The 55,696-nt window shown below is 68.1% G+C and carries 60 protein-coding genes (2 of these 60 running past the window's edge); 37 read left to right on the top strand and 23 right to left on the bottom strand.

All coding sequences use genetic code 11. From position 1 onward, the window contains the following. The 5 genes from OG474_RS21530 to OG474_RS21510 form a co-directional block, all read left to right on the top strand. Positions 1-2 carry a 2-nt sliver of a hypothetical protein gene (locus OG474_RS21530; protein ID WP_405064144.1) on the top strand. The gene continues 994 nt to the left of window position 1, outside the view, so a 2-nt sliver of its 996-nt coding sequence is all that appears in the window; its start codon lies off the left edge, out of view; only part of the stop codon is in view: it crosses the left edge, with 2 bases visible at positions 1-2. A 44-nt stretch (positions 3-46) separates the two neighbouring features. After that, positions 47-796: an SDR family NAD(P)-dependent oxidoreductase gene (locus OG474_RS21525; protein WP_405064143.1), complete on the top strand. Its 750-nt coding sequence runs from the start codon at positions 47-49 to the stop codon at positions 794-796. A gap of 77 nt (positions 797-873) precedes the next feature. Further along, entirely contained in the window at positions 874-1,980 is a 1,107-nt protein-coding gene (locus OG474_RS21520; RefSeq protein WP_405064142.1) for an FAD-dependent monooxygenase, read from the top strand. Positions 1,981-2,131: 151 nt separating this feature from the next. After that, the gene (typA, locus tag OG474_RS21515) at positions 2,132-3,994 is read left to right on the top strand and encodes a translational GTPase TypA (protein ID WP_405064141.1); all 1,863 of its coding nucleotides are present in this window, start codon (positions 2,132-2,134) and stop codon (positions 3,992-3,994) included. Between the two features lie 189 nt (positions 3,995-4,183). Then, complete coding sequence (locus OG474_RS21510; protein ID WP_405064140.1) at positions 4,184-4,735, top strand: L,D-transpeptidase; 552 nt, start codon at positions 4,184-4,186, stop codon at positions 4,733-4,735. A gap of 31 nt (positions 4,736-4,766) precedes the next feature. Here OG474_RS21510 and OG474_RS21505 read toward each other — a convergent pair whose 3' ends face one another. Continuing rightward, entirely contained in the window at positions 4,767-5,270 is a 504-nt protein-coding gene (locus OG474_RS21505) for a macro domain-containing protein (protein WP_405064139.1), read from the bottom strand. A gap of 134 nt (positions 5,271-5,404) precedes the next feature. Between OG474_RS21505 and OG474_RS21500 the strand changes: the two genes are divergently transcribed. Further along, positions 5,405-6,196, top strand: coding sequence for a L,D-transpeptidase family protein (locus OG474_RS21500; RefSeq protein ID WP_405064138.1), 792 nt, complete (start codon positions 5,405-5,407; stop codon positions 6,194-6,196). Between the two features lie 7 nt (positions 6,197-6,203). On the opposite strand, the gene OG474_RS21495 is transcribed toward OG474_RS21500, so the two are convergent. The 5 genes from OG474_RS21495 to OG474_RS21475 all read right to left on the bottom strand — a co-directional run bounded on the left by OG474_RS21495 (position 6,204) and on the right by OG474_RS21475 (position 9,797). Further along, entirely contained in the window at positions 6,204-6,554 is a 351-nt protein-coding gene (locus OG474_RS21495; protein WP_405064137.1) for a DUF2516 family protein, read from the bottom strand. Between the two features lie 101 nt (positions 6,555-6,655). Beyond that, positions 6,656-7,210, bottom strand: a complete 555-nt coding sequence (locus OG474_RS21490; protein ID WP_405064136.1) for a hypothetical protein — start codon at positions 7,208-7,210, stop codon at positions 6,656-6,658. A gap of 34 nt (positions 7,211-7,244) precedes the next feature. After that, positions 7,245-7,709: a helix-turn-helix domain-containing protein gene (locus tag OG474_RS21485; protein ID WP_405064135.1), complete on the bottom strand. Its 465-nt coding sequence runs from the start codon at positions 7,707-7,709 to the stop codon at positions 7,245-7,247. A gap of 79 nt (positions 7,710-7,788) precedes the next feature. Beyond that, entirely contained in the window at positions 7,789-8,745 is a 957-nt protein-coding gene (locus OG474_RS21480) for an asparaginase (protein ID WP_405064134.1), read from the bottom strand. Positions 8,746-8,804: 59 nt separating this feature from the next. Continuing rightward, positions 8,805-9,797 carry a YgfZ/GcvT domain-containing protein gene (locus tag OG474_RS21475; protein WP_405064133.1) on the bottom strand — a complete coding sequence of 331 codons (993 nt, stop codon included), beginning with the start codon at positions 9,795-9,797 and terminating at the stop codon, positions 8,805-8,807. Positions 9,798-9,906: 109 nt separating this feature from the next. Between OG474_RS21475 and OG474_RS21470 the strand changes: the two genes are divergently transcribed. Together OG474_RS21470 and OG474_RS21465 are read left to right on the top strand one after the other, a co-directional pair. Further along, positions 9,907-10,728, top strand: a complete 822-nt coding sequence (locus OG474_RS21470) for an LLM class flavin-dependent oxidoreductase (protein ID WP_405064132.1) — start codon at positions 9,907-9,909, stop codon at positions 10,726-10,728. A 1,372-nt stretch (positions 10,729-12,100) separates the two neighbouring features. Further along, the gene (locus tag OG474_RS21465) at positions 12,101-12,400 is read left to right on the top strand and encodes a hypothetical protein (protein ID WP_405064131.1); all 300 of its coding nucleotides are present in this window, start codon (positions 12,101-12,103) and stop codon (positions 12,398-12,400) included. Positions 12,401-12,458: 58 nt separating this feature from the next. Here the strand turns inward: OG474_RS21465 and OG474_RS21460 are convergent, their stop codons facing one another. Further along, a complete protein-coding gene (locus tag OG474_RS21460; protein WP_405064130.1) occupies positions 12,459-13,817 on the bottom strand; it encodes a cation:dicarboxylate symporter family transporter in 1,359 nt (452 codons plus the stop codon). 120 nt (positions 13,818-13,937) lie between these two features. Between OG474_RS21460 and OG474_RS21455 the strand changes: the two genes are divergently transcribed. Beyond that, positions 13,938-15,194, top strand: coding sequence for a sensor histidine kinase (locus OG474_RS21455; RefSeq protein ID WP_405064129.1), 1,257 nt, complete (start codon positions 13,938-13,940; stop codon positions 15,192-15,194). Then, the gene (locus OG474_RS21450) at positions 15,187-15,867 is read left to right on the top strand and encodes a response regulator (RefSeq protein ID WP_405064128.1); all 681 of its coding nucleotides are present in this window, start codon (positions 15,187-15,189) and stop codon (positions 15,865-15,867) included. The genes OG474_RS21455 and OG474_RS21450 overlap by 8 nt, the downstream gene beginning before the upstream one ends. A 63-nt stretch (positions 15,868-15,930) precedes the next feature. On the opposite strand, the gene OG474_RS21445 is transcribed toward OG474_RS21450, so the two are convergent. Continuing rightward, positions 15,931-16,425 (bottom strand): FABP family protein, encoded by a 495-nt coding sequence (locus OG474_RS21445; protein ID WP_405064127.1) that lies wholly within the window; start codon positions 16,423-16,425, stop codon positions 15,931-15,933. 166 nt (positions 16,426-16,591) lie between these two features. Here OG474_RS21445 and OG474_RS21440 point away from each other — a divergent pair, with 166 nt between their 5' ends. Further along, a complete protein-coding gene (locus tag OG474_RS21440) occupies positions 16,592-16,954 on the top strand; it encodes a DsrE family protein (RefSeq protein WP_405064126.1) in 363 nt (120 codons plus the stop codon). On the opposite strand, the gene OG474_RS21435 is transcribed toward OG474_RS21440, so the two are convergent. Together OG474_RS21435 and OG474_RS21430 are read right to left on the bottom strand one after the other, a co-directional pair. After that, on the bottom strand, positions 16,951-17,169 hold the full coding sequence (locus tag OG474_RS21435) for a hypothetical protein (protein ID WP_405064125.1): 219 nt from the start codon (positions 17,167-17,169) through the stop codon (positions 16,951-16,953). The two genes, OG474_RS21440 and OG474_RS21435, sit on opposite strands and share 4 nt — an antisense overlap. After that, on the bottom strand, positions 17,169-17,726 hold the full coding sequence (locus OG474_RS21430; RefSeq protein ID WP_405064124.1) for a hypothetical protein: 558 nt from the start codon (positions 17,724-17,726) through the stop codon (positions 17,169-17,171). Before OG474_RS21430 ends, OG474_RS21435 begins: the two co-directional genes overlap by 1 nt. Positions 17,727-17,878: 152 nt before the next feature. Here OG474_RS21430 and OG474_RS21425 point away from each other — a divergent pair, with 152 nt between their 5' ends. Beyond that, complete coding sequence (locus OG474_RS21425; RefSeq protein ID WP_405064123.1) at positions 17,879-19,051, top strand: molybdopterin-dependent oxidoreductase; 1,173 nt, start codon at positions 17,879-17,881, stop codon at positions 19,049-19,051. Further along, positions 19,048-19,521, top strand: a complete 474-nt coding sequence (locus OG474_RS21420; protein WP_405064122.1) for a hypothetical protein — start codon at positions 19,048-19,050, stop codon at positions 19,519-19,521. Before OG474_RS21425 ends, OG474_RS21420 begins: the two co-directional genes overlap by 4 nt. Here OG474_RS21420 and OG474_RS21415 read toward each other — a convergent pair. Continuing rightward, on the bottom strand, positions 19,440-20,288 hold the full coding sequence (locus OG474_RS21415; protein WP_405064121.1) for a 3-keto-5-aminohexanoate cleavage protein: 849 nt from the start codon (positions 20,286-20,288) through the stop codon (positions 19,440-19,442). The genes OG474_RS21420 and OG474_RS21415 overlap by 82 nt on opposite strands. A 95-nt stretch (positions 20,289-20,383) precedes the next feature. Between OG474_RS21415 and dtd the strand changes: the two genes are divergently transcribed. Both dtd and OG474_RS21405 read left to right on the top strand, forming a co-directional pair. Beyond that, positions 20,384-20,809 carry a D-aminoacyl-tRNA deacylase gene (gene dtd / locus OG474_RS21410; RefSeq protein WP_405064120.1) on the top strand — a complete coding sequence of 142 codons (426 nt, stop codon included), beginning with the start codon at positions 20,384-20,386 and terminating at the stop codon, positions 20,807-20,809. A gap of 7 nt (positions 20,810-20,816) precedes the next feature. After that, a complete protein-coding gene (locus OG474_RS21405; RefSeq protein ID WP_405064119.1) occupies positions 20,817-21,707 on the top strand; it encodes a GIY-YIG nuclease family protein in 891 nt (296 codons plus the stop codon). Between the two features lie 86 nt (positions 21,708-21,793). On the opposite strand, the gene OG474_RS21400 is transcribed toward OG474_RS21405, so the two are convergent. The 7 genes from OG474_RS21400 to arfB all read right to left on the bottom strand — a co-directional run bounded on the left by OG474_RS21400 (position 21,794) and on the right by arfB (position 27,155). Then, positions 21,794-23,020 carry a choice-of-anchor P family protein gene (locus tag OG474_RS21400; RefSeq protein WP_405064118.1) on the bottom strand — a complete coding sequence of 409 codons (1,227 nt, stop codon included), beginning with the start codon at positions 23,018-23,020 and terminating at the stop codon, positions 21,794-21,796. A gap of 291 nt (positions 23,021-23,311) precedes the next feature. After that, positions 23,312-23,608, bottom strand: a complete 297-nt coding sequence (locus OG474_RS21395; RefSeq protein ID WP_344159514.1) for a DUF1416 domain-containing protein — start codon at positions 23,606-23,608, stop codon at positions 23,312-23,314. 1 nt (position 23,609) lies between these two features. Next, on the bottom strand, positions 23,610-24,458 hold the full coding sequence (locus tag OG474_RS21390) for a sulfurtransferase (protein WP_405064117.1): 849 nt from the start codon (positions 24,456-24,458) through the stop codon (positions 23,610-23,612). 14 nt (positions 24,459-24,472) lie between these two features. Next, entirely contained in the window at positions 24,473-24,940 is a 468-nt protein-coding gene (locus OG474_RS21385; protein WP_405064116.1) for a DUF4395 domain-containing protein, read from the bottom strand. Between the two features lie 288 nt (positions 24,941-25,228). After that, complete coding sequence (locus OG474_RS21380; protein ID WP_405064115.1) at positions 25,229-26,176, bottom strand: RDD family protein; 948 nt, start codon at positions 26,174-26,176, stop codon at positions 25,229-25,231. Between the two features lie 61 nt (positions 26,177-26,237). Further along, positions 26,238-26,666, bottom strand: coding sequence for a TlpA family protein disulfide reductase (locus tag OG474_RS21375; protein WP_405064114.1), 429 nt, complete (start codon positions 26,664-26,666; stop codon positions 26,238-26,240). A 60-nt stretch (positions 26,667-26,726) separates the two neighbouring features. Further along, complete coding sequence (gene arfB, locus OG474_RS21370) at positions 26,727-27,155, bottom strand: alternative ribosome rescue aminoacyl-tRNA hydrolase ArfB (RefSeq protein WP_405064113.1); 429 nt, start codon at positions 27,153-27,155, stop codon at positions 26,727-26,729. 46 nt (positions 27,156-27,201) lie between these two features. Between arfB and OG474_RS21365 the strand changes: the two genes are divergently transcribed. The 3 genes from OG474_RS21365 to OG474_RS21355 are packed head-to-tail and all read left to right on the top strand — an operon-like array spanning position 27,202 to position 29,026. Then, a complete protein-coding gene (locus tag OG474_RS21365; protein ID WP_405064112.1) occupies positions 27,202-27,855 on the top strand; it encodes a hypothetical protein in 654 nt (217 codons plus the stop codon). Continuing rightward, positions 27,852-28,418, top strand: a complete 567-nt coding sequence (locus OG474_RS21360; protein ID WP_405064111.1) for a hypothetical protein — start codon at positions 27,852-27,854, stop codon at positions 28,416-28,418. The genes OG474_RS21365 and OG474_RS21360 overlap by 4 nt, the downstream gene beginning before the upstream one ends. Beyond that, on the top strand, positions 28,415-29,026 hold the full coding sequence (locus OG474_RS21355; RefSeq protein ID WP_405064110.1) for a hypothetical protein: 612 nt from the start codon (positions 28,415-28,417) through the stop codon (positions 29,024-29,026). The genes OG474_RS21360 and OG474_RS21355 overlap by 4 nt, the downstream gene beginning before the upstream one ends. On the opposite strand, the gene OG474_RS21350 is transcribed toward OG474_RS21355, so the two are convergent. Both OG474_RS21350 and OG474_RS21345 read right to left on the bottom strand, forming a co-directional pair. After that, entirely contained in the window at positions 28,989-30,359 is a 1,371-nt protein-coding gene (locus OG474_RS21350) for a hypothetical protein (protein ID WP_405064603.1), read from the bottom strand. The two genes, OG474_RS21355 and OG474_RS21350, sit on opposite strands and share 38 nt — an antisense overlap. A gap of 44 nt (positions 30,360-30,403) precedes the next feature. Continuing rightward, the gene (locus OG474_RS21345) at positions 30,404-31,114 is read right to left on the bottom strand and encodes a winged helix-turn-helix domain-containing protein (protein WP_405064109.1); all 711 of its coding nucleotides are present in this window, start codon (positions 31,112-31,114) and stop codon (positions 30,404-30,406) included. A 129-nt stretch (positions 31,115-31,243) separates the two neighbouring features. Here OG474_RS21345 and OG474_RS21340 point away from each other — a divergent pair, with 129 nt between their 5' ends. Both OG474_RS21340 and OG474_RS21335 read left to right on the top strand, forming a co-directional pair. Beyond that, on the top strand, positions 31,244-31,483 hold the full coding sequence (locus tag OG474_RS21340; protein ID WP_405064108.1) for a MoaD/ThiS family protein: 240 nt from the start codon (positions 31,244-31,246) through the stop codon (positions 31,481-31,483). 127 nt (positions 31,484-31,610) lie between these two features. After that, entirely contained in the window at positions 31,611-31,916 is a 306-nt protein-coding gene (locus tag OG474_RS21335) for a hypothetical protein (protein ID WP_405064107.1), read from the top strand. 38 nt (positions 31,917-31,954) lie between these two features. Here OG474_RS21335 and OG474_RS21330 read toward each other — a convergent pair whose 3' ends face one another. After that, complete coding sequence (locus OG474_RS21330) at positions 31,955-33,712, bottom strand: bifunctional metallophosphatase/5'-nucleotidase (RefSeq protein ID WP_405064106.1); 1,758 nt, start codon at positions 33,710-33,712, stop codon at positions 31,955-31,957. A 166-nt stretch (positions 33,713-33,878) separates the two neighbouring features. Between OG474_RS21330 and mshD the strand changes: the two genes are divergently transcribed. Then, entirely contained in the window at positions 33,879-34,781 is a 903-nt protein-coding gene (gene mshD / locus OG474_RS21325) for a mycothiol synthase (protein ID WP_405064105.1), read from the top strand. 364 nt (positions 34,782-35,145) lie between these two features. On the opposite strand, the gene OG474_RS21320 is transcribed toward mshD, so the two are convergent. Continuing rightward, positions 35,146-36,201: an alpha/beta hydrolase gene (locus OG474_RS21320; protein WP_405064104.1), complete on the bottom strand. Its 1,056-nt coding sequence runs from the start codon at positions 36,199-36,201 to the stop codon at positions 35,146-35,148. Between the two features lie 76 nt (positions 36,202-36,277). On the opposite strand from OG474_RS21320, the gene OG474_RS21315 reads away from it, so the two are divergent. The 16 genes from OG474_RS21315 (at position 36,278) to OG474_RS21240 (ending at position 55,396) form a co-directional block, all read left to right on the top strand. Further along, positions 36,278-38,437, top strand: coding sequence for an RNA degradosome polyphosphate kinase (locus tag OG474_RS21315; protein ID WP_405064103.1), 2,160 nt, complete (start codon positions 36,278-36,280; stop codon positions 38,435-38,437). Positions 38,438-38,446: 9 nt separating this feature from the next. Then, positions 38,447-39,322 carry an NUDIX domain-containing protein gene (locus OG474_RS21310; RefSeq protein WP_405064102.1) on the top strand — a complete coding sequence of 292 codons (876 nt, stop codon included), beginning with the start codon at positions 38,447-38,449 and terminating at the stop codon, positions 39,320-39,322. A gap of 150 nt (positions 39,323-39,472) precedes the next feature. Further along, positions 39,473-39,937 carry a bifunctional nuclease family protein gene (locus OG474_RS21305; protein WP_405064602.1) on the top strand — a complete coding sequence of 155 codons (465 nt, stop codon included), beginning with the start codon at positions 39,473-39,475 and terminating at the stop codon, positions 39,935-39,937. Positions 39,938-40,055: 118 nt separating this feature from the next. Next, on the top strand, positions 40,056-41,324 hold the full coding sequence (locus OG474_RS21300) for a hypothetical protein (protein WP_405064101.1): 1,269 nt from the start codon (positions 40,056-40,058) through the stop codon (positions 41,322-41,324). A 27-nt stretch (positions 41,325-41,351) separates the two neighbouring features. Then, positions 41,352-42,620 (top strand): hypothetical protein, encoded by a 1,269-nt coding sequence (locus OG474_RS21295; protein WP_405064100.1) that lies wholly within the window; start codon positions 41,352-41,354, stop codon positions 42,618-42,620. Further along, positions 42,617-43,906 carry a hypothetical protein gene (locus tag OG474_RS21290; protein ID WP_405064099.1) on the top strand — a complete coding sequence of 430 codons (1,290 nt, stop codon included), beginning with the start codon at positions 42,617-42,619 and terminating at the stop codon, positions 43,904-43,906. Before OG474_RS21295 ends, OG474_RS21290 begins: the two co-directional genes overlap by 4 nt. A 112-nt stretch (positions 43,907-44,018) precedes the next feature. Continuing rightward, positions 44,019-45,296: a hypothetical protein gene (locus tag OG474_RS21285; RefSeq protein ID WP_405064098.1), complete on the top strand. Its 1,278-nt coding sequence runs from the start codon at positions 44,019-44,021 to the stop codon at positions 45,294-45,296. Between the two features lies 1 nt (position 45,297). Then, the gene (locus OG474_RS21280; protein WP_405064097.1) at positions 45,298-46,581 is read left to right on the top strand and encodes a hypothetical protein; all 1,284 of its coding nucleotides are present in this window, start codon (positions 45,298-45,300) and stop codon (positions 46,579-46,581) included. 8 nt (positions 46,582-46,589) lie between these two features. Further along, positions 46,590-47,870 carry a hypothetical protein gene (locus OG474_RS21275; protein WP_405064096.1) on the top strand — a complete coding sequence of 427 codons (1,281 nt, stop codon included), beginning with the start codon at positions 46,590-46,592 and terminating at the stop codon, positions 47,868-47,870. Positions 47,871-47,881: 11 nt separating this feature from the next. Continuing rightward, positions 47,882-49,105: a hypothetical protein gene (locus OG474_RS21270; protein ID WP_405064095.1), complete on the top strand. Its 1,224-nt coding sequence runs from the start codon at positions 47,882-47,884 to the stop codon at positions 49,103-49,105. 7 nt (positions 49,106-49,112) lie between these two features. Beyond that, a complete protein-coding gene (locus tag OG474_RS21265; protein ID WP_405064094.1) occupies positions 49,113-50,366 on the top strand; it encodes a hypothetical protein in 1,254 nt (417 codons plus the stop codon). A 225-nt stretch (positions 50,367-50,591) separates the two neighbouring features. Next, complete coding sequence (gene pstS, locus OG474_RS21260; protein WP_405064093.1) at positions 50,592-51,722, top strand: phosphate ABC transporter substrate-binding protein PstS; 1,131 nt, start codon at positions 50,592-50,594, stop codon at positions 51,720-51,722. A 256-nt stretch (positions 51,723-51,978) separates the two neighbouring features. Further along, complete coding sequence (pstC, locus tag OG474_RS21255; RefSeq protein WP_405064601.1) at positions 51,979-53,016, top strand: phosphate ABC transporter permease subunit PstC; 1,038 nt, start codon at positions 51,979-51,981, stop codon at positions 53,014-53,016. Next, positions 53,013-53,933, top strand: a complete 921-nt coding sequence (pstA, locus tag OG474_RS21250; RefSeq protein ID WP_405064092.1) for a phosphate ABC transporter permease PstA — start codon at positions 53,013-53,015, stop codon at positions 53,931-53,933. Before pstC ends, pstA begins: the two co-directional genes overlap by 4 nt. Positions 53,934-53,954: 21 nt before the next feature. Continuing rightward, positions 53,955-54,731 (top strand): phosphate ABC transporter ATP-binding protein PstB, encoded by a 777-nt coding sequence (pstB, locus tag OG474_RS21245; protein WP_405064091.1) that lies wholly within the window; start codon positions 53,955-53,957, stop codon positions 54,729-54,731. A 104-nt stretch (positions 54,732-54,835) separates the two neighbouring features. Next, on the top strand, positions 54,836-55,396 hold the full coding sequence (locus OG474_RS21240) for a DUF4190 domain-containing protein (RefSeq protein ID WP_405064090.1): 561 nt from the start codon (positions 54,836-54,838) through the stop codon (positions 55,394-55,396). 49 nt (positions 55,397-55,445) lie between these two features. On the opposite strand, the gene OG474_RS21235 is transcribed toward OG474_RS21240, so the two are convergent. Further along, positions 55,446-55,696, bottom strand: partial view of a DUF2752 domain-containing protein gene (locus OG474_RS21235; RefSeq protein ID WP_405064089.1) — the 3' portion only. It continues 178 nt past the right edge of the window; 251 of the gene's 429 nt are visible here — the last part of the coding sequence; the start codon falls outside the window, past its right edge; its stop codon occupies positions 55,446-55,448.

Here is a 55,696-nt window from a genome sequence, read left to right as displayed (position 1 = left end):
GAGACGGGCTGTAGCGGCGGGCCGCGAGAGTGGAAGACTGGGGGCCATGACTGTGAACGACCGTCCTCTTGCCGTGGTGACCGGAGCGAGTAGCGGGATCGGGGCCGCTACGGCCCGCCGCCTGGCCAAGGATGGGTTCGAGGTGGTCGCGGCCGCGCGGCGGCTGGATCGCATCGAGGCGCTGGCCAAGGAGATCGACGGCCGCGCGGTCCAGTGCGACGTGACGTCGGCCGACGATGTGGCCGCGCTTGCCGCGACTGTCGGTGACCGGTTGGATCTCCTGGTGAACAACGCCGGTGGCGCGTTCGGCGCGGAGCCGGTGGCTCAGGCGGATCTGGACGCGTGGCGGCGGATGTTCGAGGTGAACGTGATCGGGGTCGCCGCCGTCACCAAGTCGTTGCTCCCGGCCCTCATCGCCGGGCAGGGCACGATCATCGTGATGGGCTCGACGGCCGGCCAGGTCGCCTACGAGAGCGGCGGCGGGTACGTCGCTGCCAAGCACGCCGTCAAGGCGGTCGTCGACACCCTGCGGCTCGAGCTTTTCGACCAGCCGGTCCGGATCAGCGAGATCGCGCCCGGCATGGTCAAGAGCGAGGGCTTCGCGCTGACCCGCTTCGAGGGTGACCAGGCCAAGGCCGACGCCGTGTACGCCGGGGTCGCCGAGCCGCTCACGTCCGACGACATCGCCGACATCGTGAGCTGGGTCGCCAGCCGCCCGCCGCACGTCAATCTGGACCGCATCACCGTCCGTCCGCGCGCTCAGGCCGCGCAGCACAAGGTCCACCGCGTTCAGTAGGCGTACTCCACCGGAAGGCCCGGCGAATACGCCGGGCGCGGGACGCGACGGCCGCCGCGAACTCCTAGCGTGAGCTCATGGCACAACGGGCGATCGTGGTCGGTGGCGGAATCGCGGGGCTGACGGCCGCGGCCGCGTTGGGGCAGGCGGGCTGGCAGGTTCGCGTACTTGAGCGATCCGCGGAACTCGGTGAGGTCGGGGCCGGGCTCGCGGTGACGGTCAACGGGATGCGTGCGCTGGCGGCGATCGGGGCCGCCGATGCGGTCCGAGCAGCAGGGCACGCCGTACGGCCTGCGGGTGCTCGGCGGGCCGATGGGACTTGGTTGCTCAAGGCATCGGATTCCCCGGATGAGCTCGGGCAGATGCTCGGCATCCACCGCCAGCGCCTCCACCAGGCCCTCGCCTCGACCGCTCATGACGCCGAGATCATCACGAACGCCCGTGTCACCTCCGTCGATTCCTCCAATGTCAGCTGGGAATCGCCCACTGGCTCGCAGACGGCCACCGCTGATCTCGTGGTCGGTGCGGACGGCATCCGAAGCGTCGTACGGGACACGCTCTTCCCCGATCACGCCCTCACCTACAGCGGCTACTCCAGTTGGCGCGCGGTCATCGACGACAGCACGTCCGACGCCGACCGGTTCGCGATGGTGTGGGGCAGGCGGGCCGAGTTCGGGGCGCTCCGGATCAGCCCGACCCAGATTTATTGGTACGGGTACGTCGCATTGCCGCCCGGCCAGCGCTTCCCGGATGAGCTCAGTGCCGCACGCGAGTACTTCGCTACCTGGGCACCGGACATCCGTGCACTGGTTGACCAGACCAGTCCGGATCAACTGCTCCGCCATGACGTCTGGGAGCTCGGCAAACCGCTCCCCCGGTACACACAAGGCCGGACCGTGCTGATCGGCGATGCGGCGCACCCGATGCTGCCGACACTGGGCCAGGGTGCGAACTCGGCGCTCGAAGACGATGCGAGCCTCGGTGCGCTGGGACTCCGCGAGTACGAGGCCGCGCGCTACCGCCGTACTCAGCAACTGGTGTCCCGATCGGTCCAGATGGCTCGGGTCGGCGCCCACCTGGGCTCTGGACGGTGGCTGCGCAACGCATTGATGCGGATCGTGCCGGCCGGTGTCGCGCAACGGTCCGGCACCCGCATCCTCGATTGGCACCCACCCACTCCATAGGGCGGCCGTTTCGTTTATACGAAGGGTGACCGGTAGGATAGAGCTGCTGTGCCTTGCGTCGAGTGGCCTCTGTTGTGAATCAACACGGCGTGACTCACTACACGCCGTAGCCACCGCCTGACACCCAGTCTACTGCTTGGAGCGCTTCCCCATGCCTGTCCGTAACGACCTGCGCAACGTCGCGATCGTGGCCCACGTCGACCACGGGAAGACCACCCTGGTCGACGCGATGCTGTGGCAGTCCGGCGCCTTCGGCGCCCACCAGCACGTGGACGAGCGGGCGATGGACTCCGGTGACCTGGAGCGTGAGAAGGGCATCACGATCCTCGCCAAGAACACCGCCGTCCGGCACAAGATGGCCAGCGGCGAGACCGTGACCGTCAACATCATCGACACCCCCGGCCACGCCGACTTCGGTGGCGAGGTCGAGCGCGGCCTGTCGATGGTGGACGCGATCGTGCTGCTCGTGGACGCCTCCGAGGGCCCGCTGCCGCAGACCCGGTTCGTGCTCCGCAAGGCGCTCGCCCGCCGGATGCCGGTGATCCTCGTCGTCAACAAGGTCGACCGTCCGGACTCCCGGATCGCCGAGGTCGTCGACGAGACCTACGAACTCTTCCTGGACCTGCTCGACCACGACGCCGACCAGAGCGCCCTCGACTTCCCGGTCGTCTACGCCTCGGCCCGCGCCGGTCGCGCCTCGCTGAACCAGCCGGCCGACGGCGGCCTGCCGGACTCCGAGGACCTCGAGCCGCTGTTCGAGACGATCCTGGCGAACGTGCCGGCCCCGGAGTACACCGAGGACGCGCCGCTGCAGGCCCACGTCACCAACCTGGACGCCTCGCCGTTCCTCGGCCGGCTCGCGCTGGTCCGGGTCCACGAAGGCACCCTGAAGAAGGGTTCCCAGGTCGCGTGGTGCAAGCACGACGGCACCATCCAGAAGGTCAAGATCACCGAGCTGCTGGTCACCGAGGCGCTCGAGCGCGTGCCCGGCGACTCGGCCGGACCGGGTGACATCGTCGCGATCGCCGGTATCCCCGACATCATGATCGGCGACACCCTCGCCGACCCGGAGAACCCGGTCGCCCTGCCGTTCATCACCGTGGACGAGCCGGCCATCTCGATGACCATCGGTACCAACAGCTCGCCGCTGGCCGGCCGGGTCAAGGGCACCAAGGTCACCGCGCGACTGGTGAAGGACCGGCTCGACCGCGAGCTCATCGGTAACGTGTCGATCAAGGTGCTGCCGACCGAGCGTCCCGACACCTGGGAGGTGCAGGGCCGTGGCGAGCTGGCGCTGGCCATCCTGGTCGAGCAGATGCGTCGCGAGGGCTACGAGCTGACCGTCGGCAAGCCGCAGGTGGTCACCAAGGAGATCGACGGCAAGCGTCACGAGCCGGTCGAGCGCCTGACCATCGACTGCCCCGAGGAGTACCTCGGTACGGTCACCCAGCTGCTCGCGGTCCGCAAGGGCCGGATGGAGCAGATGACCAACCACGGCACCGGTTGGGTCCGGATGGAGTTCCTGGTCCCGGCCCGTGGCCTGATCGGCTTCCGCACCGAGTTCCTCACCGACACCCGCGGTACCGGTATCGCGCACCACGTCTTCGAGGGCTACGAGCTGTGGTTCGGCGAGCTGCGCACCCGCCCGTCCGGCTCGCTGGTCTCGGACCGTACCGGCGTCACGACGTCGTACGCGATGGTGAACCTGCAGGAGCGCGGCACCATGTTCTGCGAGCCGGGCACCGACGTCTACGAGGGCATGGTGATCGGCGAGAACTCGCGCGCCGACGACATGGACGTCAACATCACGCGTGAGAAGAAGATGACCAACGTCCGGTCGAACGCGGACGAGTTCGAGAAGCTGGTTCCGGCCCGCAAGCTGTCGCTCGAGCAGTCGCTGGAGTTCTGCCGCGAGGACGAGTGCGTCGAGGTCACCCCGGACGCGATCCGGATCCGCAAGCTCGCCCTCACGCAGATCGAGCGCGCGAAGCTCGGGCGCAAGAACAAGGGCTGACACTTCCCTTTTCAGAGCACGGTTCGGCAACGCAGTCCTCGGCGACGTGCGTCGAAATACACGGTTGTGATACACCGTTTTCGGCCGGTCGCCGGGGAGTTCGTCCCGAACCGTTACCAACCTATCGGCGCCCCGCGGCGTCTGACTCTGTGAACAGCAAAACTTCAGTTGGGGGAAGGACGAATCACCATGGGGATTCTGCGTAAGCTCGGCGCCACCATGACCGCCGTCGCATTCGTCGGGGTCGGTGCGCTGACCGTCGGCACAACGGCCCAGGCCGTCACCGTGGCACCGCAGGTCGCGCCCAAGACCGCCGTGGCCGTGCCGCAGAAGGCGGCCGCCAAGACCAAGTACATCGGTCGCTACCACCTGGACCCGCGGTGCATGACGGGCCGCGCCATGTGCATCAACAAGAAGACGCGCAAGCTGGTCTACCTGGTGAACGGCAAGACGGTGTACGTCCTGGATGCCCGCTTCGGCACCAGCCGGACGCCCACCCGCAACGGCGCCTTCAAGGTCCAGCGCAAGTCGAAGAACCACGTGTCGACGCTCTACAAGTCGAAGATGCCCTACGCGATGTTCTTCAGCGGCGGCCAGGCCGTCCACTACTCGTCGGACTTCAAGGCCCGCGGCTACAACGGCGGCTCGCACGGCTGCGTCAACATCCGCGACAAGGCCAAGCTCGCCAAGATCTTCGCCCAGATCAAGGTCGGCGACAAGGTCGTCGTCTACAGCGGCTGACCCACAGCACCACCACCACAGCGGCCGAGGCTCAAACCTCGGCCGCTGTTGCGTTTCCGAACGCCTTGTACAGCCGAGGTTCCACCAGACAGAACGTCGCCGTCACGACCCCACTCGCCGTACGGCGAAGTGTCCCGACCGCGATCTCGGCCGCCGACCGGGCCGGCCAGCCGAAGATCCCCGCCGACACCGCGGGCAGCGCCAGCGTCTTCACGCCGAGCTCATCGGCGATCCGCAACGCATTGCGGTAGCACGACTCCAGCAGCGCGGGATCCCGTTGCCCGGCGTTGTAATTCGGCCCGACCACATGGATCACGTACGACGCGGGCAGCGCCCCGGCCGTCGTCCACACGGCGTCACCCGGCGACGCGCCCCGGGGATACCGCTCGATCAGCTCGGTGAGGATCTCAGGACCGCCGGCCCGGTGGATCGCTCCGTCGACGCCGCCTCCGCCGCGTAAGGCGTGGTGGGCGGCGTTCACGACCGCGTCGGCGGGCACGGTGGTGATGTCCGCCGTACTCAGGACGATGTCCATTGCGGGGTCTCCGGTCACAAGTTGCTTACGGTGGGTGTGGGGGGTGTTGTAGGTAATTTACGCTGGGGGGTCAACAAAATTGGGTGGCGGGACGTCCTACGGGTACTGGGACCAGGTCGACTGAGGGGTGTCCGATGCGCGCGGTGGTCATTCGCAATGTGGTGGCTGGGGTGGTCGCTGGGGCGACGGTCGCGGTGCTGGCCGGGGCCGGGGTGGTGGCCAGGGCGGCGACGGTGGAGGTCAAGACCGTGCCGTTCGAGGTGAGCGGGCAGCTGCCGATCTATCCGAAGGCCTTGTACAAGTACGGCGCTGTGAATGTGAGCGTGCGGAAGCTCGAGGCCCGGCTGATCCAGCTGAAGATGCTCGACAAGCAGTATCTGGACAACGAGTACGGGACGATGACCAGCGGCGCGGTGAAGAAGTTCCAGCAGTCCAAGGGGATTCCGCCGCTCGGGTACGTCGACCAGAACACCTGGGACAAGCTGCTGGCCGCCACCAAGGAGCCGACGCAGAAGGAGCTGTACCCGCCGGTCCCCGTGATCGACGGGCGGAAGCTCGACGCGCGGTGCGCGACCGGGACGGCGTTGTGCATCGACAAGACGACGCGCAAACTCCGGTACGTCGTCGACGGCGTGGTGAAGATGCAGTTCGATGTGCGGTTCGGGGCGGTGAAGACGGCGACCCGCGAGGGCGGCTTCACGGTCGGCTGGAAGAGCCGGAACCACGTCTCCAAGCTGTACGACTCACCGATGCCGTACGCGATGTTCTTCAGCGGCGGCCAGGCCGTCCACTACTCCTCGGACTTCGCGGCCCGCGGCTACAACGGGGCGTCGCACGGCTGCGTGAACGTCCGGGACCTGACCAAGATCAAGGCGCTGTTCGACATGGTCAAGGTCGGCGACAAGGTGATCGTCTACCGCTCGTAGGCGGGCCTCAGAGCGGACGGGGGCCGCGACGGCGGCGGATGCCCCAGCCGCCCCGGCCACGGCCGGTGGCGGCGCGCAGGGCGGGCCGGGCGTCGACCAGGTAGACGCCGGCGGCGGCGATCCCGATCAGCCCGAAGAAACTCAACCACCCCTGGAACAGCTGGCTGAGCGAGAACACGCCCAGGATCAGCACCCAGCCGGGCTTGGTCAGCTTGTCCGCGGCGAGGAACACCGCCCGCGGCCGGAGGGCCGCATCGACGAGCGCGACCAGCTTCAACGCGAGCAGCACCCACCAGATGATCTCGAACGGGCCCGCGAACCCCGGGAAGAGGTTCGGGAACGTGGCGAGTGGGAGCATGCCCCGAGCCTAGCCGAAAGACCGGGCGGCCCACCCCTGTCAGCAACAGGTGCGGGCCGCCCAGGCGGAAACATTTACCCAATGATGGGTAGCTATTACTCTCAGTCGCCGATCTTCGCCGCGGCGTCGGTGGTGGCCTTGGCGGCCGTCTTCGCGGTCTTCTTGGCCGCGGTCGTGGTCGCCTTGACGTTGCGCTCGGCGGTCTGGGCCGTCTTGCGCACCGTGGTCCGGGTGGCCTTGGCCTTGCTCACCGTGGTCTTCGCGGCGGCCTCCAGGTCCTCGGTGGCCTTCTGCGAACGGATCCGCTCGACGAGCTCCTTGCCGCGGCCGGCCAGGTCCTCGTAGGTCTCCTCGGCCTGGCCGAGAACGGTGGTCAGACCGGCCTGCGCGACGGCCGGTAGCTCACGCAGCTTGGCCGGGGCGGTGCGGGCGTCGGCGACCAGGGCCTCGAAGCGCTTGGTCAGCTCGGCCTGACGCTTGGTCAGCTCGGCGGTGAGCTCGTTCTGACGCTTGCTGAACTCGGCCTGCACGGTCTTCTGGTCCAGCTTCGCGAACCGGGTGCTGACGTCTTCGCTGACCGCGCGGAACTTCTCCACGGCCAGGTCGCCGGCGCCGGCGATCGCGTACAGCGGGGTGACGGGGGTACGGGTAGCCATCAGGCTTCTCCTTGAAATATTCGGCGAGGAAGTACTACGAGGTGGTGCGGGGTCGTGCAGGGGTCTTCTTGGCCGCGGCCTTCTTGGCAGGAGGCTCTGCGGCGGTCTCATCGGCGGGCGTGTTCTCACGGACGAAGGAGCCGTACACATCCAGCAGGACCCGCTTCTGCCGCTCGTTGAGCGCGGGGTCGAGCAGGATCGCGTCGACCACACCGGAGGCGCGTCGGCCGTCCGAGCTGTCTGAGCTGTCGTCCGGATCGAGGATGCCGGCCCGTACATAGAGGGTCTCCGCGGAGATCCGCAACGCCTTCGCGAGCTGCTGCAGCACATCGGCCGACGGTTTCCGCAGGCCACGCTCGATCTGACTCAGGTACGGGTTCGACACACCGGCCAGGTCGGACAGCTGCCGCAACGACAGCTGCGCGTGCCGCCGCTGCTCGGCAAGGTACTCACCAACGGAGCCCACCGAACCGGCGACACGATCACTCAATCTGGCCATGCCCCCAGTCTGCTAGCAGGGTGCTTGCAATTGCAAGCAGACTGGCCGTGACCTCACTCACGCCCTGCGTAATCCCCCGTTAACCGAAGCTCGGCGCGTGCGGCTGAACCGCCCCGACCGGTACGCCGCCACCCAGCAACGGGAACTTCGCCTGCTGCTCGAGCACCTCGTGCTCGATGCCCAGCTTGCCCAGTACGGCGGCCATCACCACTGCCCGGGCCCGCGGCGTACCGTCCTCGATCTTGATCGCGATCCCCCGACCGTCCTCGAGCCCGACCGCGTACACCGCCTCCGCACCGACCTTGCAGAACAGGCCCGGGATCGCCCGCATCAGCGCGGTCTCGTCACGCGTACTCCCGCTGGCGTACTCGGGGTAGGCCCGGTAGGCGTCCTTGACCTTGGCCTCGAGCGTGCCGGGCGCCGCGGCCGCGAACAGACCGAACGACCGAGCCAGACCGGCCAGGCTGATCGCGAGGATCGGCGCACCACAGCCGTCCACAGCGACGTACGAAACCTTCTCGCCCGCAGTGTCTTCGACAGCGGTCCGGATGACCTGCTGCAGGGGGTGGTCCGGCGAGCGGTAGGTGTCGATCGGCCAGCCGTTGATCACACACGTGAGCAGCATCGCGGCGTGCTTGCCGGAGCAGTTCATCGCGATCGATTCCTGACCGTGCCCCGCGCGCACCCAGGCGTCCCGCACAGCGTCCTCCAGCGGGTACGCCGGAGGCGTCTGCAGTGCCGACTCGTCCAGCTTCGCGAGGGCGAGGATCTCCCGGACACCGTCGACATGGAACGGCTCACCCGAATGCGACGCGGCGGCCAGGGACAGCAGCTTCCCGTCGAGGGGAAGGCCGTGGCGGAGCATGCCCAACGCCTGCATGGGTTTGTTGGAGGAGCGGGGGAACATCGGCTCGTCGACGATGCCGGCCGACCAGGAGACGCTGCCGTCGGGGTTGGTCACCACGACGGAGCCACGGTGGTGGCCTTCGACGAAGCCGCTACGGACGACATCGGCCAGGATCACAGGTTCGCTCACGGCACGAACTGTACGGCCTGGATGTCAGGAGCAAAAAGCGATCTTGCGGATGATCCGGCTCACAGCCGGGAGCGGACGTGCAGGCCGACCTCAGGGTCGACCAGGAGCTCCTGGGTCGCGGTCACCGTCGGCTGGTCCTCGGCGACGACCTCGAGGATGACCTCGGGGTCCACGTTGCGCTTGACCAGGGCCAGCGCGATCGGACCGAGCTCGTGGTGCCGGGCCGCCGAGCCGATGAAGCCGACCTGCTTCTCGCCGGCGCGAACGGCGTACCCGTGCGACGGCAGGTGGTCGACCGAACCGTCCAGCAGCAGCCGGACCAGCCGGCGCGGCGGGCGGCCGAGGTTGTGGACGCGGGCGACCGTCTCCTGGCCGCGGTAGCAGCCCTTCTCGAGGTGTACGCCGATGCCCAGCCAGCCCAGCTCGTTCGGGATCGCGCGCTCGTCGGTGTCCAGGCCGAAGCGCGGGTGACCGGCCTCGATCCGGAGTGCCTCGTACGCCCAGATCCCGGCCGCCGGTCCCTCGAGGCCGGCGAGCTCGGCGCGCGGGAGGAAGACCTCGTGGCCGCCCAGCGAGTCCGCGCCGGAGCGGGTGACGTGTGGGCCGTCGGCCGGCCCCGGGCGCCAGACGATCGCGTAGTCGTCGGTCACGTCGGTGATCTCGACGCGGGACATGAAGACCATCTTCTGTAGCCACTCGATCATCGCTGCCGCCGCACCAGGCTCGGTGTGCACCCAGAACGTCACACCGTCGTCGACGCCGTACAGGGCGTGCTCGACGTGACCGGTCGGGGACAGCAGCAGCGCGGTGGTCGACGTACCGGGCTTGAGGCCTTCGAAGTACTGCGTGGTGAGGGCGTGCAGCCAGGTCAGGCGGTCCGGGCCCTTGATCGTGACCACGTCGCGGTGCGACAGGTCGACGAACGCCTCGCCCGCGACGATCGCGCGTTGCTCGCGCAGATCCGAGCCGTAGTGGGCCGCGACTCCGGCGTCGAGTCCGTCGGCCTCGACGGCCGCGGGCCGGTCGAGCAGGGGGCTGCGGGTCCGTGACATGTCACCAGAGTACGTCGCCCGGCGTACGGCGATCGCCTCCCACCGTGGGATGTGGACAGGGCGGGCCGGGGGCCAGGCTGTGGGTAAACCATTCGGAGGGAGACAGACGATGAGCGACAGGCGATTCCGGTTCGGGGTAGCGGGGAGTCCGACGACCGGTGCGGAGTGGATGGCGACGGTACGGCGGGCCGCGGAGCTGGGGTATTCGACCGTGCTGATGCCGGACGGGCTGCAGCTCCCGTCGCCGTTCCCGTCCCTGGCGATGGCGGCCGCGGTCGCCGACATCCGCGTCGGTACGTTCGTCGCGGCGGCCCCGCTGCGCACGCCCCGGCAGACCGCCTGGGAAGCGCACACGCTGACCACGCTCACCGATGGCCGCTTCGAGTTCGGCATCGGCACCGGGCGGCCGGTCGCCGAGCAGCAGACGGTCGAGGTCGGGCTCCCCTGGGGGACCGCTCGGGAGCGTCGGGAACAGGTCATCGAGACGCTCGATCTGTTGCGCAAGCTCGACGGAGACCGCCGTACGCCGATCATGCTCGCTGCCGGCGGCCCCAAAGCCCTGGCGCTGGCCGCGGAACGCGCCGACGTCGTCTCCCTCGCCAAGGACGCCACCACGCCCCGCTCCGAGGTGGCCGCCCTGGCCGCCGAACTCCGCACCCTGGCCGGCCCCCGAGCCGACGACATCGAACTGGCGATGAACCTCCTGGCCGCCGGCACCCGTCCGCTCCCGCCCTGGACCAAGCGCGCCTCCGGGGTAGACCCCGACGAGCTGGAGTCCATGGACTCCCTCATGCTCCTCCGCGGCACGCCCCAGCAAATGGCCGACGAACTCCAGCGCCGCCGCGAAACCATCGGCGCCACCTACATAACCGTCAACGCCGGCTACCTGGAGGACCTGGCCCCGGTCGTCGAGCTCCTGCACGGGAAGTAGCGGACCGCCCCCACTGATCAACCCGTCACCCACCACCCCTCCCCCGCTCAGCCACCCGGGCAAACCACCCCGGACCCCACGTTGGTCAGTGGCGGAGATCCGCCCCCCATCCATACCGATGTACCGGGCGCCCCTTTGGTCGGTGCACCCGGAAGCCGGTGAGTTAAGGGGGTTCGGGCTGTTTCAACGCTAACGTCCGAAGTTCCGCAGTACGTGGTTGGCGGTTTGTTTCGGACGTTGTGCTGCGGGGGTTGGCCGGTACGGCGGGGGGCGCGCTCGGATGCGGCCGGTGGGGTCGGTTCGTGGTTGTTCGCCGTTGCGGCCGGCTGGGAAAGGCGGGGTGGTGGGGGTGCGCTGGGATGCGGCCGGTGGGGTCGGTTCGTGGTTGCTCGCCGCTGCGGCCGGTTGACGGGGGTGGTTGGGTCGCGAGGTCGCTGCCGGTGTTCGGTCGCGGTGGGCTGAGGGCTTCGTCTGGGCAGGAACCCCTCCTCCCTGAATGTGCTCGTCCCGTCCCGCCGCTCGGATTCGGCCGGGGGCGTCGGCGGTGGCTGGTCGCCGCTGCGGCCGGATTTACTGAGACGGGTGGCTGGGGTGGGCTACGGCTGAGGGGGATGGTGCGGTCGGCGATGACGTGCACCTTGTCTCGGGCTGGCGGGCTACGGTCGCGGCCGGTTGCGAGGAGGCCTGGTAGGTGACCCGCCGCGGTGGTTCTGCACTGGCCACCGGTGCTCGCCCTGGCGGTCGTGGGCTGTTCACCTCAGGCAACGGTCACTGTCATCGCGGCCCGTTCAGGTACCTCAGCCATAGCCCGTCAACCATCGGCAAGGTGGCTTCGGCCACCGGCCGCACCATCCCCCTCAGCCACAGACTCGCCGTACTGGGCGCTCCAGTGGCCGCCGGAGGCGGGCGAAACGCGTCTTTGTGGAACCAAATAGGCGCCCAGTGACCACGAGACTCCACAAAGACGAGCGGACCCGAGCTCCGGCGGCGAATCCGGGGTCAGCGAGGTGACCCGGCCGCCGCGAGGTGTTCCGGCCGCCGCGACATGGGCGATTCGCTGTGCGGATGCGGGTTTGCGGGGATCTGCTGTCTCTCAGCGGCAGTAGATCCCCGCAGACCGGGCAAACCTGCGGGGATCGCGGTTAACGTCCGAAAGATACGCAGACGACGTACTGCGATCGTTCGGACGTTAGGTGGGTGAAGCCGTTGATCGACTGGGCTTGGGGTGCCTCGGATCGAGGGTTGCCCGTTGGGCTGAGGGGTTGCCCACTGATGTTGCGAGTGGGCAACCCCCGAACTGGGTGGATATCCATTCAAAGGTGTGCGCGGGTAAATCGGCAGACGGGGGTGCGGGGATCTGGGAGCTTGGGGGATGAACCGGCAGGTCGGTGGGTGGGTGGACCAGGGGAACATTGAGCGGTTGCTGGAGTTCCTGGCGGGCTGCGTCGGGTACGACTTCGGGGCGCTGGACTGGGGCGCGGTGGAGACCGCCTTGCGGTACACGGATTCGGAACGGGCCGACGGCTGGTACGACTATCCGGTGCTGGGCGATCCCGCGCTCACGGTGCGGGTGGCCAACGAGCTCGACGCCGGGCTGGTGATGGTCCGGGTCGAGGGCGAACTGGACGACGTACTCGTCGGACGGATCGAGACCGCTTTCGAGTTCCTCTGAACGGGCACTGCCCGCCGGGCTGTGGCTCCGGCGGGCAGTGTGGGGGGTGGAGGAGTGGTCAGGGGGTTTTCGGCTCGGCCGGTTCGGGGACGTCGCCGGCGTGGGTGTCACCGGCGGCGAAGGCTGCTTCGTCGAAGGGGTCTTCGCCGGCGAAGACCTGGCGGGCCTGGGCCTTGTCGAAGTCGCCGACCCAGTGGCCGACCAGGAGGGTGGCGACGGCGTTGCCGGCGAAGTTGGTCAGGGCACGGGCCTCGGACATGAAGCGGTCGATGCCGACGATCAGGCCGACGCCGTCGACGAGCTCGGGGCGGTGCGACTGCAGGCCGCCGGCCAGGGTGGCCAGGCCGGCGCCGGTGACACCGGCGGCGCCCTTGGAGGCGACGATCATGAAGACCAGCAGGGAGACCTGCTGCCCGAGCGAGAACGGCGTGTCCATGGCCTCGGCGATGAACAGCGACGCCATAGTCAGGTAGATCGCGGTGCCGTCCAGGTTGAACGAGTAGCCGGTCGGGACGGTGATACCGACGACCGACTTGCCGACCCCGAGATGTTCCATCTTGCCGATCAGCCGGGGCAGGGCGGTCTCCGACGACGAGCTGGACACGATCAGCAGGAACTCGCGGCCGAGGTACTTCAGCAGCTGGAAGATCGAGATCCCGGTGACCGTCTTGAGAATGGTGCCCAGGACAACGATCACGAACAGCAGACAGGTGATGTAGAAGGCGATCATGATCTTGCCGAGGCTGATCAGCGCGTCCACACCGGTCGCTCCGACGACGGCCGCGATCGCGCCGAAGGCGCCGACCGGCGCCGCCCACATGACCATCGACAGGATCTTGAAGATCAGCCGCTGGATGTGCCCGATCCCGGTCAGGATCGGCGTGCCCTTCGAGCCCAGGGCCTGCAGCGCGAAGCCCACCAGCAGCGCCACCAGCACTGTCTGCAGGACCTGGCCCTCGGTCAGCGAGGAGAGCAGCGACTTCGGGATGATGCCGAGGACGAAGTCGGTCGTCGTCGCGTGTGCACCGGCGGCCTGCTTCTGGCCGGACTCGCGGAGCTTGTCGGTCAGGTTCAGGCCGGAGCCGGGCTGGACGATGTTGCCGACCAGCAGACCGATGAAGAGCGCGACCGTCGACATCACCAGGAAGTAGACGAGCGCGAGGCCACCGACTTTGCCGACCGATGCCGCCTGGCGGACCGAGCCGATGCCGATCACCAGCGTGCAGAAGATGATCGGGCTGATCAGCATCTTGATCAGGTTCACGAACCCGGTCCCGAGCGGCTTCAGCTCGACCGCGAAGTCCGGGAACAGGAATCCGACACCGATGCCGAGCAGTACGGCGACGATGACGGCGATGTAGAGGAAGTGGGTCCGGTCGTTGCGGACCGGTGTGGTGCGCGGTTCTGGGCTCGCCATGGTGGGGACTCCTGTATCGGCCGGGCGGGCAAGGAAGCGGGAGGGCTTGAGTAACTGTGACGTGACGCACAGGAGAAGTGCGCGTTTCGTTCATATCGTTCTCGGTGCAGACTGTCCGGTGTGAAACACCGGCCGTGGGAACTCCGTCGCCAGGTTCTCTGGCTGCAGACGGTCACGGTCTCGATTCTCATTGTGATGGTCTGGGCGTCTCTGATCAGCCGTTCCCGCGCCCAGTCGCACCGCGACGCGGCAGCGGCCGGCACCACACCGGAAGGCTGGACGGACCTGATCCGCTCCGATATCCGCCCGATGCTCGGCATCGCCAGCCTGATGCTCGGCGTCGCGATCGCCGGCAACGCGCTCGTCACCTGGCGGGTCCGGCGCGCCACCCGCGGCGTCGGCACCCAGGCCCTGACCCGGATGCTCGACTTCTACGAGGGCGTCCTGCACGCCGCCCGCGAGGGCCTGATCCTGCTCGACGCCGACGGCCGGGTCCAGCTCGCGAACGACGAGGCCCTGCAGCTCCTCGGTCTGCGCAACGTCCCACCCGGTACGCCGATCGAGGAGCTCCACCTCGGCACGCCCCTCGCGGAGCTCCTGCGGAACGGCAGGACGGCGTACGACGAACTTCACCTCGGCGCGAACGGCGTACTGGTCGTGAACCAGCAACCCTCGCGGGCCGGCCGGATCGTCACCCTGCGGGACCACACCGAGTTGCAGCGGCTGCTGGGTGAGCTGGACGCGGTCCGCAGTCTGGCCGAGTCGCTGCAGGCACAAAACCACGAGGCGTCGAACCGGCTGCACACGGTCGTCAGCCTGATCGAGATCGGCAAGCCCGAGCGCGCCAGGGAGTTCGCAGTGTCGGAGTTGCAGTTCGCCCAGGCGATGACGGATCGGGTGGTCGGCACGGTCGGCGATCCGGTGCTGGCCTCGCTGCTGCTCGCCAAGCTGGCACAGGCCCAGGAGCGCGGCGTCACGCTCACCCTCGAGCTCGGCCACGAGGCGCTGAACACCCGCCTCCCGGCTCAGGACGTGGTCACCGTGGTCGGCAACCTCCTCGACAACGCGATCGAGGCGGCTCGTGGCGGACCGGCTCCGCGCCGCGTCGAGCTTCGAGCCGGTACGACGCCGGACGCGATCGACCTGATCGTCACCAACACCGGCGCCGAGCTGGGAGCGACCGAGCTGGCGCACATGTTCGAGCGCGGCTGGACGACGAAGGCCGAGCCCGGCCATGGCCTCGGCCTGGTGCTCGTCCGCAGCACGGTCGAGCGCTGGCAGGGCACCCTGATGGTCGATCCGGATTCCGAGCTGGCCGACGTACCGGCACTGACCGTGCGGGTGCGGCTACCGCGGGCGGTGAGCGCCAGTGCCTGACCTGCGGGTCCTCGTGGTCGAGGACGACCCGGTCGCGGCCGAGGCACATCGCACGTACGTCGATCGCTTGCCAGGCTTCACCTGCATCGGCATCGCCGGTACGGCGGCGCGCGCACTGCAGGTGCTCACCCGGCCCGGCGTGGATCTCGTGCTGCTGGACATGAACCTGCCCGACGGTCACGGGCTGGACGTCGTCCGCCGGATGCGGGCCCAAGGCAACCAAACCGACGTGGTCGCGGTGACCGCTGCCCGCGAGGTCGCGGCGGTCCAGGCGGCGGCCCGGATCGGCGTCGTGCAGTACGTGCTGAAGCCCTTTGCCTACGAGACTTTGCGCGACCGGCTCACGGCGTACGCCCGGCAACGCCGCGCCGCCGAATCCGGTCAGGTGGTCGCCGACCAGGACGAGGTCGACCGCCTGCTTCACCCGGCCAGGGCCTCGTCCTCGGTCCCGAAAGGCTTAGCCGGCTCAGTCCTGGACCGAGTAGTCCAACTCCTCGGCAACCGCGAAGGCTGGACCGCCGAGGAGATCGCGACCTCACTAGGCACGTCCCGCATCACCGCCCGCCGCTACCTGGAGCACCTCGCCGACCAAGGCCAAGCCCTCCGCACCCAACGCTACGACGGCCGCTCCGGCCGCCCCAAAGTCGAATACTCCTGGGTAGCCGAAAGCTAACGTCCGAAGGATCGGCGAGCCCTGTCTCCGGATCTTCGGACGTTAGCGGGGACGTTAGGGAAGCTAGGCGCGGATTAGGGTGGCCCAGAGGTGGGGTTGGAGGGGGTTGCCCTCGGCGGCCATGTCGTAGGCCCACATCAGCTCGCCCTTGACCAGGCCGTAGAGGCGGTGGCCGGCGGTGACCTCTTTGGCGGTCTCGGTACGGGCGACTACGTCGGTGCGCATCTCGATCTTGGCGCCGTCGATCTCGCCGTACCAGATCTCGGCGAAGCCGGTCGGGTGCGCGAGGATCACCTCGAGCTTGTTGTCCGGCTTCGGCCGCCAGAACCCGGTCTCGAGCGCCAGCGGACGCTCCCGCTTGCCGTCCTCGCCGACCACGAAGGTCTGGCTGACGTAGTGCAGGAACGGCTTGCCGTTGTGGCTGAAGTCGATCTGCTGCCCGAACTCGAACTTCTCGATGGTCGGGTAGTCACCGTGCCCGCGGCCCTCCCAGCGACCGAGCAGCCAGGCCAGCGGCATCAGGTCGGGGTGCAGGTTCTGCGGGATCTCGAACGCCATCGGGGTCGCTCAGCTCGCCTGGCGGCCGCGGAACAGCCGGTAGACGACGTATGCCGAGAACCAGCCCATGAAGATGGTGACCAGGATCAGCAGCGTGGTGAAGATGACGTGGAGCACGATCCCGAGTCTAGAGGATGGTTCCGGGTGCTTCGGCTACCGTGGCGTGATGTCCCGCACGCTGGTGATCAAACTGACCGCAGGCGCCGACGAGGCCGAGCGCGCCAACCAGGCCTTCACGGTCGCCGCGACCGCGGTCGCGGCCGGTGCCGAGGTGTCGCTCTGGCTGACCGGTGAGGCCGTCTGGTTCGCCGTGCCGGGCCGCGCCGAGGCCTTCGAGCTTCCGCACGCGGCGCCGCTCGCCGACCTGCTCGCAGCGGTCCTGGAAGGCGGGCAGCTGACTGCCTGCACACAGTGCGTGAAGCGCCGGGACCTGACCGAGGCCGACCTGCTCCCCGGTACGCGGATCGCCGGCGCGCCCGCGTTCACCGAAGAGATCCTGGCCGACAACGCGCAGGCCATCGTCTACTAGCCTCCTCGAAGCTCGCGCTCAAGACGGCCGTACTGGTCCGGCGGCGGGCGGTCGTTCAACGCGCGGTCGACGTCCGGATTGTGGTGCCGGATGTTGCGGATCTCTTCCATCAGCTCCCGCGGCATCCGCGCCTGCTGCGGCTCCCCGCGGAAGCTGTCCAGGTCGCGCGCCAACTGCCTAACCTGCTTGAGCATCTCCTCGGCGTCGTCGGCCATCAGGCAACCTCGCTCGCATAGACGGAGTACCCGAACCCGGCCTGCGGGGTGTCCGCATCCGGTTGGGTGGCATACAAGTGGATCTCGGCGCCCGGACGCAGCCAGACGGCCAGATGCCGGCGGCGGTTCCGCCACTCCGCTGGAACCCGCGGATCCGATCCAGGCCCGACGTACACCGGAACGCCCCAATGCCGACGGCCGCGCTCGAGCTCGGCCGGCCAGTGCTCGTCCAGTCCCGTTTCGGCCGGGCTCAGCTCGTCCGGACCGATCCCGTACGCCGACCACCCACTGCGCGGGCTCTCCGGCAGTACGGCGTCCGGCAGCAGCAGCATGACCGTCTCGCGCGGGGTGATCATGCCCCAGGAGAACCGCTCGGGGTCGATGTTCCCCGGGAGCCAGGGCATCCAGCCGGTGGCCGCGGTGGCCCGGACGACGCGCTCCCCGATCGCCTCGAAGCCAGGCCCGGGCGGCCCCCAGACCGCTGTCCAATCGGACACCTCGGCCAGATCCGCCATCGCGCGTTCGTCGTCGTCGGACGACCGCTGCTGAGTCTGCACCTCGCCCCCACCCCCTTACCCCGTCCAAGCCTATTCCTCAGGTGCCCGGCCCACCTTCCGATAGACGTGTCACGACGTCCGACGGATCCCCGTTCGCAAGCAGTAATCGATGATCGCCGTTCAGTCCCCGCAATCTGCGTTGTAGTGGTGTCATGAAGCTTCCGGCCCCTCCGACGGAGAACTCCTTCCGGTCGCCGCTGCACCATCCGCGGGTGGCCACGGTGATCGGGCGCTGGCTGGCCGTCGCCGTACTGGTCTGCTTCCTGACCGGCCTGTTCAGCCACTTCACCCAGGAAACGCCTGCCTGGCTGCACATCCCGACCCGACCGGCCTCGCTCTACCGGGTCACCCAGGGACTGCACGTGCTGAGCGGAACGGTCGCCGTACCGTTGCTGCTGGCAAAGCTCTGGACCGTCTACCCCAAGCTCTTCGCCAAGCCGCCGTGGCCGCCGAGCCGCGAAGCGCTGGTGAACATCCTCGAGCGCGGGTCGATCCTGGTCCTCGTCGCGGCGATGGCCCTGGAACTGTTCATGGGTTACCTCAACACCCTGCAGTGGTATCCGTGGCCGTTCCCCTTCAAGCAGACCCACTACGCGCTGGGCTGGATCATCATCGGCGCGCTGCTCGTCCACATCGCCGTCAAGCTGCCGTTGATCCGAACTCATTGGCGCCGCACGATGGCCGATCGCGAGCAGGCACTGGAGCCCGCGACCGGTTCGTTGCCACCAGCAATCACCGGATTGACCCGGCGCGGCCTGTTCCGGACCGCCGCCGGCGCTGCGTCGCTAGTCGGGATCAGCACGATCGGCCAGTCGGTCCCCGCATTCGGGCCGATCGCGATCCTGGCACCCCGCAAGCCGAACATCGGACCCCAGGGCCTTCCGGTCAACCGCACCGCACACGATGCCGGTGTCGTCGGTGTCGCCGCGGACTGGCGCTTCACAATCAGGGGCCCACAGCAACTTTCCTACACCCTCGCGGAGCTCCAGCAGCTCCCACAGAGCCGCTCCGACCTACCGATCGCCTGCGTCGAAGGCTGGAGCCAAGGCGCCCGCTGGGAGGGCATCCGGATCCGCGATCTCCTGCACCTCTGCGGCGCGCCGGCAACCTCGCGCGTCCGCGTGGTCTCAATGGAGAAGGGCGGCTTCTACGCCACCACCGAACTCCCACCCGAGTACGCCGCCGATCCGCTCACCCTGCTCGCACTTCGCCTGAACGGCGGTGAGCTCGCCCTCGACCACGGCTTCCCCGCGCGCATCATCGCCCCGAACCGACCCGGCGTACTGCAGACCAAATGGGTGCACCGACTGGAGGTGATGGTGTGAAGACCCGTGGCGCGATCGCCGCCTTCGGCATCGGCTTCGGCCTCTGGGGCTTGTGGTTGTTGCTTCAGGCCCTCGAACCCCCGCAGCTGATCCGGTTGCCGATCTGGCTCGGCGGCGCCGTCCTGGCCGATGACTTCTTCCTCGTCCCGACCACCGTCACCATCGGCTGGCTCGTCACCCGCTGGTCGATCGGCCCCGACAACCACCGCACGGTCAGCGCCGTCCGCACGACTTTGCTGTACGTCGGAATCACGACCCTGATCGCGATTCCGCTGCTGCTGCGGCAGGGCAAGGGGGCCAACCCGACCATCCTCCCCCGCAACTATCTCCGCGACTGGTTATTGCTCGAAGCAACAATCATCGTCGTCGGTTTGCTGGTTTTCGCTCTTCAGCGGTCTCGCCCGTCCTTCAACAAACTCCGTACGTTCAACAGGTCGCGCGCCTCGTCCGGTGACATCGGCGGCCGCTGAGCCATCGTCGCGAGAGCAGCGGCGCGTTCGACCAGCTCGGCGTTGTGGTTGACCGGCTGCCCCTTCGCCAGGGTCAGCGTGTCCTCCATCCCCACGCGGAGGTGGCCGCCCTTCGACAACGCGGCCAGGGCGACGGTGATCGCCGTACGGCCGATGCCGGTTGCCGACCACGACGTCACCGCGCTCGGCAGCGCGTTGACCGCGGCCACCAGGGCATCCGTCGTACCGGGCATGCCGCCGGGGACGCCCATCACCAGGTCGCAGTGCACGCGGCCGCCGTACGGGAGGCCGAACTTGTCCAGCAGCCGGTGCAGCGCCGCGACCTGGCCGAGGTCGAACAGCTCGAACTCCGGGACGATCTCGCGCTCCTGGCTGAGCTGGTAGAGCTCGGTCACGAACGGCCACGGGTTCATGAAGACGTCGTCGCCGAAGTTCACCGTGCCCATCGTCAGCGAACAGGAGTCCGGCTCGGCGTCCAGAACGCGCAGCCGGTGGTCGTAAGGATCGGTGACCGCGCCGCCGCTGGAGAGCTGGACGATCAGCGCCGTGTTCGCCCGGATCGCGGCGACCGCCTCGGTCAGCCGGCCGACGTCGAGCGTCGGGCGGTGCTCGCCGTCGCGGATGTGCAGGTGGATCATCGCGGCCCCGGCGGCCTCGCACCGCTTCGCCGTCTCGACCAGCTCGTCGAGCGTCGTGGGCAGCGCGGGACAGTCCGCCTTCGCCGTCTCGGCGCCGGTGGGGGCAACGGTGATCAGAGTCGAGGCCATGAGGCAAATACTGCCAGATCCTCACTCAAGGCGAGAAGATCACCGGTTCAACCAGGGACTCGCAGGATATCTTCCGGCACGGCAGGATTACCCCTATGAGAGCAGTGGTGCAGCGAGTCAGTCAGGCCTCCGTCACGGTCGAGGCCGCCGTGGTCGGCGCGATCGACGAACCGGGCCTACTGGTCCTGCTCGGCGTGACCCACGACGACACCCCCGAGAAGGCCAGGACCCTGGCCGCCAAGATCTGGACGCTGCGCATCCTGCACGGCGAGCGCTCCGCCTCCGACGAGCAGGCGCCGATCCTCGCGATCAGCCAGTTCACCCTGTACGCCGACACCCGCAAGGGCCGCCGTCCATCCTGGAACGCGGCCGCCCCCGGCCCTGTCTCCGAACCCCTGTACGACGCCTTCTGCGCCGCCCTGGAGGAGTTGGGTGCCAAGGTGGAGCGGGGCAGGTTCGGCGCCCACATGGACGTGAGCCTGGTCAACGACGGCCCGGTCACGCTGATCCTGGACGCCTGACCCTCCGATGAGCCAGGCCCGCCTCCTCGCCCGCCGCCTGCCCCAGGCACCCGGCGTCTACCGCTTCCGCGACGACGGCGGCCGGATCCTCTACATCGGCCGCGCGGTGAACCTGCGCCGCCGCGTGCTGTCGTACTGGACACACCTCGGCGACCGCCCCGGGCTCGCCAGGATGGTGAACCGGATCGCCCGCGTCGAGGGCGTCTGGTGCGACTCCGACCACGAAGCGGCCTGGCTCGAGCGCAACCTGCTCGAACACACCAAGCCCCGCTGGAACATCTCCGAGGGCGGGCAGGAGGTGGTCGGCTACATCCGCTTCGACGCCAACGGGCCGCGGTTCACCCACGAGCTCGGCACCACCACCAAGCACTTCGGGCCTTATCTGGGCGGCCTGCGGGTCCGGCAGGCGATCTCGGCGCTACAACGCGTCATTCCACTGCAGTACACGACCGCCGCGACCGGGTCGGTGCGTGAGTTCGCGAAGCTCTTCGGCGTCGGCCCCGACGATCGGGACAGCCTGACGAAGGCCGCGTACGCCGTACTGGATCGGGAGCCTGATGCGGTGGAAGCCGTGCGGGCCGAGCTGGTACGGCGACGTGACCAGGCGGCGGGTGCGTTGCGGTTCGAGTTCGCGGGGAAGCTGCAGGACGAGCTGGCCGCGTTCGAGTGGATCGTGGCCGAGCAGAAGGTGTCGCTGCTGACGGCCGACGACGCCGATGTCTTCGGCTGGGCCGACGGGATCATGGTCGGCTTCGGACTGCGGGGCGGCCGGGTGCGGACCTGGACCCAGCACGCGATGACCGAGCGCGCCGCCCACGACCGCGTGGCCGCGACTCCGGCCGGCTGGCAGTTGTTTGCCCAACGCAACGCTGAGCTTGCTGCGCGCCTACTGGGATAACAAGAACCGCCCCGGATCCTTACGGACCCGGGGCGGTTCTCAGAAGTTCTGAGACGGTGAGGTTCGACTCAGACGAGGTGGCTGAATCAGCCGATCACGCCGGACGCGGCGTGGCCGACGACAACCTTGGTGTTCAGGCTGTAGACGTCGATCACGAGTGCGTTCACCGAGATGTACCGCTGCTGCTTGACGACCTGGTTGAAGGTCAGCTTGGCGATGCCGGGGATGTCCAGCGTGGAGTTCACGCCGGTCTTCACCGGGTAGGTCTTGCCGTTGACCGTGATCGAAGCGATGCTCGACTTGTAGGCGACGTCGTACTTGCCGTCCTTGGTCTTCGAGGCGTAGGCCTCGGAGTTGATCGCACCGATCGACAGGTTGCCGACCTTGACGCCCGCGACGTGCGAGGTGAAGGTGACAGCGGCCTTGTTCTCGTTCTGGTAGCCGTTCTTCGTGGTGTAAGCAGCACCGACGTAGGCGACCTTCGGAATGACAACCTCGCCGACGGCCTGACGGATCGTCTTGCCCTCGGTGCCCTTGCAGGTGGCCTGGTACGACGTCGGGCCGGAAACGACCAGCTTGTCGACGTTCGCCTTGGTCACCCAGGTCTCACCGAAGACGACCGCGGCGGCCGGCTTGGAGATCTCGGCGCGGGTCTTCAGGACCGCGACCTCGATGCCCTCCGGGATGTACTTGTTCTTCACGTTCGCGAAGAGCACGACGCCCTGCGCGTACGAGTAGATGCCCGTGTCGCTCTTCACGCCACCGACGCGGTTCAGCACGATGTAGCCCAGGCCCGGAACGGCGACCTTGGTGTTCGGAGCCGGCTTCAGCAGCGACGGAACCGAGACGTTGCCGATCTTCACGCCCGCGTAGGTCGTGTTACCGGTGTAGGACAGCTTGCCGTTCTTGTAGACCGCCGTGGTGGTCGTCTTCACACCCGTCAGGTGCAGCAGGCTGCCGACCTTGACGTCGACGGCGGATGCGTTGCTGGTGACGCCGTTGCCGCTCTTGTCGTTGAACGCGTGGGTGTCGGTCCGCACGGTGTGCGCGATGGCCTGGTTGTTGACGTTCGCCGCGGCGACGTCGTTCGACTGCTTGGCCGAAGAGTTCGTGGTGCAGCTGATGGTGCTGACCGTCTGTGCACCGCCGTTGACGATGCCACCCTTCGCCTCAACGCCGATGCCGTATCCGCTGTAGCCGAAAACCGACGACGCGGACGCCGAACCCGAAGTCAGCGCGATCGTAGAAGCAACGCCGACGACCGCCGCTACACCGACGGCGGCGAGCTTCTTGTATCCGATGCGGGGTCCCATGACCCCTCCTCCCTGAGTGATGACATGACCCGTAGCGCGGGCCAGGACACAGAGCACAACTCGGGTGGTTGCGGTAGGTAACGAGGCTGATGCGCTCCGAGATCAAACCGTTACCTTGCAGTTCCGTTGCCGAGTACCCATAACCCCGGTCCAATGACCTGGGATCCGTTGTCCACAAGCAGTTCCGGGCATGCCGAAGGGCCCGGACGCGCAAGGTCCGGGCCCTTCGGGAACTGCCTCAGGGTGGGCTACCGTCCCGTGACGGCGGCACCATCAGTAACGAGCGAGAAGTCAGACGGTAACGGCCACTTCCGCGACCGCGCCGTACTGGGCCACGACCTGGCGGTCGACCGGGTCCGCCTTCGGGGCCAGCGTGCGCAGCGTCCACTCGCCCGGCTTCGCGAAGAAGCGGAAGTGCCCGGTGGCCGAGGTCGGGACCTCTGCCGTGAACTCACCAGTTGCGTCCAGCAACCGCACGTAGGCGCCGCCGACCGGCTCCTCGCCGCGCAGTACCTGGCCCTGGATCACGGCTTCCTTGTCCACGTCGACGCCCTTGAGATCGAGGCCGCCCTTCTTCGCACCGCACATGTCAGGCCTCCCCGGGCTCGTCGCCGAGGGCAACCGGTACGCCGACCAGCGAACCCCACTCGGTCCACGAGCCGTCGTAGTTCTTGACGTTCTCCTGGCCGAGCAGCTCGTGCAGCACGAACCAGGTGTGCGCCGAGCGCTCGCCGATCCGGCAGTACGCGATGGTGTCCTTGCCGAAGTCGACCCCGGCATCGGCGTACAGGGTCTTCAGCTCGTCGTCGGAGCGGAAGGTGCCGTCGTCGTTGGCCGCCTTGCTCCACGGGATGCTGGCCGCGGTCGGGATGTGCCCCGCGCGCTGCGCCTGCTCCTGCGGAAGGTGCGCCGGGGCGAGCAGCCGGCCGGCGTACTCGTCGGGGCTGCGCACGTCGACCAGGTTCTTCACGCCGATGGCCTCTTCGACCTCACCCCGGAAGGCGCGGATGTTCAGGTCCGGCGCGGCCGCGACGTACTCGGTGGCCTCGCGCTTGACGGCCTCGTCGGTCAGCTCGCGGCTGTCCAGCTCCCAGCGCTTGCGGCCACCGTCGAGCAGGCGGACGTCACCGTGGCCGTAGAGCTTGAAGTACCAGAAGGCGTAGGCGGCGAACCAGTTGTTGTTGCCGCCGTACAGCACGACGGTGTCGTCGTTCTTGACGCCGCGGCCGGACAGCAGCTCCTGGAACTGCTGCTGGTTGACGAAGTCCCGGCGTACCGGGTCCTGGAGGTCGTCCTTCCAGTCCAGCTTGATCGCACCGGCGATGTGGCCGGCGTCGTACGCCGAGACGTCTTCGTCGACCTCGATCAGGACGACGTTGGCATCGCTCTTGTGCTCTTCGACCCAGTCGGCCGAGACGAGCGCGCTTTCCCTGCTCATTTAGTAAGCCTCTCTTAATTGGTAACAGTGCCGGTGTCACGGCTTGGCGTACGAATGCGTTGGATCAACAGAAAGGCCTCGCAGCCGAGGCAGAGCCCCACGGTCGCGTTCACGAACGCGGCCACGAGGGCGAATCCGGTGGCGACCACTCCGAGCACGGTCGCGCCGCTCAGATAGCCGATCAGGCCGACGATCGCGAAGATCAGGCCCACCAGCTGGGCGAACCGCGGCGGCACCGCGTCCTCCAACTCCTTCGGCGGTCCGAGGCGCGGCCGAACCACGCGCCGGAAGAACTGGCTGTACGGCGATGCCTGGACGCCGAAGGCGACCCCGATCGCGAACACCAGTGTCTGGACCGCCAGGACCCACGGGTTACCGAGGATCAGTGTCAACGCCAGCAGAACCGCGGTCACACCGGCTGCGAACCGGAGCCCCCGCGGGTCGACCTGGGGAGAGGATTGCTTGGCCGTCTGTTCGGACATGACGACTCCTGGAGGAGGAGTGGTTCGAGCCGGACCCGCCCGTATCCGCGGGAGACGACGTACGTGGAACCGTGCTCAGATGCCGGTTCCACAGCGCTCGGGACGCCGCCTGGTCAGCGGCAACGACACAGCGACGAGCGCATGCGGCAGTTGTCCACTGCGCGGCGCTTGGTCAGCAAGGTCGTGTACTCCACGGTCCGAGAGTACGGACATCGTGGAGGCTGGTTCACAGTTGTCCCATTAGCTGAGACAACTGTTCACCATTCGGATGCTTTGTAAAAAATACGGCTAGGTGCGAACGACGTTCGTGTTCGGCCACTTCTCGTGCAGCGCCTGCTTCTTGTCGTCCCACAGCGGCCACAGGTCGTCGAGCAGTGCGACGAGCCCGAGCAGCGTGCCGACCAGCGGGACCAGGCCGAGAACGCCGATGACGGCGAAGAACCCGGCCCGCTTGGCGACCGCGGCGCTGCTGGGCAGCCCCGGGCGGTCCCGCTCCCGGACAGCGATGCCCAGCGCCATCTTGCCCGGGGTCGCGCCCTTCTTCGTGAGGAAGAAGAACTCGTAGGCGAAGGCGACCGCGGCGCTGATCAGGGTGATCGGGATGATCCATTTGTAGACCTCGGGCGGCAGCGCCGAGGTGGGCGGCTGCGCACCGGCGGCAGCCGAGTCCATCACGAAGTCGAGGTAGTCGAACATCCACTGGATGTACTGCCAGAAGAAGTAACCCGTGAACGGCAGCGCGACGATGCCGGCCAGGATGTTGTCGATGATGCGCGCGCCGACCCGCCGCCACCAGCCGGACAGCGGCTGGCCGTCCGGGGTCGCGAAGCGGTTCTGACCGGGGTAGCCGTAGCCGCCCTGCTGCGGGTAGGCCGGGTAGCCCCCCTGCTGCTGCGGGTACGCCGGGTAGCCGTGCTGCTGAGGCTGCTGCCCGTGCTGTGCCGGCTGCCCGTACTGCGGCTGGGGCGCCTGCTGCTGGGGCTGCTGCGGGCCGGGCTGGCCGTAGACCGGCCGGTCCTGGTTCGGCTGCTGCGACTGGGCACCGCCGTAGACCTGGCCGTGCTGCGCGGGCTGCCCATACTGCGGCTGTCCTTGCGCGGGCTGACCGTACTGCCCCTGGTAGGGGGACGGCTGCTGCTCACGTGGACGGCGCTGATCGGTCCAGACGCTGCCGTCCCAGTAGCGCTGCTGGGTCTGGTTCTCGGGATCGTCATACCAACCGACTGGGAAGCTCACGGGCAAAGCATTGCCCACCTGGAGGCCAAAGCGCCATCCGGTTGCAGGTAACGGACGTAGATCAGTTCGGCTGGCGGTCGATCGCGGTGGCCAGTGCAGCGATCACATCCGGCTTCCGCGGAGCCCCGCTGGCGCGCTTGACGACCGCTCCGGTGCTGTCGAGCACCAGTGTGGTCGGGGTCCGCAGGATGTCGAGCTTCCGGACCAGATCCAGGTGCGACTCCGCGTCCAGCTCGACGTGCCGGACGCCCTCGACCATGCCCTCGACCTCGGCCAGCGTGCGCCGGGTCACGCGGCAGGGCGCGCAGAAGGCGGAGGAGAACTGCAGCAGCGTGGCCCGCTCGCCCAGCTCGACACCTACGTCGGCCGCTGAGACCCGCTCCACGTCACTCGCCTTCCCCCGGAATCGCCCGTCGATCCAGGATTTGAGCACGCTGAGGACCACTCCGGCGACGAGCGCGCCGGCCAGCACCCACAGACCTAGGCTCACAACAATCCAGAGTACGTCGGTGGTTTTTCTGCTCCACCTGCTGGTCCGCCCCTTGGACAGTCAGTCCTCTGGGCGGGATCGCAGCCGCTTGGTCTGACCGCGACGCGTCTTGTTGTCGAGCCGGCGCCGGACCGCGCCCTTGCTGGGCTTGGTCGGCCGCCGCGGCGGCGGTGGCGGTGCGATCGCCTCCCGCAGCAGCGTCGCCAGGCGGGTCCGGGCCGCCTCGCGGTTCCGCCACTGCGACTTGTACTCCGAGGCTGCGATCGTGAGCACACCGTCCACGAGCCGCGACTCCAGCCGCTCCAGCGCCCGGGTCTTCAGTACGCCGGACAGCGCCGTCGTACCGGCCAGGTCGAAGCTCAGCTCGACCCGGCTGTCGGTGGTGTTCACCGACTGCCCGCCCGGCCCGCCCGACCGGGAGAACCGCCAGCTCAGCTCCCCCTCCGGGACCACCAGTCCCGGTCGCACGATCAGCCCCGTCTCCTCCACGGCCCTATTAGACCGCGTTGCCCCTGCTCCTCGTTACCCTTTTCCCGTGCAGACGGGGACGCCAGAACAACGGCCGGGCGAAGATCAGGAGCCCGAAGAGCTTCCGGAGCTGGCGAACTTCAAGGTGCGCGGGCGTTCGGTCAAGACCTGGGTGATCGGCGTGAGCGCCGGCGTCCTGGCGGTCTCGGCCGCGTTCGGCGGCCTGAACAAGGCCACCGCGGAGACGCCGCCGCTGACCGCGGGGACCGCGGTGGACGCCGGCCGCTTCGCGGTGACGATCGACCGGGTGGTCGCGGTCCCGGACCTCGCACCGACGTTCAAGCCCGATCCCGGGGGTGCCCTGATCGCGGTCGTGACCAGGATCAAGGTCACCGACGACCTCGGCACCACGACACCGTCGGACCTGATCCGGCTGATCGGCGTACCGGGGGTCAAGGACACCGAGGCGCCGCTGGGCATCAGCACCATCGACGACAACACGACGAACCCGGTGCTGACGCCGGACGTCGACCAGGTCATCGTCCTCGTCTGGAAGGTGCCGAAGCTCTCCGAGCCGCCGGCCGAGGTCAAGCTGGCCGTGCAGGGGTACGAGCACGCCGAGGAGTCGATCCTCGACCACCACGACAAGTGGTTTCCGGACGCAATCGCCGGCGAGGGCACCATCAAGGTCACGGACAAGACCAAGGACACCAAGAAATGACCGGGCGCAAGGTCCTGAACGGCGTCCTGATCGCCGCCGTGCTGGTCGCGATCGTCGGGCTCTACCGGCTGACGCCGACCCAGAAGGACATCCAGGACCCGACGCCGGTGAACGGCATCGTCGGTCGCGCGGCGGACGCGGGACGGTTCAAGCTGACCGTCACCGCGGTCCGGGTCGGCAAGACGCTGAAGATCCCGAACAGCTCGCCGGACCGCAAGACCCCGACCAGCTTCGTCGTCGTGGACGCGACCGTCACCGCGACCCGGGAGCCGATCCACCTGAACCGGGTACAGATCCGCACCTCGGACGGATTCACCTACCTCGGCGCCAACCGCAGCGATCTGGACCGCGTCGACCTGACCGGCTTCCAGTTCGCGCCCGGGATCCCCGCGCACGGTGCGTTCGTGGTCGAGATGCCGTCCGACAAGTTGCCCGGAGCAACCTTGCAGGTGATGGAGAAGGCGATCATGAACGACCTCGAACCCGAGCTGAACATCCCGCTCGACGTCAAGGCTCCCGAGGTCGGCGAGGTCGTCACCTTCAGCAAGGCGAGCGACTCATGAGCAGCGCACGCCGGGCCCGCCGCGGCTGGTTCAGCAAGAACGTCGCGGCCCTGACCTCACTCGTCATCACCGTGCCGCTGGCCGGTTGGTGGACGACGCACTCCGACTACAAGTCCTGGTACGACTCCGAGCCGCGGGACGCGGTCGTCGTGGCCGACGGCGGAACGCCGTACCAGGGAGCGACCTGGTACGCGGCCAGCGTCGAGGAGAACCCGGAGCCGAGGCGGGCCGGGGCGGCCGATCCGCTGCCGCCGGACACCACCCGGGTCCGGGTGCATTTCCGGATCCAGATCGACAACCTCGCCGTACTGGACCAGCCGGGGCTCGGTGGCTGCCAGGCGCATCTGCGCGCGCCGGACGGGCGGATCTGGGACGAGGACATCCTCGCCGACGACTTCCAGGACCGGCCGAACAGCTGCACCGGCGGGTACGACGAGAAGCCGCAGAGCTGGCGTGGACCGCTCGCGCAGTACTACGTGAAGCCGGTCGCCGGGAAGCCCTACGAGACGGTCGCGGTGTTCGTCGTACCGAAGTCGGTCGCGGCCAGTGTGCAGCCCACGATCACGTGGACTACGAAGATCCCTGAGTATCTGGCATTCCCGAGGTAGCGGCGGTCAGGTCGGCGACGCCGCCCTGCTCGCTGTCGTTCTGCTCGACGACAGCGTGGGTGCCGCGATTGACGTAGCCGGCCAGGCCGCCGATCATCCGGTCGTACGCGGCCGCCAGCAGACTGACCTGCAGCATGATCTTCAGGGCGTCGGTCAGCAGGCTGAGCGGCCCGTCGATCACCAGCCAGAACGACAGCGTGTGCGGGCCGAGCACCCACAGCTTCAGCGCGATCCACACGCCACTGGCCGCGAACGTCACGACCGCCCAGGCCAGGAAGTAGCCGAGCATCGGGCGCACGCCGGAGCGGATCACCAGGCGGAACGCATTCACCACTGGCGACCAGCGGTCCTTCCAGTCCGCGACGACCGAGTTACCGGCCACCTGGACGAAGCGCGGCGTCTGCTGCCAGCGGTTCGTCAGCCGGTCGAAACGCCAGCGCGGCTCCTTGTGCGCCTTGTGCACCGCGCGGCCGTAGATCACCGCGGTCATCGTGATCCACATCAGCGGGAGCACCGCGGCACTCCACAGGTCACCGAAGCCGGCCGCGATGAACCCGGTGACGGCGTCCCAGACCTCGCGGACGTGAGTCACACCCAGCGTGTGGTCGAGCACCCAGCCGTAGGCGTCCTGCAGCCACTGCCAGATCTGTCGTGTCTCCAGCCACTGCTTCGGTGACGGGATGTACGCGGTGGCCTGGTAGATGACCACGAAGATCCAGAGCGCCTCGAGATACGTGACGAACAGCTTGCGGACCGGGCCTTCGTTTTCCCGCTTCCACTTCTTGAACACGAAGCGCAGCAGGTAGGCCACCGCGCCGACCGCGACGAACAGCCAGGTCGACAACGACTGCAGCCCCTGCGACGGCTCGGGGGCAGCCCCGCCGCCGAGCATCTTGCCGAGGGTGTCGTTGGCCTGGTGCACGGCCAGCTGGTACTCGTAGTCGAGCGCCTCGGCCTGCAAGAACTTGTACGCCGCGTAGAACGCCAGGAACGGCAGCAGCGCCGCGGCGAGGGCGTCGACCGGGCGGCTCTCCTTGCCCGGCTCGACTCCGTCGGGCGCAAGCATGCCCTCGGCAACGGCCCGGCGATGGAACGGCAGCTCACCGCGCAGCACCAGGAACATGCCGACATACATGGCCAGTGAGACCACCACGATCAGCGCCAGTACGGCGAGACCGGCGGCCTCGGCCTTGGCACCTGCCTGGACAGCCACCCACTGCAGCCCGCGGTGCGCGAGTTGAGCGATCAGAAAGACCGCAAGCAACCTCGGCCACGCTTTGCTGAACAAGACCCCCGCGCGGCCCACCGTGGTGAGCAACGACCCCGACTCCATCGCCACGGGCAGAATCTACCTGCCCGTGGGGGCGTCGCGAGGGTCTAGGCGGGAACCTCGGCCGTTTCGCGCTGGCTGGTGGGCGGGACCACGAAGCGGTAGCCGACGTTGCGGACAGTGCCGATCAGCTGCTCGTGCTCCGGGCCGAGCTTCGCGCGCAGCCGCCGGACGTGCACGTCGACCGTGCGCGTGCCGCCGAAGTAGTCGTAGCCCCAGACCTCCTGGAGGAGCTGCTCCCGGGTGAACACCCGCCCGGGGTGCTGCGCCAGGAACTTGAACAGCTCGAACTCCTTGTAGGTGAGATCGAGCGCGCGCCCGTTGAGCTTCGCGGTGTAGGACGCCTCGTCGATCACCACGTCGCCCGTGCGGATCAGGCTGGTGTCCGGGTCCTCGTTGCGGGTCGCGGCCAGCCGGCCGATCACCAGTCGCAGCCGGGCCTCGATCTCGGCCGGTCCGGCGGTGTCCAGCAGCACGTCGTCGGCGCCCCAGTCCGCGTTGACAGCGGTCAGGCCACCTTCGGTGACGACGAGGATCAGCGGTACGTCGATGCCCGTCGTACGGATCAGGCGGGAGACGCTGCGGACGGCGACGAGGTCACGCCGGGCGTCCAGCAGGACGGCGTCCGCGTCGGGGGCGTCCACCAGGGCGGCGACCTCGGCGGGCAGAATACGGATCTGGTGCGGTAACAACGCCAGCGACGGCAACACCTCGGTAGAGGCCTGCAGCGCGTTCGTCAGCAGAAGCAACGTGCTCACGTTGTCCCCCTGTGCCGGTCATAGTGCACGTCGGGCGCGGCGTCGTTGCCGGGGGCCCGGGGCACTGGATAGCAACAGCAAGCTGACATAATAGCGGAAGACTTAACCGATTAGTGAGGTCCCCTCCAGATGCCGGAAGTCACCATCAGGTATTTCGCTGCCGCCCGCAGCGCCGCCGGTGCATCCACCGCGACCGCACAGGCCACCTCGCTCGGCGACCTGATCAGCACTGTGTCGGCCGATCGCCCCGAGCTCGCGCGGGTGCTCTCGCTGTGCACGTTCCTGCTGGACGGCGAACGCGCCGTACCGGCGACGCTGCTCCCCGCCGGAGCCCAGGTCGACGCCTTGCCGCCCTTCGCGGGCGGCTGAGCCCTCCTAGACCAGTGATGTGACATCAGAAGTGTTGTGTGACTGGTGAGACGACGCTCTTTTACGACTGTCAAGGATCCTGCTACCTTGCGTATTCCGTCGTTCCACGGAAGGTCACCGATCCTCGATGGCGCACGTTGCTCCGACCTCGCATCGCCGCGCGACCCGCGCCTCGCACCGCGGTCACCGCACAGCTGACGGACCGATCCGCCGGTCCACCTGGCTCGGTCTGACCTTCGCGATGATCCTCGGACTCGTCCTCAGCGGCCGCGCGCACGTCGGCATCCACGCGGCCGGCGTCACCCTGCTGGTGATGCTGGTCCCGCTCACGCTGGCCGTCTTCGGTGCCGCCATCCGGCGCGGCTTCGGCGGCCTCTCCGCCGTCACCACCGGCTGCGCGCTGGCCTTCGTGCTGTTCAAGTTCTTCCTGTAGGTGCGCCCCGCTGAGGGGACGCACCCACAGTCGGCAGGTCAGGAGCCGATCGAGATCCGGTCCGTCGCGCCCGGCGTGTACGGGTCGTGCGCGGTCAGGTAGTTGGCGAAGGCGTCGATGTCGAGCCCACCGAAGAACTTGTTCGTCGCCGTCGTGAACGCCGGGAACCCGTCGCCACCGTCGGAGAGGAAGTTGTTCGTGACGATCCGGTACGACGTGCCGTCCACGATCGGCTGTCCGGCGATCTTCACCGAGCCCGCCACGATCTTCGAGCCGGCCGCGGCCGCCGGGTTCCACGTGTAGGTGATGCCGGCGATCTGCAGCACCTTGTACTTCCCGGCCTCCGGACCGTTCACCCCGGAGAACTGCTGCTCGAGCAGCGCCTTGATCTGCGTCCCGGTCATGTCCATCGAGACCAGGAAGTTGTTGAACGGCTGCACCGTGAAGGCCTGCCCGAAGGTGACCTCACCGGCGTTCGACGCGAGGTCGGCCCGGATTCCGCCCGGGTTCATGAACGCCGCCACCGGCACCTTGCCACCCGTCACCACCGACGGGTCGGCCAGCTGACCGTCCGCGATCAGGTTGCCCAGCGGGGACTCCAGGGAGTCGTCCGGGGTCCGCGACACCGCCGTACCGGAGATGTGGCCGATCACCTTGTTCGAGATCGGGGCCACCAGCGTCTGGTACTTGCTGATCAGCTCGCTGGTCCGGCGGTCGGCCGGCACGTCCCGGGTGACGATCTGGTTGTTGGCCAGCGTGTTCAGCCGGTCGACGTCACTGGTCGCGTTGTTGATGCTCAGCCGGACCTCGGTGACGAGCCGGCCGAACGACGAGGCGCTGGTGACGAGCCGCGGCTGACCGGCGCTGTCCGGCAGGCTGCAGTTGTAGCCCTGGTGGGTGTGACCGGAGATGATCGCGTCGATCTCCGGGTCGAGACCCTTGTTGATGTCGACGATCGGGCCGGAGATTCCCGGGCAGCTGTCGTACGCCTTCGCGTCGACCGGGAAGCCACCCTCGTGCAGCAGCACGACGATCGACTTCACACCCTTCTTCTTCAGCTCCGGGACCAGCGCGTTGGCGGTCTCGATCTCGTCGGAGAAGGTCAGCCCCTCGACACCGGACTTGGTGACGATGTTCGGCGTGTTCTCCAGGGTCATCCCGATGAAGCCGACCTTCTGGCCGTTGTCGAAGGTCTTGATCGTGTACGGCTTGAACAGCGTCTTCTTCGTGTTCTCGTAGAAGACGTTGGCCGACAGGTAGTCGAAGTCCGCGCCCTGGAACGGGTGCTTCTTGTCCGGGCAGGAGTTCTGGTTGTTCTGCCCGTCGCCGTCCTTCAGGCAGCCGCCCTTCTGCATCCGCAGCAGCTCGCGCCAGCCCTCGTCGAACTCGTGGTTGCCGACCGAGGTGGCATCCAGGCCCATCAGGTTCATCGCCTCGACGGTCGGCTCGTCGTGGAACGCGGCCGACAGCAGCGGCGACGCCCCGATCAGGTCACCGGCGGCGACCGTGACCGAGTCCTGACCCTTCGCCTCGGCGGCGGCCCGCAGCTGCTTCAGATGCGTCGCCAGGTAGACCGCACCACCGGCCGGGACGCCGTTGATGTTGCCGCTGGAGCCGGTGGGGGCCTCCAGGTTCCCGTGGAAGTCGTTCAGGGCCAGCACCTGGACCTGGGTGTGCGTCGGCTTCGGCCGGGAATGCGATGCCTGGGTCACGGTTCCCCCCGTGGCCAAGCCGAGCACCGCGGCCGTGCCGACGGCGATCAGGCCTACGGCCCGGCGTCGGTTCAGCCACTTCATGTCTCGTCCTGTCAAGGCCATGTCTACTCCGTCTACCTCGTTGTAGCGATCACCGCGCGGTCGCGGCCCCGCGAATGGTGTGCGGTGCCGCGAAAATTACCCGAGAGGTAGTTGCCCTTCCAAGGACTTGAGCAGGAACTGACGACGACCTTTTACGGTATTCCTTGTGACCCTCGAAGCAGTTCCCTCACCGTTGCCCCCAGCTACCGCCACCGCCGTCACAGAGCTCGCTCGCACGGCCGCGCAGAGCGACGGTGTGAATCCGCTCGACGAGCGCACCCTGCTGCACCTCGACGGCGAGCATCCGGGCGACCTGCACGTCCTCGCCTACGACGGCGAACCCGGCACGATCGAACCCACCGGCCTCCAGTCCGCCCGCAACCTGATCGGCTACGCCGCCCTGTCCCCCGAAGGCTCCGCCGAGCTCGTCGTCACCCCCGCCTTCCGCCGCCAAGGCACCGGTACGGCGCTCCTCCGCACCCTGCTCGACCACGCCGGCTCCCGCCTCGCCGTCTGGGCCCACGGCCGCCTGCCCGGCGCCGACGAACTCGCCGGCCGCCTCGGGCTCCAGGTATCCCGCGAGCTCTACTTCCTCCGCCGTACCAGCGCCGAACTCCCCGCCGCCGTCTGGCCCGACGGCATCACCGTCCGCACCTTCGTCCCCGGCCAGGACGACGCCGCCTGGCTCCAGGTCAACAGCCAAGCCTTCGCCACGCACCCGGAACAAGGCTCCTGGACCCAGTCCGACCTCACCGACCGCCTCAACCAGCCCTGGTTCGACGCCGCAGGCTTTTTCCTCGCTGTCGATGCCGAGGGCAACCTGGCCGGCTACCACTGGACCAAGATCGAGGACGGCGTCGGCGAGGTCTACGTAGTAGGCGTCTCCCCCACCCACCAAGGCGCCGGCCTGGGCAAGGCCCTAACCCTCCAGGGCCTCCACTACCTGCAGGAAACCCGCGGTCTGGACGCCATCACCCTGTACGTCGACGGCACCAACACCCCAGCCCGCCGCCTCTACACGAACCTGGGCTTCACCACCGCCGCCCAGCACGTCCAGTACACCCCGTGACCGACGCCACACCGAAGTCGCGTCCTCACTCCGCGTCATAAACGCGGACCGACGCCGTCCCACCAACAACCAGGAGCCGTCCGTGCCTCTAACCCCCCAGCCGGGCGGCTCCTGGCCCCCAACCGTCCGCGACACGCATCACGGCGTACCGGTGTTCGAGCCCGGCCGCCGATCCCGCGCCATTTCAACGGATATCGGCTCAAGTCGCTCCTTCTCCCCTCGAAATTCGGGCGGAGAAGAGCACATTTGCGGGGATATCCGTTCAAATTGCCCTGGGGCGGTACGGCGAGGGCGGGGGCGCGGCGGCCGACCGGGGCAAGGGATGCCGGGCAGCCACGAATCGGTTGGCTGATGGCGGGCTCAGCTAGTGCAGCGCTGACTTCAGGTGGGCGGTGAGGGTTTTGATGGCTTCGGCGGCGGCGCCGGGGATCGTCTGCAGGTTGTAGTGGCCGTGGGGCAGGGAGACGTGGTTGATGTGCGTCACGTCGACGCCGGCGGCCTGGAGGGCTTCGGCGTACTCGATGCCTTCGTCTCGGAGCGGGTCGAAGCCGGCCGTGGTGATGAGGACCGGGGGTAGACCGGCCAGGGACTCGGCCAGGATCGGCGAGACGACCGGGTCGGGGCGCAGGGCCGGGTCAGGGGTGTAGTGCTCGCGGTACCAGAGGATGTCTTCCTCGGTGAGGAGGAGATTCTCGCCGAAGAGATCTCGGCTGGGGCGACGGCCGACCATGTCCACGGCGGGATAGAGAAGCACCTGGAGCGCGGGACGCGGCAAATCGCGGACGACGGACTGCTGGGCGACGACCGCGGCCAGATTCCCACCCGCGCTGTCGCCGCCGACTGCTATCAGGGCCGGGTCGACGCCGAGGTCTTCGGCGTGCTCGACCGCCCAGGTGAAGGCGGCGATGGCGTCTTCGGCGGGAGCCGGGGCCGGGGCCTCGGGGGCAAGGCGGTAGTCGACGGACAGCACGCGGACACCGGCGTCGTCGGCGATCACGCGGCACAGCGCGTCGTGGGTGTCGAGATCACCGACGACCCAGCCGCCGCCGTGGAAGAAGACCAGCAGACCACGGCCGGCGTTCCGCGGCACGTAGAGGCGGGCGCCGAGCTGCCCGTCGGCGCCGCGGACGGTGAGCTCGGTCACACGCTGTAGCTCGCGCGGGTGACCGGAGATCAGCTTGTTCACGCTCCGGAACGACGACCGGGCCGCGGCCGCGTCGGTTTTCGTTGTTCCCGGCAACAATCCGTTCAGCCGCACGAGCAGCTGGATCTCGGGGTCGAGCGTGTTCCCGTCGATCTGGATCGGGGCGCCGGCCAGGCGTCGCCGGACGGCGGCGGGCAGCGCGTAGATCGGGGTCAGCGCGTTCGCCTGTACGGCGGACACGGTGCTGCGGAGCAAGGCGTCCAGTCGAGGGTTCACAAGGAGTGACGCTAGCAACAAGATCGGACAGCCCGCCGACATGCCCTCCGCAACCTCGTGTTCACCAAAGGATGCGATGCTGGACAACGTGGCTGGAGACTTGCTGGCGTCCCATAATCGCGAGTACGACGTCGAACCGCCGTACGACATCGCGGCGGCCGGTGATCTCCCGGCGGATCGCTTCTCCGATCGCGAGCTCAGCTGGCTGGCGTTCAACCAGCGCGTGCTGGAGCTGGCCGAGAACGACACGGTCCCCTTGCTCGAGCGGGCCAAGTTCCTGGCCATCTTCGCCAGCAACCTGGACGAGTTCTACATGGTCCGGGTCGCCGGCCTGAAGCGCCGGATCGCGGCCGGGGTCGCGGTGAAGGCGGCCAGTGGTCTACTCCCCCGCGAGGTGCTCGACCGCAGCCTGAGCCGGAGCCGCGAGCTGATGGACCGCCAGGCCGAGACCTGGCACAAGGTGATCCAGCCGGCGTTGACCGAGCAGGGCATCGACATCCTGCGCTGGGTCGACCTCGAGGTCAGCGAGCGCGAGGAGATGACCCGGTTCTTCCGGGACCGCGTCTTCCCGGTGCTGACGCCGCTCGCGGTCGACCCGTCGCACCCGTTCCCCTACATCTCCGGCCTGAGCCTCAACCTGGCCGTCGTCGTCCGCAACCCCGACACCGGCGGCGAGCACTTCGCCCGGGTGAAGGTGCCGCCGTTGCTGCCGCGGTTCGTGCAGGTCGCGGAAGGCCGGTTCGTCCCGCTGGAGGACGTGATCGCGACCCACCTGGGCCAGCTGTTCCCGGGCATGGAGGTCACCCAGCACCACACCTTCCGGGTGACACGCAACGAGGACCTCGAGGTCGAGGAGGACGACGCGGAGAACCTGCTGGCAGCGCTCGAGAAGGAGCTGCTGCGCCGCCGGTTCGGTCCGCCGGTCCGGCTCGAGGTCGAGGAGTCGATCGACCCGCAGGTCAAGGCACTACTGCTGTCCGAGCTCGGCATCAAAGAGGCCGAGGTGTTCGAGCTGCCCGGTCCGCTGGACCTGCGCGGCCTGTTCACCATCGCCGGTCTGGACCGCGCCGAGCTGAAGTATCCGGCGTTCGTCCCGTCCACCCACCCGCATCTGGCGGAGGTGGAGACGTCCAACCCGGCGGACATGTTCTACGCGCTCAAGCAGCGCGACGTACTGGTCCACCACCCGTATGACTCGTTCTCGACCAGCGTGCAGCGCTTCATCGAGCAGGCAGCCGCCGATCCGCACGTGCTGGCCATCAAGCAGACGCTCTACCGCACCTCCGGTGACTCCCCCATCGTCGACGCCCTGATCGACGCGGCCGAGGCCGGCAAGCAGGTGCTGGTGCTGGTGGAGATCCAGGCCCGCTTCGACGAGACGGCGAACATCAAGTGGGCCCGTCAGCTCGAGCACGCCGGCTGCCACGTCGTGTACGGCGTGATCGGCCTGAAGACGCACTCCAAGCTCTCCATGGTGGTTCGGGACGAGCCGGACGGCCTGCGCCGCTACGTCCACATCGGCACCGGCAACTACCACCCGAAGACAGCCCGGCTGTACGAGGACCTCGGTCTGCTCAGTAGCGATCGGGTGGTCACCGAGGACGTCGCCCACCTGTTCAACCACCTCTCCGGCTTCGCCCGCAACGCCGGGTATCGCCGGATCCTGGTCGCGCCCCAGTCGGTGCGGCGTGGTCTGATCGAGCGCATCGACCGTGAGGTACAGCACCACCTGGCCGGTCGTCCGGCGCGGGTCCGGATCAAGGTGAACAGCCTGGTCGACGAGGCCCTGTGCGACGCGCTCTACCGCGCATCGCAGGCCGGCGTGCCCGTCGACCTGTGGATCCGTGGCATCTGCACGATCCGCCCGGGCATCGAAGGGCTCTCGGACAACATCCGGGTCCGCAGCATCCTCGGCCGGTTCCTCGAGCACAGCCGGGTGTTCTGGTTCGAGAACGGTGGTGAGCCGGAGGCGTGGATCGGGTCGGCCGACCTGATGCACCGCAACCTGGACCGCCGGGTCGAGGTGCTCGTGCAGCTCAAGGAGACCGACCACATCGGCGAGATCCGCGAGATGTTCGACATGGCGATGGACGAAGGGACCCAGTCCTGGTGGTTGCGGCCGGACAACACCTGGGAGGCCAGGCTGACCGGGCCGGACGGCGGACCGTTGCGTGACCTGCAGGAAAAGCTGATCGCCACGCGTGGCCGCCGCAGAACCGCCGACCCGATTACCTAGGCTGAATCTATGAGCAACCCGGCGGTTATCGCCGCGGGTGGTGCCGTCTGGCGTGAGCGCCGCGGCATCCGTGAGGTGCTGCTGGTGCACCGCCCCCGGTACGACGACTGGTCCCTTCCGAAGGGCAAGCTCACCCACCACGAGCACGTGCTGCTGGCGGCGCAGCGCGAGATCGAAGAGGAGACCGGCGTACAGGTCGTGCTCGGTCCACCGCTCGGTGTGCAGCGCTACCCGATCCGCAAGAACGGCAGTACGACCGAGAAGCTCGTGCACTACTGGGCTGCGGTGGCTACTGCGGACGGTGGCTTCGAGCCGAACGACGAGGTCGACAAGATCGACTGGCTGCCGGTGGACGAGGCCCGCGCACGGCTCAGCTACCCACGCGACGTGGACATCCTGGACGCGCTGGACGGCCTGGCGGCTGTCGAGTCCACTCTGGTCCTGGTGCGGCACGCGGAGGCGGTGAAACGCAAGGACTGGGACGGCAAAGACACCCTCCGCCCCCTCACCAGCACCGGTACGGCGGTCGCCGAGCGACTGAGCGACGTACTGGCTGCTCTTGGTGCCAACCGGTTGATCAGCAGCGACGCCGAGCGCTGCACGTCCACACTGCTGCCGTATGCCAGTGCGATCGAGCGGCACCTGCACCTCTGGCCGGAGATCTCCGAGCGTGGGTACGAAGCCGATCCGCGTGGCCTGCGTGGTCTCGGCGAGCGGGCGTGGCGGCCGGGCCGGGTGACTGTGGTGTGCTCGCACCGGCCCGTGTTGCCCGCGCTGCAGCGTGAGCTGGGGCTCAAGGTCGGCAAGTTCTCCCCAGGAGCGTTCCTGGTCGCGCACCGGCTCACCGACGGCCGTCTCCTGTACGAGCGGTTCCGCGCTCCGTAGTAGTCCACTACGCGACCGACACGGCTCGGTGACGATCCTGGCACGGCAGCAGGGGTGTCCGGGTGACACTGAGAGCGACGGGTATGTTCCTACCGAGGAACCGGCGCCCCACCGGATGCCGGTCTGAGGAGAGGTCGCACCATGACGATGATGCGAGAACTGACACTGATCGGGATCCGGATGGAGTCACCCAACCGGGCTCCGGTGATGATGCTGCGCGAGACCGAGGGCTACCGCTACCTGCCGATCTCGATCGGATCGGTCGAGGCGACCGCGATCGCCTACGAGGAGCAGGGCCTGCGTCCGTCGCGGCCGCTCACGCACGACCTGATGCGGGACCTGATCGAGGCCTGGGGCGTGCACCTGGAGGCGGTCGAGATCGTCGAGCTCAAGGACGCGGTCTTCTACGCTGAGTTACTGCTCGACAACGGAGTCCGGGTATCGGCCAGACCGAGCGACTCGGTGGCGCTCGCGGTCCGCCTGAACACCCCGATCCGCTGCACCGAAGAGGTGCTGCGCGAGGCCGGGGTGGCCACGCCGGAGGAGGAGCAGGCCGAGCTCGAACGCTTCCGCCAGTTTCTGGACGGCGTCGCCCCGGAGGACTTCTCCAGCTGACGTGTGAACTGTTGCACGTTGCTGCAAAAGTTTTCCGGTCTGAACCGAAGTCCTGTTACCGTCTCAGCCACGTGCTGGCGGCAGGGGTGACCACCAGGCGTTCTCACCTGGGGTATACATGCGTAAATTTGCTCTCGCGGCGACCGCTGTCGCCGCCCTTTCCGTCGGTCTGCAGACCCCCGCCTTCGCGGCGGCGCCGGACGCACCGACCGATCTCACCGTCAGCTGGGTCAAGGGACAGGTCCACCTGAGCTGGAAGGACAACGGCGAGAGTAACCAGATCCTCGTCGAGTACAACGGCGGCACGCCCGAACTGATCGTGGGAGTGACCGGCGCCGGCGGCAACGAAGTTCCGCTGGTGAATCCGCTGGTTGCCTCGGACAAGGTCCGGCTGATCGTCAAGTCCTCCGACAACGGCGGACTCAGCGAGGGGACGGCGACTCCGTACTTCGACACCCGCCGGCCCGTCGTACCGGCTCTGAAGGACGCCAACCTGGCCGCGAACCTGAGCACGGCGCTGACCTGGACGCAGGGCGCCGCGGCCGCCGACCAGACGCCGGGCGACCCGCTGGACATCGACGGGCCCGGCTCGGTGCAGGCCAACGTCGACCTCCCCGGCACCGCCACGAAGACCCAGGTCTTCGCGCCCGGTGCGACGTCCGGCACCGTTCCGGCTGTGGCTCGGCCGGCCGCGATCAAGCTGAGCGCGGTCAACGAGTGGGGCGAGAGCGCGCAGGACGTCAAGGTCGTGCGGCTCGGCACGCTCAACGCCGGGATCACGGTTCCGGCCACCGGGTTCTACGGCGACCACCTCGGCATCAAGAGCACCCTCGACCTGTTCACCAGCGAGGGCCGCGAAGAGAAGGCCAAGGACGTGAAGGTCGAACTGCAGGCCCGCGGCAAGACCACGGACGCCTGGCGGACCTACGGTCGCTTCACCGGTAACACCACGGCCGCCTTCGACACCAAGCTCGCTGTCCAGGGCAACCGCCAGTACCGCCTCTGGGTCCCGGCCCGGAAGGTTGTCAGCGGCAACGTCATCGCGCTGACCCCGGCCAGCTCCACCTCGGCGAAGTCCTCGAAGGCGTACATCAAGTTCGTCAGCGGTGGCTTCAGCCCGTCCAGCGCGCGGATCGGCCAGCGCGTGACCCTGTCGTCGAAGATCAACCCCGGCGTGACGGTCACGGGCACGGTGTCTGTCTGGGCCGGCGGGAGCTGGGTCACCGCCGGCGACATCCCCTACACCAAGGGCTCCTACGTCGAGCGTGGCGGCCCCGAGACCGAGCGGATCAGCTTCAAGATCCGGTTCACCGTTCCGGCGATCGTCATCAACGGCCTGACCGTCAACGCCACGACGAGCCCGTCGTACTCCCTGACTGTTCGCTGATCCATCTATCCCCTGAGGTAGCCAACCATGCGCAAAATTGCCCTTGCGGTGACTGCTGTCGCCGCGCTGTCCGCCGGTCTGCAGACGCCCGCCTTCGCGGCGGCTCCGGACGCACCGACCGACTTCAAGATCGCCATCAAGGATCTCCACGTCCACCTGACCTGGACCGACACCGACGCCAAGAACGTCGTCTACGTCGAGAAGGAAGGCGAAGCGCCGTACGTCGCCGGGACGATCGAGGCGAGCGCTCCGAACGACCTGCTGATTCCGGGCTTCAGGCTCAAGGCGTCGGACAAGACCCGTCTGATCGTCAAGAGCGTCGTCGAGGGCGAGGAGAGCGCCGGTGCCGTGTCGGACTGGTTCGACACCCACCGTCCCGCCGTACCGGCTCTGAAGGACGCCAACCTGGCCGCGAACCTGAGCACCACGCTGAGCTGGACGCTGGGTGCGGTCGCGGACTCGACGCCGAACGACCCGCTGGATGTCCCCGGCAACGGCACGGTCCGGGCCAGCGTGGACGGGCCTGGCTCGACCGGGCTGGAGACCGACTTCGCCACCGGCGCGACGTCGGGCACCCTCGCGCCGCAGCCACGGCCCGCGGCGATCAACCTGAGCGCCTGGAACGAGTGGGGCTTCAGCGCCAAGGACGTCAAGACCGTCCGCCTGGGCACGATGAGCGCCGGCCTGAGCGTCCCCGTCAGCGCGGTGTACTCGTCCACCCTCGGCATGAAGACCACGCTCGACCTGTTCACCAGCGAAGGTCGCGAGGAGCGCGCCAGCGGCATCCCGGTCGAGCTGCAGGCTCGCGCCTCGGCCACCGGCTCCTGGAAGACCTACGGCCGCTTCTCCGGTAACACCACGGCCGCCTTCAACACCGGCCTCGCGTCGCTGGGCAACCGTCAGTACCGGATCCTGGTCCCGGCCCGGAAGGTTGTCAGCGGCAACGTCATCGCGCTGACCCCGGCCTCCTCCACGTCGGCCAAGTCCTCGAAGACGTACATCAAGTTCCTGTCCGCCGGCTTCACGCCGTCGACGGCCAAGCGCGGTGCCAACGTGGACCTGTCGGCGAAGATCCAGCCCGCCTCGACCGTGAAGGCCCGCCTGGAGTTCTTCGACGGCCGCAGCTGGTTCGACGTCGGGTACCTGCAGTTCAACAAGGGCGCGGCAATCCAGCACGGCAGCGCCGGCGCCGAGGCCGGCTCGTCCCGCTACCGCGTCACCGTGCCCGCGGTCGTCGTCAACGGCCTGACCGTCAGCGCGACCTCGAGCGCCGCCTTCACGCTCACCGTCAAGTGATCAGTCTCCGCAAGCTCACCGCCACGGCAGCAGTTGCCGTGGCGGTGAGCGTTTTCTCGCCGGTCCCGGCCCACGCTGCGATCCTCCCGCCGCCGACCGACTTCACCCTGTCCTGGCAGGGCGACAAGCTGCGCCTGACCTGGAAGGACGGCGGCGACGCGAACTACGTCCACGTCGAGTATCCGAACCTGGGCCAGAACAACGTCTTCCTGGCATCACGGCACGCCGACGACTCCGACGAGTTGCTGCTGCCGGCCAACCTGCTGCACTCGGACCGCGTCCGGCTCTACGTCCAGTCCTACGACGGCACGTCGTTCAGCCAGCCGGCGTACTCGGAATGGTTCGACACCGAGGTCCCCGCGGTTCCGTACCTCCAGGACGCCAGCCTGGCACCGGGCGCGCAGGTTCGCCTGATCTGGTCCCAGATAGCTAGCCCGGACCAGACTCCGAACGACCCGCTGGACCGGCCGGTGGACCGCCTGTACGCCACCGTCGGCGCAACGGACGGCCCGCCCGCGTACCAGGTCCCGCTTCCGGTCGGGGGCGAATCTACGGCCACGATCGATGCACAGCCGCGTCCGGCGATCGTCCGGCTGGAGGCCGCCAACGACTGGGGCACCGCGAGCACATCGACAGGCGACGACGACAAGTTCGTGCGCGTTGCCCGAGCCGGGGTCGGCATCGCCGTACCCACACAGCAGGTCTACTCACAAACGCTCGCCATCAAGAGCACCCTCGACCTGTTCACCACCGCGGGCCGCGAGGACCAGGTGACCGGCATCCCGGTCGAGCTCCAGACCCGCCCGACCAGCACCGCGGCGTGGAAGACCTCCGGCCGGTACGCCGGTAACACGACGGCTGCCTTCGACACCGGAATCGCTGCCCTGGGCAACCGTCAGTACCGGCTCTGGGTCCCGGGTCGCAAGAAGGTCAGCGCGCACGAGATCACCTTGATCCCCGAGGTCTCGACCTCGGCCAAGTCCTCGGTCACGCTGACCAAGTTCACCGCCGCCGGCTTCAGCCCGTCGACCGCCAAGCTCGGCGCGACCGTCAACCTGTCGGCCAAGATCCAGCCCGCCGCCACCGTGCAGGGAACCCTGCAACGCTGGACCGGCAAGACGTGGATCAACGGCAGCAAGGTCCAATTCAAGAACGGCACCGCCCTGGTCCCCATCAAGGCCTCCGGCGCCACCGCCCGCTACCGGGTCAACCTGGGCCCCTTCGTCTTCAACGGGCTGACCATCAACGCAACCACCAGCTCCACTTTCACCCTCACCATCCGCTGATTGCACGAAGCTGCAACGGCTTGGACTTGCACGATCCGCCGGTGCGTGCGCTACTTTTTGCTCACGCACTGGCGGCAGGGGTGACCACCAGGCGTTCTCACCTGGGGATCCCATGCGAACTTTCGCAGCCACCACCGCTGCCACCATCCTCCTGACCGCCGGCGTCACCACGCCCGCGCAGGCCGCCGTCCCGGACGCGCCGACCGACGTACAGGTCTCCTGGGCCGGCGACAAGATCCGCGTCACCTGGAACGACAACGGCGAAGCCAACCGTGTCCTGGCGGTCTTTCCGGACACCGGGTTTCCCGTGGCCTTGCCGACAGCCGACGCGCCTAACGAGGTCTCTCTCGACGTCAAGTCCATCGGGGCCGCGTCCAAGGTGCGTATCTCGGTGCGGTCGATAGGCGCCGACAAGGAGCTGAGCGCACCGGCCCACAGCCCGCTCTTCGACACCGTCCCGGTGTCCCCACCTGCCCTCCGGGCCGCCACATCGCTGTCCACAACCTCGGTGCGGCTCAGGTGGATCCAGGAAGAGACAGCAGACGTCACTCCGAACGACCCCCTGGACCAGCCCACCGGCGCATGGTTGAAGGCCACCGTCACTGGTCCGGCTGCGGGCCAGCAGCGGGAGACCCTCATTCCGGGCGGCGCCAAAACCGCCGATGTTCCAGTCCCTGCCGGCCCGGTGACGATCAAGCTCTCCGCGGGCGACGAGTGGGGGACTGCTCCGGCCGGTGACTTTCAGACCGCCCGGGTCATCACCACGGGAGTCTCCACCACGGTTCTCGGGTTTCCCGCTCTGACGGGTTTTGGCGGGTTCAACATCAAGGGCATCGTGCAGGTGCCCGGGGCCCCGGACTACGCGACGTACAACTACGACGTCCAGGCCCGGCCGAACAGCTCCGCCCCGTGGCAGAAGGTCAGCAGCGGCGTCACTTTCGACAAGCCCGGCACTCCCATCTTCGCCTGGCTCGGCGCCTCCGGCGGCCGGGAGTACCGGCTGTGGGTCCCGGCGGAAGAGTTCCTGCAGGATGACGTGTTCATCGTGTCACCGGCCGCCTCCACCAAGGCGAAGTTCGTCCGGCGCTGTGCGGCCGTCTACCGCGCCGAGTTCACCCCGTCGACAGCTCGGGTGAGCGCCACGGTGAAGCTGGTCGTGAACGTCGAGCCGTACCTTCCCTTGAAGGCCGCTCTGCAGAAGTGGAACGGCAAGCAGTGGGTGCACGTGCGCGCGGTTCAGCTGGACGCCAAGGGGAACGCCAACATCCCGATCCGCGCCGCCGGTCGCGGGACCACGACGAAGTACCGGATCCTCACTCCGCCGGTGAAGGTCAACGGCCTGCCGGTCGAAGCCGGTAGCAGCAAGCCATTCACACTCAAGGTCACCTGAGATGCGCAGGTTCGTGGCTCTGGCGGCTGCCGCTGTGCTGTTGACGGGTGGTCTGGCGACGCCGGCTTGGGGTGCTACACCGGAGGCGCCGCGGAATGTGCAGGTCTCGTGGGCGGGTGACCAGATCCGGGTCACCTGGCAGGACGACGGCGAAGCGAACGTGATCCGGAAGAAGACGACGACCGGTGACGGCGTCGAGGTCGACACGCAGACCGCCGACGAGCCCAACGAGGTCCTGCTGTCGAGTGACTTCCCGGAGACCGACGAGGCGCGGATCATCGTGCTCTCGCGGGGGACCGATGGGCGGCTGAGTGCCTGGGGGCAAAGTCCGACGTTCGACACCCGGCGGCCGGTGCGGCCTGAGATGCGCACCGCCGACATGCGCGACGACCTGTCGGTGCGGCTGTGGTGGTACCGGGAGGCGCGCATTGACTACAAGGATCCGCTCGATCGGCCGGAGGCCCAGTGGCTCAAGGCAACGGTCGCTGGGCCTGCCGCGGGGCAGAAGAAGGAGTACACGCTGCCGCTCGAGGGCGGCGACAGCATGTTCGACGTACCGGCCCCGGCACCGCTGTCGACGATTACCCTTGCCGCAGGCAACGAATGGGGTACGACGGCCGGCACCGGCCCGTTCGTCCGGGTGGGCGTCACCCGCGCGGAGACGGCGGTCGTCCCCCGCCAGATCTACGGTTACGCCGTCATGAACCTCACCACGCTGCGGTACCAGTGCAACTGCCCCGACGACAAGAACCCGGGAAAGAACGCGGTCGAGGTGGAGATCCAGGCGCGGCCGAACACCTCCGCCCCCTGGACGAAGATCGGCCGCAACGCCGGGCAGCCCGGAACGCCGTTCTTCACCGAAGCGGAAGCGGTTGGCAGCCGGCAGTACCGGATCTTCGTTCCGGCCTACGGCAACTCGTGGTTCGGTGACATCCCGATCGTCGTGATGCGACCTGTCTCGACCGCACCGAAGACCTCCCTGACCTTCGCGAACTTCGGCACTGCTGCTTTCTCGCCTGCCTCGGCTCCTGTCGGCGCGACCGTCAAGCTGACCGTCCAGCTGCTGCCGAAGGCCGACATGAACGCCGCCCTCCAACGCTGGGACGGCAAGCAGTGGCGGCACACCCGCGGCGTCCCCCTCGTCCGAGGCGTCGCCACCATCCCCATCCGCGCCTCCGGCCGCGGCACGACGACGAAGTACCGGATCCTCACGCCGCGCGTGACCGTCAAGGGCCTCCCGATCGAGCCCACCACCAGCAAGCCCTTCACCCTCACCGTCCGCTAGGAACACGCATGCGCAAGCTCACCACTCTCACCATCGCCGGCCTGCTGCTCACCGCCGGCCTCTCCACCCCCGCCTGGGCCGCCGCGCCCGACGCACCCACGAATGTGCAGATCTCCTGGGCCGGCGACAAGGTCCGCGTTACCTGGGAAGACAACGGCACACCCAACAGGGTCGGGCCGAACTACACGGGCACGACCTACGTGGCCGCCGCGCCCGCGGCCGAAGCACCCAACGAGGTGCTCCTGGACGCGAGCGTGTTCCGGGACAGCGCCCAGGTTCGAGTCTCGGTCAGGTCAGTAGGGCCTGGCCGCGAGCTCAGCGCGGACGCCTTCAGCCCTGTCTTCGACAGCCATAAGGTCTCGTCGCCCTGGCTCCGGAACGCAGTCGCGCTCTCGACCACGTCAGTGCAGCTCTCAATCATGCAGGACGCGTTCGAGGACCCCAACCCGAGTGACCCGTTGGACAAGCCGGCCGGAGAGTTGCTGAAGGCAACGGTCACCGGACCGTCCGCCGGCCAACAGACCGAGACGCTGATCCCCGGTGGCACGCAGGTCGCCAACGTACCGGTCCGCGCAGGCGTCACCACGATCAAGCTGTCGGGCAGCAACGAGTGGGGCGCCGGCCCTGCCCGCGACCACCAGATCGTCCAGGTCGGGAGTGTGGGCATCTCGACCGCGTTTCCGACCAGGTCCGACTGGAGCGGCTTCGAGTTGAAGTCGACGCTGCGGACGACCTACTGCGCCTGCACCGGGAAGCCTGTCGGCGAGCCGATCGGGTTCGAAATCCAGTCGCGACCAAACAAGTCCGCTCCTTGGAAGAAGGTTCTCGGGTCCGAGGTTACGCCTGGCGAGACCTTCACCTCCTGGCCCGGAGCGGCCGGCGGCCAGGAGTACCGGATATGGGTTCCGGCTACCACCGGTCTGTTCCGGGACGAGGCCATCTGGCTGACGCCACCCGTCTCCACCTCCGCGAAGTACGTGCAGCGCTACGCGGCCATCTACACGTCCCAGTTCGAGCCGCCATCGGCCCCGGTCGGCGCGACAGTCCGGCTGAACGTCGCCGTCGCCCCGGGCCTTCCGATGCAGGCCGGCCTGGAGCGCTGGGACGGTAAGAAGTGGGTCTACACGCGCGCAGTCCAGCTGGATGCGACCGGCAAGGCCTCGATCCCCATCCGCGCCTCGGGTCGCGGCACGACGACGAAGTACCGGATCACCACCCCCGCGGTGAAGGTCAAAGGGCTCCCCGTCATCTACACCACTGGTCCCTCGTTCAAGCTGACCGTCCGATGAGGAGCAGCTCCATGCGCAAATTCATCCCCCTCGCAGCCACCGCCGTACTGCTGACCACCGCCGCTACCCCGGCCTGGGCGGCCGCCGCTGACGCCCCGACCGACGTGCAGGTCGGGCGGGTTGACGGGAAGAACCAGGTGACCTGGGTCGACGACGGGGAAGCGAACGTGGTCCGGGCGGAGTACCTGGACACCGGTGTTGTGGACGTGCTGACGAGGCCGGCTGCCGACGCGGCCAACAAGGTCCAGCTGAAGAACCTGCGGAACAGCGACCGGATCCGAGTCACGGTGACCTCGGTGAACTCGGCCCAGGAGGAGAGCACCGCTGGGGTCAGCGGACTGTTCGACGCCTTGCACGTGACCAAGCCGGCGCTGACGAACGCCGACCTGCTGCCCGACCGCTCTATCCGCGTGCAGTGGACCTACGCGGCGGCCCAGGACCTGACCCCCGGCGACCCGCTCGACTCCCCCGACCTGCTCGCATTGGACATCAGCGGTCAGGAGCGGATCCCGCTTCCGGCCGGCTCGACGTCGTACACGCTGCCGGCCCGAACCGGACCGGCGCAGATTTCTGTTGCTGTTAGCAACAGCTGGTCCTCGACCTTCGGCACCGGTCGCGTGCAGCTCGGCACTCTGCAGGCAGCGATCGCAGTGCCCGCACAGGCGGTGTACGGCGGCACACTCGGCATCACGAGCACGATCAACTCCGACCTGGAGAGCATCGCCGTACCGATCGAAATCCAGGCCCGGACCTCCAAGACCGCGGCCTGGAAGACGATCGGCCGCTGGACCACCTACCCCGGCCAGACGCGGTCGACCCCGGTCAACTCGCCGGGCGCCCGCGAGTACCGGCTCTGGGCGTCTGCTGTGAAGGAGATCGACCAGTCGGTGATCAAGCTAGCCCCAGCCGTCTCCACCTCGGCGCGCTCTTCGAAGTCGTTCGCGAACGTCTACAACACCCGCTTCGAGCCGGCCACGACCGCGATCGGCACGACCACCAACCTCAGCGTCCACGTGAATCCGGAAGTCTCGATGAACGCCGCCCTCCAGCAACTGGTCGGCACGACCTGGAAGCACGTCCGCTCGGTCCCCATCACCAACGGCCGCGCCTACATCCCCACCAAGGCCACCAGCCGCGGCACGGTCACCTTCCGCATCGTCACCCCCGTCGTCCAGGTGAACGGCCTGCAGGTCGAGCCCGGCTCCAGCAAGCCCTTCACCCTCACCATCCGCTAGGACCCCAATGCGCAAGCTAGCCCCCATCGCCACCACCGCCGCACTCCTGACCGGCATCCTCACCACCCCAGCCTGGGCAACAGCCCCCGAAGCCCCCACCAACGTGCAGGTCACGCGGGTGGACGGGAAGGTCCAGGTGACGTGGGAGGACAACGGCGAGGCGAACATCGTCCGGACCGAGGACCTCGACACGGGGAAGGTGTACCTGGAGCGCACCACCCAGGTCGGCGAGACCAACAAGGTCACTCCGCCTTCTGGGTTTATCAAGAGCAGCCGGCTGCGGATCTCCGTGACGTCGCGGGGCGCCGCGCAGGAGGAGAGCGTTCCAGGTCTGAGCGTGTTGTTCGACACCCAGTGGGTCAACCAGCCGGTCCGCAAGGACGCCGAACTGCTGCCCGACGGTTCAGTCCGGGTGCAGTGGACGCAGAAGGCCATCGAGGACGTCACCCCGGGCGACCCGCTGGATGTCTCCGCCGAGTTCATCACGCTGGTCGTCCGCGGCCCGGCCGCGGGACAGGAGGAGCGGATCCCGCTCCCGGTCGGTACGACGTCCTACACGCTGCCCGCACGGCCCGGACCGGTACGGCTCGCGCTGGACGTCGGCAACGAATGGTGGACGTACAGCACCCCGGCGAAACTCGCGCAGGTCGGCACGAACAACCCTGCGATCACCGTGCCCGCCATCGCGGGCTACAACAAGGCGCTCGGGATCCAGAGCAAGGTGACCTCGGGTCTGACCATCGACGACCTTCCGGTCGAGATCCAGGCGCGGCCGTCCAGCAACCGTGGCTGGCGAACGGTCGGGCGGTTGATGACGGCGCCTGGCGCCGCGCACACGACCCAGCTCACCTCGCTGGGCGCCAGTCAGTACCGTCTGTGGGTGCCGGCGGTGAAGAAGTCCAAGTTGGGCGAGTTCAAACTCGCACCGGCGGCGTCGACCTCGGCGCGGTCCTCGAAGACGTTCGCGGACGTGTACCTCGCCGGTTTCGATCCGGCCACCACCGCGCTCGGTACGACGACCACGATGCGGGTCGCTGCGATACCGACGACGCCGATGAACGTCGCCCTGCAGCAGTGGGACGGCAAGCAGTGGAAGCACGTCCGCTCCATCGCGTGGGACATGGAGCACTTCAACTTCCCGGTCAAGGCGACCCGACGGGGGACGGTGAAGTTCCGGATCCTGACGCCCGTTGTACAGACGGCGAGTGGGCTCTGGGTGGAGCCGGGGAGCAGCAAGCCGTTCACGCTCACTGTCCGCTGAGCGTTACCGGAATGTGAGCAAACGCGCGTTTTGATGCACAGAGAGTCACGGTTGTTAACTCAGTTCACCTGATGGCTGCCTGGTGGCACGCCGGGCGTCGTTTACGGTGCCGGAACCGTTCACCGGTCGTTTACCGGCGACGGGCCACCCAGTCATCTGGTCTCCCTACCGTCTGTGGAAGTTCAGAAGTCTTGATTCCCGCAGAAGGGCAACACTCTCGTGTCCGTGAATCGCCTCCTCCGCGTCGGCTCTGTCGCCGTGGCATCCCTCGGTGTGCTCGCTCTGAGCGCCTGTGGCAGTGACCCGGAGCCGTCCGGCTCCTCGACCCCGACCACGGGTGCGTCCTCGACCGGCGCGACCGACTGCCCGAAGGGCACGCTGAACGCCGAGGGATCCTCGGCGCAGAAGAACGCGATCGAAGAGGTCATCAGCAAGTACAACGAGACGTGTAAAGACGTCACGGTGAACTACAACCCGACCGGCTCCGGCGCGGGGATCAAGCAGTTCAACGCGAGCCAGGTCGACTTCGCCGGCTCCGACTCGGCCCTCAAGACCGAGGGTGCCGACGGCGGCGAGTCCGAGGCCGCGCAGGCCGCGAAGCGCTGCGCCACCAACCCGGCGCTGAACCTGCCGATGGTCATCGGCCCGGTCGCGATCGCCTACAACGTCGACGGCCTGCAGAAGCTGGTCCTCGACGGCGCGACCGCCGCGAAGATCTTCCAGGGCACCGTCAAGACCTGGAACGACCCGGCGATCGCCAAGCTGAACCCAGGCGTCACGCTGCCGACCGCCCCGATCTCGGTGTTCTTCCGCTCGGACGAGTCCGGCACCACGGAGAACTTCACCAAGTACCTGAAGGCCGCCGGCGGCGGCGCCTGGACGGGCACGCCGGCCAAGAAGTGGACCGGCACCGGTGCGGGCAAGGAGAAGTCCGCGGGTGTCGCCGAGGGCGTCAAGAGCACCAAGAACTCGATCACGTACGTCGAGTGGTCGTACGCCGTCGACAACAAGCTCGGCGTCGCCCAGATCGACAACGGTTCGGGCACCCCGGTCGAGCTGACCGCCGAGACCGCCGGCAAGGCGCTGGCCGCCGCGAAGCCGGCCGGCACCGGGTCCGACCTGGCGCTGAAGCTGGACTACGCGACCAAGGAGGCGGGCGCCTACCCGATCATCCTGGTCACCTACGAGATCGCCTGCAGCAAGGGCCTGCCGGCCGAGAAGACCGCGCTGGTGAAGAGCTTCCTGACCTACTTCGCGGGCAAGGACGGCCAGGGCGCGCTGACCGAGCTCAACTACGCGCCGCTTCCGGAGGAGATCCGGACCAAGGTCGCCACGGCCATCCAGTCGATCAGCTGACGCAGCCGATCCACTGACCAAGAAACAGCAGTGATGCGAGCCCCGGCCGGTCCCGAGATCCTCGAGGACGGCCGGGGCTTCGCCTCGTCCTCCAGCATCAGCCCCACGACGACCCCAGGCGCTTGGAGCACCATCGATGAGTAGTCCAGACGGCACGGAACCGCCCGACCGGCCGGCGGACCCGGCCGCCTCCGAAGCCGAGCCACGGATCGAGGACCTGGTCGACGAGACCGCCCCGGCCGTGCACTTCGAGACGTTGACCGACGAAGTAACTCCGCCGGCCGCGAAGCCCGAGGAGAGCAAGAAGAAGCTCGACCTCGGCCCGGTCGGTCACCTCGGCGACCGGTTGTTCTCCGGTCTGGCCCGCGGATCCGGCGCCCTGGTGATCGCGATCGTGGCGTTCGTCGGCATCTTCCTGCTGGCGCTGGCGATCCCGTCGCTGGCCGACAACAACACGAACTTCCTGTTCTCCCGCGTCTGGGAGCCGGGCGGCGCCGATCCGAAGTTCGGGATCGCGGCGCTGTTCTACACCACCGTGATCAGCTCCATCATCGCGATGCTCATCGCCGTACCGGTCGCGATCGGCGTCGCGCTGTTCGTCACCTACTACGCGCCGAAGCGGCTGGCCACCCCGGTCGCGCATGCCGTCGACCTGCTCGCCGCGGTGCCCTCGATCGTGTACGGCCTGTGGGGCAGCCTGTTCTTCGCCCCGATCCTGCTGCCGGTGATCAACGGCATCTCGTCGGCGCTGGGCTGGGTCCCGGTGTTCGCGAAGCCGATCGGCGACAACGTCGGCGTGATCTTCACGGTCTCGGTGGTGCTGGCGATCATGATCCTGCCGGTCGTCACCGCGATCAGCCGGGAGATCTTCGCGCAGACGCCGGTCGCGCATCGCGAGGGCGCGCTGGCGCTGGGCTCCACCAAGTGGGAGATGATCCGGATGGCGGTCCTGCCGTACGGTCGCTCCGGTGTGACGAGCGCCGCGATGCTCGGTCTCGGCCGCGCGCTCGGTGAGACCGTCGCGGTGATGATCATCCTGACGGTGCCCAACGGCAACGACCCGTGGAACTCGTCGATCTTCGCGGGTGGCGAGACCTTCGCGTCGAAGATCGCCAACAACGCCGCCGAGTTCGACACCCCGGAGAAGACCGGCGCCTTCATCGCGGCCGGCCTGGTGCTGTTCGTGGTCACGTTCCTGGTCAACTCCGCGGCCCGCATCATCGTCGCCCGCAGCGCCCCCGGCGCCAAGCGTCCGCGCCGCAACCGCCGCGCCACCGAAGGAGCGTCAGTATGACGGCCATCGTCGAGAACAAGCCGGCGTACGACGGCAAGGAGCTGGACCTCACCGGCAAGTCCGGGGCCCGGGCCTTCAAGAACCTGCTGGCGACCGTCCTGATCGTGGCGGCCTTCGTGATCGCGCTGATCCCGCTGATCTGGATCCTCTGGACCGTTGTCAGCAAGGGCTATCACCTGCTGCTGAGCGCCGACTGGTGGAGCCAGTCGCAGCGCGGCATCACCGTCCGCCGCGAAGGCGGCGGTGCGTACCACGCGATCATGGGCACGCTGATCATGTCGCTGATCGCCGCGGTGATCGCGGTTCCGATCGCGATCCTCGGCGCGGTCTACCTGGTCGAGTACGGCAAGGGCACCAAGGCCGCGCGCGCGGTCAGCTTCATGGTCGACATCCTGACCGGTGTCCCCTCGATCGTCGCCGCGCTGTTCATCTACGCGGTCTGGATCACGATCCTCGGCTTCAACCGGGTCGGTTTCGCGGTGTCGCTGTCGCTGGTGCTGCTGATGCTCCCGGTCGTGCTGCGGTCCACCGAGGAGATGCTGAAGCTCGTCCCGGACGAGTTGCGGGAGGCGTCGTACGCGCTCGGGGTGCCGAAGTGGAAGACGATCCTGAAGGTCGTCGTCCCCACCGCGTTCGGCGGCATCATCACCGGCGTGATGCTCGGTCTGGCCCGGGTGATGGGTGAGACCGCGCCGCTGCTGATCCTGGTCGGCTACTCGAAGAACATCAACCTGAACCCGTTCGACGGGTTCATGGGCGCGCTGCCGACGATGATCAACCAGGACCGGACCGAGCTGGCGCTGCAGCCGGCCGCGGACCGGGTCTGGGCGGCCGCGCTGACCCTGATCCTGCTCGTTCTTGCCCTCAATCTGCTGGCCCGGCTCGTCGCCCGGTTCAGCGCCATCAAGTCGAAATAGTCGGAGAGGTTCTGAGTCGATATGGCAAAGCGCATCGAGGTCAGCGGCCTCAACGTCTACTACGGTGATTTCAAGGCCGTCGAGGACGTGTCGATGACGATCGAGCCCCGCTCGGTCACGGCGTTCATCGGTCCGTCGGGCTGCGGCAAGTCCACCTACCTGCGGACCCTGAACCGGATGCACGAGGTGATCCCGGGCGCCCGGGTCGAGGGCAAGGTGCTGCTGGACCAGCAGGACCTGTACGCGACCGGTGTCGACCCCGTCGCCGTCCGGCGGGTCGTCGGCATGGTGTTCCAGCGGCCGAACCCGTTCCCGACGATGTCGATCTTCGACAACGTGGCGAGCGGCCTGAAGCTGAACGGCGTCAAGGACCGCAAGAAGCTCACCGAGGTGGTCGAGGAGTCGCTCAAGGGCGCCAACCTCTGGAACGAGGTCAAGGACCGCCTCGACAAGCCGGGCGCGGGTCTGTCCGGTGGTCAGCAGCAGCGGCTGTGCATCGCCCGGGCGATCGCGGTCGAGCCCGAGGTGATCCTGATGGACGAGCCCTGCTCGGCCCTGGACCCGATCTCCACGCTGGCGATCGAGGACCTGATCGAGAAGCTCAAGGACCGGTTCACCGTGGTGATCGTCACGCACAACATGCAGCAGGCGGCCCGGGTCTCGGACCAGACCGCCTTCTTCAACCTGGCCGCCACCGGCAAGCCGGGGCGGCTGATCGAGATGGGCGCCACCAAGGCGATCTTCTCCAACCCCACCGAAAAAGCCACCGAGGACTACATCACCGGCCGCTTCGGCTGAGTCGCGAAGAGTGGGGACCCGCGCCGGGCGGCGCGGGCGCGTGACCCTGAACCTGTGGCCCAGATAGTCTGCAGGGATTCTTCGACGTCTCAGAAGGGACTGTGGTGAGCACTCCGACGCCTCCCGGCGATGACCAGAACGACCCGAACGGGCCGCAGGACACCCCGGGCCAGACTCCGGGCGTCCAGCCGGGCCAGTACGGCCAGCCGCAGCAGCCTGGCTACGGCCAGCAGCCGCCGCAGGCGCCTGGCTACGGGCAGCAGCAGCCGGGCAGTTACCCGGGGCAGCCCGGGCAGTACGGCCAGCCCCAGCAGCCTGGCTACGGCCAGCAGCAGCCTGGGTACGGCGGCCAGCAGCCGCCGCAGCAGCCCGGCTATGGACAGCAGCAGCCTGGCTACAGCGCCTACCCGGGCGCCCAGGCCGGCGGCTACGGCTACGGCGGCGCCCAGGCCGCACCGAGCAACACCCCGATGATCATGTCGATCATCGGCATCGTCTGCTGGTTCTGCTGTTCCCCGGCCGCGATCGTCCTGGGCTTCCTGGCCCAGAGCAAGTACCGCGAGCAGGGTCAGTCGGACACGCTGGCCAAGGTGGCGTGGATCGGCGGCATCGTCGCCTTCGTCCTCGGCATCCTCGGCTACGCCACGGGCCTCGTCGGCCGCTGACGTCCAGTACGTGATGATCGCCGGGTAGCACCTAGCTACCCGGCGATCTTCAGTTCAGGTTGCGGGCGACGCCGTACACGATGAGCAGCGCGATGATCGCCTTGGTGAGCCAGTCGGTGACTCGCGGGCTCAAGGCCAGGCGGGGCAGCCGCACGACGCGCAGGGACTCCAGGGCCCACGCCAGGAGCTGGTAGCCGATGGCGAGGCCGGCCAACGGGCCCAGAACCAGTACGACGGGGTTGAAGTGCCAGGCGGCGTTCAGATCGCCACGTAGTAAGGCGGCAGCCATCCGGGTCGATC

The sequence above is a fragment of the Kribbella sp. NBC_01505 genome (assembly GCF_045040285.1).
Classification (GTDB): domain Bacteria; phylum Actinomycetota; class Actinomycetes; order Propionibacteriales; family Kribbellaceae; genus Kribbella.
Note: the sequence above shows the minus strand (reverse complement) of the source record. Positions and strands in the feature narration are given on the sequence as shown.

Bases quoted from the DNA above. Each gene is read 5' to 3' on its own strand.
- OG474_RS21475 (WP_405064133.1), bottom strand. From the start codon at position 9,797: ATGTCACGGACCCGCAGCCCCCTGCTCGACCGGCCCGCGGCCGTCGAG.
- OG474_RS21510 (WP_405064140.1), top strand. From the start codon at position 4,184: ATGGGGATTCTGCGTAAGCTCGGCGCCACCATGACCGCCGTCGCATTC.
- OG474_RS21445 (WP_405064127.1), bottom strand. From the start codon at position 16,425: ATGGCGTTCGAGATCCCGCAGAACCTGCACCCCGACCTGATGCCGCTG.
- OG474_RS21270 (WP_405064095.1), top strand. From the start codon at position 47,882: ATGCGCAAATTCATCCCCCTCGCAGCCACCGCCGTACTGCTGACCACC.
- OG474_RS21395 (WP_344159514.1), bottom strand. From the start codon at position 23,608: ATGTGCGGTGCGAAGAAGGGCGGCCTCGATCTCAAGGGCGTCGACGTG.
- OG474_RS21385 (WP_405064116.1), bottom strand. From the start codon at position 24,940: ATGTCCGAACAGACGGCCAAGCAATCCTCTCCCCAGGTCGACCCGCGG.
- OG474_RS21310 (WP_405064102.1), top strand. From the start codon at position 38,447: ATGAGCAACCCGGCGGTTATCGCCGCGGGTGGTGCCGTCTGGCGTGAG.
- OG474_RS21285 (WP_405064098.1), top strand. From the start codon at position 44,019: ATGCGAACTTTCGCAGCCACCACCGCTGCCACCATCCTCCTGACCGCC.
- OG474_RS21425 (WP_405064123.1), top strand. From the start codon at position 17,879: ATGAAGCTTCCGGCCCCTCCGACGGAGAACTCCTTCCGGTCGCCGCTG.
- OG474_RS21355 (WP_405064110.1), top strand. From the start codon at position 28,415: ATGAGCAGCGCACGCCGGGCCCGCCGCGGCTGGTTCAGCAAGAACGTC.
- OG474_RS21470 (WP_405064132.1), top strand. From the start codon at position 9,907: ATGAGCGACAGGCGATTCCGGTTCGGGGTAGCGGGGAGTCCGACGACC.
- typA (WP_405064141.1), top strand. From the start codon at position 2,132: ATGCCTGTCCGTAACGACCTGCGCAACGTCGCGATCGTGGCCCACGTC.
- OG474_RS21525 (WP_405064143.1), top strand. From the start codon at position 47: ATGACTGTGAACGACCGTCCTCTTGCCGTGGTGACCGGAGCGAGTAGC.
- OG474_RS21500 (WP_405064138.1), top strand. From the start codon at position 5,405: ATGCGCGCGGTGGTCATTCGCAATGTGGTGGCTGGGGTGGTCGCTGGG.
- OG474_RS21440 (WP_405064126.1), top strand. From the start codon at position 16,592: ATGTCCCGCACGCTGGTGATCAAACTGACCGCAGGCGCCGACGAGGCC.
- OG474_RS21300 (WP_405064101.1), top strand. From the start codon at position 40,056: ATGCGTAAATTTGCTCTCGCGGCGACCGCTGTCGCCGCCCTTTCCGTC.
- OG474_RS21360 (WP_405064111.1), top strand. From the start codon at position 27,852: ATGACCGGGCGCAAGGTCCTGAACGGCGTCCTGATCGCCGCCGTGCTG.
- pstA (WP_405064092.1), top strand. From the start codon at position 53,013: ATGACGGCCATCGTCGAGAACAAGCCGGCGTACGACGGCAAGGAGCTG.
- OG474_RS21265 (WP_405064094.1), top strand. From the start codon at position 49,113: ATGCGCAAGCTAGCCCCCATCGCCACCACCGCCGCACTCCTGACCGGC.
- OG474_RS21275 (WP_405064096.1), top strand. From the start codon at position 46,590: ATGCGCAAGCTCACCACTCTCACCATCGCCGGCCTGCTGCTCACCGCC.
- OG474_RS21350 (WP_405064603.1), bottom strand. From the start codon at position 30,359: ATGGAGTCGGGGTCGTTGCTCACCACGGTGGGCCGCGCGGGGGTCTTG.
- OG474_RS21435 (WP_405064125.1), bottom strand. From the start codon at position 17,169: ATGGCCGACGACGCCGAGGAGATGCTCAAGCAGGTTAGGCAGTTGGCG.
- OG474_RS21405 (WP_405064119.1), top strand. From the start codon at position 20,817: ATGAGCCAGGCCCGCCTCCTCGCCCGCCGCCTGCCCCAGGCACCCGGC.
- OG474_RS21315 (WP_405064103.1), top strand. From the start codon at position 36,278: ATGCTGGACAACGTGGCTGGAGACTTGCTGGCGTCCCATAATCGCGAG.
- OG474_RS21465 (WP_405064131.1), top strand. From the start codon at position 12,101: ATGAACCGGCAGGTCGGTGGGTGGGTGGACCAGGGGAACATTGAGCGG.
- OG474_RS21415 (WP_405064121.1), bottom strand. From the start codon at position 20,288: ATGGCCTCGACTCTGATCACCGTTGCCCCCACCGGCGCCGAGACGGCG.
- OG474_RS21520 (WP_405064142.1), top strand. From the start codon at position 874: ATGGCACAACGGGCGATCGTGGTCGGTGGCGGAATCGCGGGGCTGACG.
- OG474_RS21335 (WP_405064107.1), top strand. From the start codon at position 31,611: ATGGCGCACGTTGCTCCGACCTCGCATCGCCGCGCGACCCGCGCCTCG.
- OG474_RS21505 (WP_405064139.1), bottom strand. From the start codon at position 5,270: ATGGACATCGTCCTGAGTACGGCGGACATCACCACCGTGCCCGCCGAC.
- OG474_RS21340 (WP_405064108.1), top strand. From the start codon at position 31,244: ATGCCGGAAGTCACCATCAGGTATTTCGCTGCCGCCCGCAGCGCCGCC.
- OG474_RS21400 (WP_405064118.1), bottom strand. From the start codon at position 23,020: ATGGGACCCCGCATCGGATACAAGAAGCTCGCCGCCGTCGGTGTAGCG.
- OG474_RS21280 (WP_405064097.1), top strand. From the start codon at position 45,298: ATGCGCAGGTTCGTGGCTCTGGCGGCTGCCGCTGTGCTGTTGACGGGT.
- OG474_RS21460 (WP_405064130.1), bottom strand. From the start codon at position 13,817: ATGGCGAGCCCAGAACCGCGCACCACACCGGTCCGCAACGACCGGACC.
- OG474_RS21485 (WP_405064135.1), bottom strand. From the start codon at position 7,709: ATGGCCAGATTGAGTGATCGTGTCGCCGGTTCGGTGGGCTCCGTTGGT.
- OG474_RS21295 (WP_405064100.1), top strand. From the start codon at position 41,352: ATGCGCAAAATTGCCCTTGCGGTGACTGCTGTCGCCGCGCTGTCCGCC.
- OG474_RS21305 (WP_405064602.1), top strand. From the start codon at position 39,473: ATGCGAGAACTGACACTGATCGGGATCCGGATGGAGTCACCCAACCGG.
- pstB (WP_405064091.1), top strand. From the start codon at position 53,955: ATGGCAAAGCGCATCGAGGTCAGCGGCCTCAACGTCTACTACGGTGAT.
- dtd (WP_405064120.1), top strand. From the start codon at position 20,384: ATGAGAGCAGTGGTGCAGCGAGTCAGTCAGGCCTCCGTCACGGTCGAG.
- OG474_RS21390 (WP_405064117.1), bottom strand. From the start codon at position 24,458: ATGAGCAGGGAAAGCGCGCTCGTCTCGGCCGACTGGGTCGAAGAGCAC.
- OG474_RS21495 (WP_405064137.1), bottom strand. From the start codon at position 6,554: ATGCTCCCACTCGCCACGTTCCCGAACCTCTTCCCGGGGTTCGCGGGC.
- OG474_RS21490 (WP_405064136.1), bottom strand. From the start codon at position 7,210: ATGGCTACCCGTACCCCCGTCACCCCGCTGTACGCGATCGCCGGCGCC.
- OG474_RS21330 (WP_405064106.1), bottom strand. From the start codon at position 33,712: ATGAAGTGGCTGAACCGACGCCGGGCCGTAGGCCTGATCGCCGTCGGC.